The organism is Acidimicrobiia bacterium (assembly GCA_029210695.1).
Taxonomy (GTDB): domain Bacteria; phylum Actinomycetota; class Acidimicrobiia; order Spongiisociales; family JAHEDJ01; genus JAHEDJ01.
In genome coordinates this window covers 1-56,636 of sequence record JARGFH010000017.1, presented here as the reverse complement: position 1 = coordinate 56,636, position 56,636 = coordinate 1, and the positions used below count along the sequence as shown (strand labels likewise).

The following is a 56,636-nucleotide window of genomic DNA, read 5'->3' as shown; positions in this document are numbered from 1 at the left end:
TCGTCGAGTTGTGCGAAGGTGTGGCGCTTGCCGGTGTAGTCGTCGATCAGCGCTACCGCCTGTGGGCGGATGCCGGCATGGAAGCCGATCCAATCGTATGCCGGTACTGCCATCGCTACCACCTCACCACGTTCGCCGCCCACGTATATCCGGTTCCCGCCGAGATCAAGAGAACATAGTCACCGGGCTGCAGATGCTCCCGCCGCTCGTTCAATCCGACGATCGGATCGATGCCGGACATGTGTCCGGTTGTTCTGAGATACACCGTCTTGTCCTCCGGTATGTCGAGTTCCTCCAGCACCCAGTCGAGAAACGAGCGCTTGAAGTGCAAGGGCACCATCAGCGCAAGATCTCCGGAAGTGATGCCCGCTCGCTCGAGTGCCTGCCCGGCGACCTTGATGAAGTTCGGTCCGGAGACCGGGTCGAGGCGCTCCTTCATCGAGACCGGGTCCCCGACGTCGAGGTAGTGCATGCCGGCGTCGATCGTCGCGTGGGTGGCCGGGTGTTTGCTGCCTCCGGCATAGACCGCGACGTCGTCGGCGAACTGCCCGTCGGTGATGATCGCCGAGGAGATGATCGGATGGCCCGGTCGTGATTTCGACAGCACCGCCGCGGCACCGCCGTCGCCAAAGTTGAACATGAACCTCGAGCGCTGGTTTGTGTAATCCAGGAGGTGAGACTCGCGACTGGCTCCCACCAGCAGCATCGTGTCAACATCTTCGGCGCCCCGTAGGAAATCGGCGGCCACCTTCAACGCAACGGGAGCACCACACGACACGTTCGCCATTTCGAACGCCCAAGCGTTCGTTGCTCCGACCAGGTGCATGATCTTCGGGCTGACCGACCAGACTTCGTAGTCACGCCACATCGACCCGAAGTAGGCGACGACGTCGACCTCTTCCGGAGCAATGCCGGCTCTCGCCAGTGCCAGCAATCCCGCCCGGGCGCTCATATCGGAGTTGTGATCTTCCGGGCCGGCGATATGTTTGCCGTCGAGTCCGAAACGCTCGACGATGATCTGCTCGTCGATTCCCGAGCGTTCTCCGATTTCGGCAGCCGTCATCCACCGTTCCGGCAACCAGGCGGCTACATCGACGATGTTGACCGGCGTCACGCCTGCTCCAAGAATTCCCGGATGGCAGCAACCAGCAAGGGGGCGCTCGAACCGAATAGGTAGGTGATGTGATTTCCGGGGATCGACTCGAGGCGGCTGTTGCGGATGCGCTCGATGGTGGCCTTCCCCTGGTCTTCGGGAACGATCGGCAGAGCGCCGGGCGGACCGAACGGGTCGGTGGCCCGCAGAAACAGTGTTGGCTGGTGAATGGTCGAAACCAGTTGGGGCCAGTCGACCACCAGTGTGCCTTCGACCGCCTGCCGGATGTGCCCGGGATGCGATCTCGCCTGCACGGTTCCGTCTGCGTTGTCCTGAACGTCTGCCCGGTAGAAGGCCTCGATCGTCGGATCCCACCATCCGTCGTAGTAGGGCATGGACTTGATGAGGTCGAGGTAGTGCTCCCAGGACGGGAGGACCATTTCGAGCCGATCCAACGACGGTTTGATCTGGTCGAGGATGCCCTCGTGGACTTCTGCCGGGGCGTCTAGCAGGATGCATCGGTCGACCCGATCCGGGTGGTTGGCGGCCAGGTAGTAGGTGAGCAGACCGCCAAACGAATGCCCTCCCAGCGTCACGCGGTCGAGGCCCATGGCATCGAACATGCCAAGAAGGTCGGTCGCGTGGTCGGCCATTGTGTATCCGGTCTCCGGCTTGTCGCTCTCCCCGCGGCCACGCAGGTCGATGGAGATAACGCGCAGACCGTCTGCGAGTCCCGACTGGATCAGTCCGTCGAACGAATGGGCGTTGGCCGTCAGGCCGTGGGTGAGTATCAGCGTTTGATCTCCTGCACCGTATTCGAGGTAGTGAAGTCGAATGCCGTTCGTCTCGACGTAGCGGTCGGTCATGGCGACTCCTCGACGTAGTCCTGTTTGATGATGCGCCGCAGCGTCTTCCCGGCCACGCTGCGGGGGAAGGCATCGAGCACCAGGACCTCGCTCACCTTCTGGAAGCGTGCCGAAACGCGTTCGTTCACCCAGTCGCGCACGTCATCGGCTGAGGCAGCCGAGCCCGCCATCAACACGACGGCGGCGATGGGTGTCTCGCCCCAGCGCGCGTGGGGAACGCCGAATACGGCTACATCGGTAACGTCGGGATGCTGTACGATGATCTCCTCGATATCGCGCGGATACACGTTCACTCCGCCGGAGATGATGAGGTCCTTCTTGCGATCGACGAGGAACAAGAAACCATCCTCGTCCACGTAGCCGAGATCACCCGAGTAGAGCCAGCCATCCTTGATCGCCTCTGCGGTGAGATCGGGCCGCTTGTAGTAGCCGGGCATGGTGATCGGGCCGCGCCCGATGATCTCGCCGACTTCGCCGGCGGGGAGGTCGTTGCCCTGATCGTCGATGATCCGCATCTCGTAGAGCGGGGGCGGGATCCCGACCGAGCCGGGTTTCGACTCGTAGTCGTCGCGATCGAGGATCGTCACGAACCCCTCGGTCAGTCCGTAGAGCTCGGAGAACCGGTTCGGTAGGCGACGGGCCAGTTCTTGTTTGTGCTCGAGCAGTAGTGGTGCACCGACCGATCCGATCATCTCGAGGTTCGGGAGGTGGTCCTCATTGAAGTCGTCGTGCGCAAGGAGGTCGATTATCTGGGAAGGCACCAGCATGACGTGGGTCACACCCTCGGAGGCCATCGAGTCGATCATCCGGCGGGCGTCGAATGACGGATGCAGCACGTAGGTACAACCGAGGTAGAAGGCCGGCATCAGAGTTAGGAAGGCGCCATTGAATACGAGCGACCCGGAGTGCAGCACGACGCTCTCCGGTTTGATCCGGTATGACGAGGCGAAGCCCGTGCAGTAGGCCTCGCGAATCTGGTGCGTGTGGACGATCCCCTTGGGAAGGCCGGTGGTGCCGGAGCTATAGATGATGTTGTATGTGTCGTCCCGGTCGATCGTGACCCCCGGAGGTTCGGCGTCGGAGGCGAGATCGGTCAGCGTTTGATACGACCGGAATCCCGGCAGTTCCGCGTCGATCAAGAGGAAACGGTCGTCCGGCACGGCCGTAAGGACTTCGCGCACTTCGTCGAGGTGCGGAGCCAAGTCGGCCTGGCTGATAACGGCCACGGAGTCGGAGTCGTTTATGAGGTTCGACAGGCCCTCGCCGCGCAGCAGCGGGCTGAGCGGTACCACCACCATGCCGGTCTTGGCGACGGCTTGATATACCTCGAGGACCTCGAGGGAATTTCCGAGAATCGTGGCAACCTTGTCGCCCTTCCTCAAGCCCAGACCAGCCAGGGCGTTGGCGAGGCGGTTGACGCGGGCGTTGAACTCCGAGAAGGTCAGTCGGTGATCATCAAACACGACCGCCAATTTGTCCGGGTAGTAGGCGGTGTGCCGGGTCAGAAGTGTGTTGATAGGCATCTAACCTCCTAGGACCGGAAGAGCGCGGCCAGGCGTTTCCGGCCGCTCGTAATCTGCAAGCGCTTCACCCTCCACGTCCCGACGATCCCGTACGGCAGGTAGAGGACCAACAGGACATAGGCGATTCCGATCAACAAGTCGGAGGCACCGCCGAACCAACGGTCGAGGAAGTACTGGAGCAATCTGAATACGGCGGCGCCGACGACGGCTCCACTGATGGTGCCGACCCCGCCGATGAGGATGACCAGCAAAGCAGTGACTGTGTAGCCGAGGCCGGCCACGTTGGGCGTCACGATCGGCTGGTGGATCGTGTGGATCGTGCCGGCCAGCGCCGCCGTCATCGAGGCAACCACCAGTACGACCAGTTTGAACCAGAGGGTGTTGTATCCGAGCATCAGGGCACGGTCCTCGTTGTCGCGGATCGCATTGGCGACCTTGCCGAGCGGCGAGTCGGCGATCCGCGTGTACAACAGGTAGACCAGCACCACAAGGGCCAGCGTGATCAGGTAGAAGATGAATCGCTCATTGGTGCTATCGAGGAACCGAGCAGGAGCAGGCACCCCCTGAAGGCCGATCTCGGCGCCGGCGTAGTCGGAGAGGTCGCTGGACTGGATCACGATCCAGAACATAGAGGCTATGCCCAGCGTGACCAGGGCGAACGTGATCCCCTTCACGCGAGGAAGCACCACTCCGAACAGCAATGCCTGCAGCACGGCGGCCGTCAGCACCACGAGGAGAGCTGCGGGCCACCCCATTTCGAACGTCTTCAGCATGATGCCGAATGTGTAGGCGCCCACTGCGAAGAACATGGCGTGCCCGAACGACAGCAAACCGGTGACTCCGAGAATGAGGTCGTAGCTCAACGCATAGAGGGAAAGGATGAAGATCTCGATGGCGAGGCCCTGCAAGAAGAGGGCGTTGCCTTGGTCATTGGCCAGCACCGAGCCGATGCCCCGGCCATCCACGACGAGTGAGATCACGAAGGGGAAGAGCACCATCAGCCCCGTGACGATCAGGAGTCCCCGCCGGTACGCCAGCCAGTCGCGCACGGTCGTTGGCAGCCCTGCTCCCGCCTCGAGCGTTGCCTCCGGCTTTGACGCGGTCATCTTTCGCTCCTCCCGAACAAGCCGGCCGGGAGTGCCAGCAACACGATGACCATCAGCAGGATCGCCGCAGCCGGAATGAGTGTCGGGGAAGGCTTGAACGGCTCATCCAGGAACGGCAGGTTGATGCCCGACTGTCCGTAGCGAATGATGATCTGCTGGAGCAACCCGACCAGCACGGCGCCGGCCGCCGCCCCCGGGAAGCTGGTCAGACCACCAATGGCCAGTGCCACGATGGCGGAGAGGAGGAACACTGCCCCCATGCCGGTGCTGAGCCCTATCGAGGGTGCGGCCAGGACACCTCCGAATGCGGCCAGGCCGGAACCGAGGGCGAACACGAGTGTGAACACCCTGCGCACGTTGATGCCGAGCGCTTCGACCATTTCCGGATCCTGAACCCCGGCGCGAATGATCATGCCGATACGAGTTCTTCTAAGCAGCAGGGTCACGCCCACCAGTACGACGATGCCGGCGAGGACAACGAACCCCTCGTTATAGACCCGGAGCCTGCTTCCGAACGCCTCGAGAGTCGAGCATCCGCTGAAGAACCCGCCCACGCCTTCTCCGGGACAACCAGGTCCCGTGCCGTTGAAGGCGGCCGGCCGGCTCATTGTGAACTCGGGCCGACCCCACACCTCGCGCACCAACTCGATGAGGATGAATCCCACTCCAAGAGTCACCATCAGCTGGTAGATCGGACGGTCGTATAGCGGGCGGATGAGCGCCACCTCGATGAGGGCCCCTGCCATTGCGCCCAGGGAGACGGAGACGATCATCGCCAGGAAGAATCGCCAGGTCGTGCTCAGTCCGAACACCCAGTCGTTGAGCGGTCCCTTGACCGCCAGGAGGACGATTGAGGACACCAGGAGTGTGCCGAACCCGGCCAAATGCTTGCGGTCGACGGTCATGTGTACGCTGACCTGGTTCCGGAGCACGTTGAATCCGAGCGCCAGCAGTGCCCCTCCGACCAGTGTTGCCGGTATGACGACGGCGGCGGGCCATCCGAAAGAGCCGGCGGGGAGGGGAGCGAGCGTTCCGAGGTCGATCTGGACCGAGTAGTTGCTCGGACTCATCGCGAAGTTCCCTGGATCCCAGATGACGAGCGGAAAGCGAGTCACAGAGAGCCAGGCAATGACCCCTCCTGAGGCCAGCAGTCCCAAACCACCCCAGCGCCGGCGGAGCGGTGTCGTTCCGATGGTGACGGCCAGGCGGCGCCAGAGCGGCAGAAGGGTGAAGGGGGCGGCCAGGACCAGGAGGGGTACCAGAACGTCGACGACCGTGTCGAACCGCGTGTAAACCGTCCATCCCACGTACGCACCGAGCATGAACAGCTCACCGTGGGCAAGGTTGAGTACGTCCATCAACCCGAAGATGAGCGAGAGCCCGGAGGCAACCAGGAACGTGATGGCGCCGACGGATAGCCCCTGCATGATCGTCGAGAACCAGTCGTCGCGCTCGAGACCCGACATGGCGGCGAGGAGCAGGAAGACGAGGATCGCCAGCGTGGTGACCCGCGTGCGATGCTGCCTGAACCAGTCAGAGCGGCGGCGGGCCGGAGACGAAGTGCGGGTGTCGGCCGTCATGCGACACCGCCGGGGTACCGGCTACTAGCTACTGGAGACACAGCGAGCCTCTTCACGCCGCCCCCAGGTATCGCTTGATCGTTTCGTCGTCGTCGACCAGATCGGCCATTGAGCCGGCTTTCACCGACTTGCCCTCTTCGATGATCACGTAGTGCTGGGCGAGGCGGCTGGCGACGATGAAGTTCTGCTCGACGAGCAGCACGGTGGAGTGCTCCGAGAGGCGGGTGATGGCGTGCATCATCTGCTCGATGATGACGGGGGCGAGGCCCTCGCTCGGTTCGTCGATCAGCAGGAGTCGATTGTCCGGGACGAGGGCCCTGGCGACGGCGAGCATCTGTTGTTGTCCGCCCGAGAGGTTGGTGCCCGGCAGGCGAATGAGACGTTTCAGGTCTGGGAATAGGCCGAATATCAGCTCCTCCCGTTGGTCGAGTTCGCCCTTGGCGCGCTCGGCGATGCGCAAGTTCTGCTCAACGCTGAGGTCGGCGAAGATCGCCCGGTGCTCCGGGACGTAGCCGATTCCCAGATTGGCAACGTCGAAACTGCGCCGGTTGGTGATGTCTTGCCCATCGAAATGGATCGAGCCTGAACGGGCCGGCGTCAGGCCGAGGATGGTCTTGAGCGTGGTGGTCTTGCCCGCTCCGTTGCGCCCTAGCAGCGCAACGATGTCCCCGGCCGGTACGTCCAGCGATACGCCTTCGAGAATGTGGTATTGACCAATGAATGTGTGGGCTTCAGTAACTTCGAGCAGGCTCACGGGCGGCCTCCCTGCTCTTTGTAGAGCTCGCCGAGGTAGGCGGTCTGGACTCGTTCGTCTGCCGAGATTTCAGTCGGGGAACCCTCTGCCAGCAGGGCACCCTGATGCATGACGGTGATGCGGTCCGAGACCGACATCACCACGTTCATGTTGTGCTCGACGAGCACAACAGTCTTGCGACCGGACGCCTGGATGGATTGAACCAATGCCATGAGCTCGGGCACCTGCTCGGACGCCATCCCGGCCGTTGGCTCGTCGAGCATCAAGACCTCAGGGTCCGGGGCGAGGATCATGCCGAGTTCGAGTTTGCGTTGATCGCCGTGGGGCAATGTCCCTGCCGGTTGCAGGGCCTTGTCGGATAGTCCCACTTGTTCGAGCACCTCGTTGGTCCGCTCGAGGTACCTGCTGAACTTCCTGTGCGAGCGAAAGAACCTGAGGCTGTCGCTTCCCATCGCCTGGGCGGCGAGGCGGACGTTTTCGAACACTGTGAGATTCGGAAAGAGATTCGTGATCTGAAACGACCTGCCGATGCCCCGATGGATTGTCCGGTGGGAGGGCAGGTCTGTGATGTCGTCGCCTCTGAGGAACACACGTCCGCTGGTGGGGCGAAGCGTTCCGCTCACCAGGTTGAAGAAGGTGGTCTTGCCTGCGCCGTTCGGCCCGATGATCGAATGCAGGGAACCCGCTTCGATCGAGATCGACATGTCGTCGACGGCCACCAGTGCGCCGAACTCCCGGCGCAGGTTCCGTGTTTCGAGGATGACATCGCTCATCGTTACGCCATTGAGGGTGGGGCGGCCGAAGCCGCCCCACCCGATCGTGACTCAGCTACCGGTAAGACTGCCGGCCGGCAGATCCCCGCATCGTGCGAGGTTGTCGCCTTCGAGCAAGCAGGGCGGCTCGGGCCGAACTGTTCCCACGTATTCGTAGTACTTGAACTCGGGGTCGTCGATGTTCAAGAGCTTGACGATGTACATGTCCTGGACGGCAACATGGTCCTCAGCCCTGATGTTGATGGTGCCCTTGGGACCTTCGAACTCCATGCCTTCGAGCGCGGCGCGCAACGAATCGGCATCTACCGCCCCATGTGTCGCCCTGATGGCCTCGACCGTCATGATCGCGGCGTTCATGCCGTCGGCATCGAACAGGTCGGGAATGGCGCCGAGTTCGGCGTCCTTCTCGATCAGGTAGTCGTTGATGGCATTGTCGGGGGCCGTGTAGTGGTAGATGATCGAGGCCGTCGAGCCGATCGCGTTGGCGAAGAACGCCGGCATGACCACGTTGTCGACGAACGGCGAACCGAGGACGGTGTCGGCGTCGACGACGCCGAGGTCCAGGGCGCCTTGCAGCAACGGCACGAAGCCGCCGCCGGCCCAGGTGACCAGGAAGGCGTCGGCGTCGGTATCGGCCAGCGGCTCCAGGAAGGAGGTGAAGTCGGTCGTATCGGCCGGAGCGAACACATCGTCGGCGATGAACTCGCCACCTTCGAAGGTGCAGGCATCCTTGTAACCGGCGGCGCCGCCGTATCCGAACGAGTAGTCGGGAGCGATCTGGACGAACGTCTCGTATCCATCGACGTTGACGAACTGATCACAGATCGCCATGGCATCCTGGTAGTTGTTGCGACTCGCCCGGAAGGTGTTCTCATTGAAGTCCTTGCCGGTGATGTCGTTGGCAGCCGCAGGTGCGGCAATCAAGATGATGTCGTTCTCGAGTGCCAGGCTCTGCAAGCCGGCGGTGGCGCCGGAGCTGACCGTGCCGATGATGATGTCGGCGCCCTCGATCTCGATCAGTTCCCGGCCTGCCGTTGCAGTCAATTCGGGATTGCTCTGGTCGTCCTTGAAGATCACCTGGACCTCGCAGTCGTCGACCATGTAGCTCTGTTCCAGTCCGGAGCCAACCTCGCCGCCGGTGGCGTAGGCGAACCCGATTGGCACTCCTCGGTTGATGTGGGCGCCGTAGATTGCCAGCGGGCCGGTGAGGTCGGTGACTACGCCGACAACGATGGGCTCATCGCAGGTCACGCCCAGCATGGCATCCGCCATCGTCGTCTCGGTCGTGTCGTCGGCCATTGTGGTCTCGGTGACCATGTCGGCCAGCGTCGTCTGGGTGGTCGATTGCTGCTCGGTGGTCGTTGTGTCTTCGGTCCCGCTGCAAGCAGCGAAGACCAAGGCCATAACGACCAGGAGCGCGGGGATGCGCCAGGCTGTTCTCTTCATGTGTCGTTTCCTCCTGTGTTGTCGATGTGCGCGTGGAACACGGCATCGAATGTGGTTGGATCCTCGATGAAGGGCACGTGCGCCGCTCCCTCGATGATGGTTTCGGTGTAAGAGCCGCCTGCCGCTCGATAGCGGTCGAGGACGCGTCGCGTCTGGGCGAGCATCGGCTGGGACGGATAGATGTCTGCTCCCGGCCAACCGGGGATGAGGCCGAGTGCGCCCAGCGTTCCCGGGTCGCCGAGGGCATTGTCTGCGACGACCTTGTCGAGTTCGCCTCGAATCCAGGCGACCGGCGGTTTGGGTTCGGCAGAAAGGAGTCGGTGGACGAGATCGCCGGTGTACTTCGGCGAAAGCGCATTGTTGACGCCCATCGTTCCCGGCGCCGCGAACGGCCAGTTGCCGCTCGGGGTCATGTCACCCGGGTAGTGCTGCTCTCCGAGGTGTGTGGACAGCATGGCACCAACAAGGGCGTCCTCGTTCTCGGGAACCGACCCGGGTGCGACGATGAGTGTGCGCAACGCGTTGCGCGGCGAGAAGGGGCTTTCCAGACCGGAGTCTGCCGATCGCAGACGTTCGACGAGTTGCGGATTGATGAGCCCGCCACCCGATCCGGAGAAGTCGCTCCAGCAAGGTTCGCCGTCTTCGCCCTTCGTCCCTCCGAAGCCGTACGGTGATCCGGGCGACACGAGTGTCACAGTGCGCATTCGATCGGGGGCCTCTGCCATCAGGCGCCACACGACGCCGCCTCCCATTGAGTTGCCGACGACGTGAGCCGCATCGATGCCCAGATGGTCGAGCAGCGCCAGCGCGTCGTCAACGAGATCTCCGAGGCCATTCGTCGCGTCGATCGTGGCGGTCGGGTCGGCGCCACCGAATCCCCGCTGGTCCGGGGCGATGACCCGGAACCGTTGAGGAATCCGGAGCATGGTGGTTTCCCACCACGTGGCGGATGACAAGTTTCCGTGCAGGAAGAGGATGGGCTCGCCTTCAACGGGTCCGCTGAATAGCACCCTGGTGGTGAGTCGCCGGGTGGCAAGAGTTTCGGCTCGGATCCCGGGGAGAATCGGAACGGTCACGATCTGCCTCCTTCCAGGTAGCCGAGGCCCCGGTCGATGAATGCCATGACCTGTTCGAAGACGTCCTCTGATAGATCTGCATCCGCTCGAAGGACGTAGCGGGCTCCCATGAACTCGGCGATGCCCATCAAGAGGTGGGCAATCGTCTCCGAATGCAGCGAGGCCGGGAGCTGGCCAATCGTTTTCGCCTGTTCGAGGCCGCGGACGTATCCGTCGCCGAGGGTGTCGTAGTGCCAGCGGTAGACGGCGGGGTCGACGAACTCGGCCTCCCTGACGACCATGTACAGCGAACGATGGTCCCGCACGTAGTCGAAGAAGGCCCGGAAGCCGGCTCGTTCGATTTCCCGGCGATCGGTGAGTTCCCCCACGGACCTGGCGATTGTCTCCCGCAACGTGTGATTGAGGTGGCGGACCAGCTCGCTGAAGGCTGCCTTCTTGTCGGGAAAGTAGACGTAGAACGTCCCTTGCGCGACTCCGGCACGGCGGGTGATCTCAGCGACGGAGGCCCGGTCGAACGAAAGCTCCCCGAAAACCTCTTCTGCTGCATCGAGGATCGCTTGCCTTGTCGCCCGGCCACGGGCGGTGGGGGGAGCGGTGACGGCTGAAGTTGACACCTGAGTCACGTTTCAGATTATGGGCGATCGCCGTCCGGGATACGAACTGGATCTAGAGAATATTTTCGCGGCTTTCTAGTCGCGGGTCGGCGTTATAGGTTCTGGGTGTTGGGTTCTATCGCGTCGAACGTTCTTATTGACACCGCGTATGGCACGTGGCCAATTGCCAATTGCCAATTGGCAACACCGAGAACACCCACAGCGCTCATCACGAGTAGGTTGGGCCCCGTTATGAGCCTCGTCGTGTTTCCGTTCAGGGTTGAAGATCCCGAGGTGGTTCTGAACAACCTCCGGATCGCCGCCTCCCATCCTGCAGTGGACCTGGTTCTGGCGGTGGGCGCTGAAGCGGAGTCCACGTTCGCGGCGGTTGAGGCGGCCCGCAGCGCGATCTCAGCAGCGACTTCGACCCCCCTCGACCTGATCCTCCAGGCGCGGATCGGGTCCAAACGACCCGGCAAGGGCGACGGGATGAACACCGCGCTCCGCTACTTCCTCACGGAGACCAGCGCCGATCGCCTGCATTTCTACGACGCCGACATCACCAGTTTCGGCCCGGAGTGGATCACGCAAGCAGAGAGGGGAGCCGATCTCGGGTACGACGTCGTGCGGCATTTCTTTCCCCGTTCGAGCACCGATGCAATGATCACCTGGATGGTGACCAGGACCGGGTTCGCCTTGTTGTGGCCCGGCTCCGACCTCCCGAGAGTCGAGCAGCCGCTCGGTGGCGAACTCCTGTTCACGCGTCCGGTGGTGGAAGCTCTTATCGCAAATGATCGAGTGCAGGCCCAGAGCGACTGGGGCATCGACACGCTGTATACGTTCTCGACCGTGCAGGCGGGTTTCTCCTTGTACGAGACCTACATATCGCAGGGCAAGGCGCACGCCTTGTACGGCGGCCTCACTGATCTGCGCGCCATGCTGGTTGAGTGTTTCTCTGCGATGCAGAGCCTCGCCGGTCAGCAGATCGCCGGGGCGGTGCCCCACCAGGTCGAGGCGACGGATGCCGTCCCGGCTTCGATCACCGAGGAGGTCGGCTACAACCTCGAGGTGACGTTGCGGCTTCTCAGTGGGGATTGGACCGAGGGCCAGGTTGGCCTCCTCGAACACTTCCCTGTGGTTGTACGCGATGGAATGCTCACGAACCGCCTGCGCCCGACCTTCCTCTTCATGGACGAAGAAGCCTGGCACGACACCTACGAGGTCCTCCTCGAGCAGTTTGTTCCAGGCGATGCCGAATGGGAGGCGCTCCTTTTTCGTCTCTGGGTCACGCGAGTGATCAACTACACCGTTACCCGAGCGCTGCGCGGATACGACCATTCGCAGCGGTACTTGCAGGCCATGGTCGCCGGTTATGTGAGTCGGGCGGCGCCGGGCCTATGACTGGAGGCGCGTTCGACCGGCGCGCGATTGCCAATGATCCGGGCCGGCGCGGGAGCCTCATGCGCGTCTTCGCCGGCGCTCTCGACGCCGTCGATCCAGAGGCGGCGGTTCTCGCTGCGCTTCAACGGGATGAGGACCGCTTGACACTGGCCGGACGGCCGGTCGAGCTAGCTGCGATCGACCGGTGTCTGGTGCTCGCCTTCGGGAAAGCGTCCGTCCCGATGGCCAGGGGGATCATCCGCGCGGTCGATGGGATGCGGGTCGAGGGTATCGTCGTTACCAACCAGGTTGGAGCGGTTCCCGGGTTGCGAGTCGTGGAAGGAAGCCATCCCGTTCCCGATGAACGCAGCGTGGCAGCAGCCACCGAACTCCTCGATCTGGCGAGGGGGGCCGGACCGAACGATCTCGTGATGGTTGCTATCTCCGGCGGAGGGTCTTCGTTGCTGACGATGCCTGCCGGCGGGTTGAAGTTGAGCGATCTGGCCGCCACCACCTCCCTGCTTCTTCGCAGCAGCGCCTCCATTGGAGACCTCAACACGGTCAGGAAACATCTGTCGGCAGTCAGCGGGGGGCGTCTGATCGAGGCGGCGGCCGGTGCAGGTGTGGTCCTCACTCTGGTGATCTCCGACGTCGTCGGCAACGACCTCGAGATCATCGCCTCCGGACCAACCGTGCCGGATCACTCGACCTATAGGGAGGCGGCCGCGGTCCTCGATCGCTACGGCGTAGCCGGGCGAGTGCCGGTGCCTGTGCTCGAGCATTTGACCGCCGGTGAAGAGGGGAGGGTTCCCGAAACGCCGGTCGAGGGGGTCGGACTCGATCGCCAGACCATCGCCATCATTGCCGATGCAACCAGGGCTGCGGAAGGGGCAGCCGAGGCCGCCCGAAAACTCGGGTGGGAACCGGAGTTGGTCTCAGCCACCGTCACCGGCGAAGCGCGTGAGGTCGCCGTCGAAATCGTCGGAGCCGCCCGGGAACTCCGCCCGGGGGAGTTGCTGATCTATGCAGGCGAGACGACCGTCACGGTAGCCGGGGACGGCCGAGGGGGCCGCAATCAGGAACTGGCCTTGGCGGCCGCCGCTGAGCTGGCGGGTAGCAGCGATCTGGTGCTGCTGTCTGCCGGAACCGACGGCATAGACGGAGTGACGGAAGCGGCAGGTGCGTTCGCCGACGGGTGGACGGTCGAGCGTGGGGTGGTGCACGGTCTCGATGCTGCGGACTTCCTGGCCAGGAACGACAGCTACTCGTATCTCTCTACGGTGGGTGATGTCATCGTGACCGGGCCGACCGGCACGAATGTGGGAGACCTCATCCTCGTGGCCAGGAGTGGATGAGAGAGCAGTGCCTACTGCCCGCTGCCTACTGGTTCAGCTTCGGGGAGTTCGAAACCCACGACCGCGCCTCCGTCGGGAGCGTTTGCCGCGCTAACCGTACCGCCATGCTCCTGTGCGATCTGGCGCACGATGGCCAGGCCGAGGCCGGAGCCCGGCATCGTCCGGGCCGCCGTCGCCCGGTAGAAGCGATCGAACACCCTGGTCTGGTCGGACGCCTCGATCCCGGGTCCGTGATCGCGGACAGTCACGAGTCCGCGGCGCTGGACAACCTCGACCGGCGTGCCGGGCGGCCCCCACTTGACGGCGTTCTCGATGAGGTTGGAGACGGCACGCTCGACTCCTCCCATTCGGGCTCGCAGAACGGTTGGCTCGCTGTCGACGTTCACCTGCCGGTCCCACCGTCGCTGTGCACGCTTTGCGACAGATTCAACGATCTGGTCGAGTCGCACGTCGGAGAGAGGTTCGTCGACGGGCCGATCGGCGGCGAGGTCGACGAGTTCCCCGACCAGCTCGGAGAGCTCTTCGAGTTCAGTCGTCGCGTCATCCAGCAGCTCGCGCCGTTGGTCGGCGGGAAGGCTGGTGGCCCGGGCCAGGAGTTCGATATTCGTCCGGAGGCTGGTCAGAGGCGTCCGCAGCTCATGCCCGGCGTCGGCCACGAGCTGCTGCTGCTGCCGCTTCGAGTCTGCCAGCGCGCCGAGCATCGAGTTGAAGGACTTCGCCAGGCGTCCGATCTCATCTTCCTGCACGACGGCGATCGGCGACTCGAGATCCTGCGTGGCCGCCACGTGCTCTGCGGCCGCGGTGAGCTCGCCGACCGGTCGCAGTGCACGGCCGGCGATCAGCCAACCGGCCAGGGCGGCGATTGCGACGCCGAGCGCGCCGGTAGCGAACATCTTGAAGCGCATGCCGTCGAGGACGGCGAGTGCCTCGGTCAACGAACGGCCCACCTGCACGGCTCCGAGCGGATGGTCGCCGACGGTGGGGATGGTGAACGGGGCGGTGATGATGCGATACTGCTCGCCGTCCACGTCGACCGTGTGGATGGTTGCCTGTCGCTCCCCGCCGAGAACCTCCCGATCGACGTCATCGACGGGGAGCGGGCCCGACGTGGCGAAGATGGTCCCGTCTGCGGAGAGGATCTGCACGACTGAGTCGGGTTGGACGAATCGGGAGCCGCGACCACCGATGCCCATGCCCATGCCCATGATCGGGTCGTCGGCCAGCCGGAGCGGATCACCTGCGCCTCCATCGAAGAGACTGAATGCGCCGAGGAACCCGATACGCTGTTCAAGGAACGCATCGACCTCGCCGTATACCTCATCGGCAGCAGAGAGGTAGGCCGCGGTTGCCACCGCCGCGACCGCTACCGCGGCGGCTCCGGCAACAAAGAGCGTGAGGCGGAGGCGAAGGCTCATACGTCCCGGATCACATAGCCGACACCCCGCACAGTCTGAATCAGGCGAGGGGCGCCGTCCGGTTCGGTCTTTCGTCGGAGGTAGCCGACGTACACGTCGAGGGAGTTCGACGACGTCCCGAAATCGAAACCCCAGATGCGTTCGTAGATAGTTTCACGCGTCAGCACGATGCCTTCGTTGAACATCAGGAGCTCGAGTAGCTGGAACTCGGTCTTGGTTAGTTCGATCGGTGTGTCCCCACGCTTCACCAGACGGGTAGCAGGGTCAAGCGTCAGGTCTCCCACCTTCATGATCTCATTGGTTTCCGGTTCGGATCGACGCAGCAGTGCACGGAGGCGAGCCAGCAACTCCTCGAGGGCAAACGGTTTGACCAGATAGTCATCGGCGCCGGCATCGAGACCGGCCACCCGGTCGGACACTTCGTGCCTGGCCGTGAGCAGCAGGATAGGAGTCGTGTCGCCGCGCGCCCGGAGCCGTCTGGTGGCTTCGAGACCATCGACATGCGGCATCATGACATCCAGAACGATGGCGTCCGGCGTCGTTTTGAGAACCCGTTCGAGCGCATCCGCTCCATCGTTGGCGGTGTCGACGTCGTAACCCTCGAAGTTGAGGGCTCTTGACAAAGCCGACCGAACTTGAGCGTCATCCTCCACGACAAGTACACGCATGGCATCAGTATGGCCGATTGGGGATTGCATGGGGACACGGTACGAGCGGGTTGTATGAACTGTTTGAGAGCAAGATGAGAAAACGGTGAGCGAGCTTTCTCATCGATTCTTCAGTTCGCCTTCACCCTAGGTTTAGGGCTCCGGGCCATACTCGGCAGATACAACAAGGAGTCTGAATCCAGTGCGGCGTTTGTTATTGGTTGTCGTCGGCATCTCTCTGGTGACCGCGGCCTGTTCGTCGGGGAGCGCAGGCGATGAGGTTGCCTCGCTAACCGCGACTGCCACAGATGACATCGTCGATCCCGTCGTCGACGAAGAGGTCGATCGAGAAACCGCGCTCCTGGCCTTCACCCAATGCCTCCGGGACGAAGGAATGGAAGTCGACGACCCGGAGGTCGGAGCCGATGGTCAGCTGCGTATGCCGCGCCCGGCAGAGGATGGCGACCGGGACGCTATGCAGGCTGCCCGTGAGGCGTGTTCGGGTTTTCTCGAAGGCGTGACACTCGGATTCGAGCAGCGAAACACGACCGAGTTCCAGGACATGCTCCTGGAATATGCGTCATGCATGCGCGAGAACGGATATGAGATGGCGGATCCAGATCTCAGCGGATTCCAGCCCGGCTCCGGACAAGGCGGAGGTGGCGGGATCTTCGGTGGTCTCGAGGATCGCGACGATCCCGTCTTCCTGGCGGCCGACGAAGTCTGCCGTGACATCTTCGGCGAATCGGGCTTCCGTCCCGGCGGCGGTGGCGGGCCCGGCGGCGGAGGCGTTGCTCCCTAGCCAGCGAGCGGTCATGCGAACCCTACGACCGACAAGCCCGTATTATTACCAGCCGGAATTGAGGGAGGGACCTGATGGTGAAAAGATGGATAGTGCTTGCCGGCGTCGCGGTAGTCGGGATGGCGGCGCTGTGGTTCTTCTTCTTGCGGTCGGACAACCCTGACCCCGTCTCGCTCAGCGACGCGGTCGAAGCCGCAACCGACCCGACTACCGTTTCAGAAACGACCCTCCTCGAGGAAGCAGTCGATGCCGGACTGGATGGAACGTGGACCGTGCTCGCAGACGACGCTTCGTTTGCCGGATACCGGGTCGGCGAGGAACTGGTGGGGATCGGCGTCACCGAGGCAGTCGGCCGAACTAGTGCCGTGACCGGTTCGCTCGAGCTCGAAGGATCAACACTGACCGCAGTCGGCATCGAGGTCGATATGTCGTCGCTCCGGTCCGATGACAATCGTCGTGACGGGGCAATGCGGCAGCGAGCTCTCGAGACCGGGGCTTTCCCGACGGCCTCGTTTCGACTGACCCAACCAATCGAGCTTGGCTCGGTTCCGACCGAAGGCGTCCCCGTCAACGTCACCGCAATCGGTGATCTGACCCTGCACGGAACGACCCGACCCGTCGAGATCCAGCTCGAAGCGCAGCTGGTCGGTGAGCGAATCGTGGTGGTGGGAAGCGTGGACGTCACCTACGGCGACTTCGGCATCGACCTGCCATCCGCCCCCGTCCTCGTCGGGGTGGAAGACCACGGGCAGATTGAGCTTCAGCTCACGTTCATTCGCCCGTAGGTCGGTGCATTCGTCGCAAGTTGTGGTTGCTGCCTCGCCGGAACTCAGACTCCTGGGTCAGAACCCCGGCGGCGGCGGTATCGATCGCCGGTGCCTCGAATTCCGAATAGACCGTTCACCATGTACGCTTCTGGGCAGTCGGTAATCCAAGGAGCCTCGTGGCCAAGCAGGATGATGTAATTCGGGTGCAGGGTGTCGTCGTTGAGACGCTTCCCAATGCCACCTTTCGCGTCGAGGTCGATGGTGGCCTCGAGGTGCTTGCTCGCGCTGCCGGGAAGATGCGGCGTGGACGCTACATCCGGATCCTGCCCGGCGATCGCGTCGACGTGGAACTCTCTGCATACGACCCGACTCGCGGTCGCATCGTCTGGCGCTACAAGTAGAAGGGCGCCCCGCCCCTCCGGACCGGCCTCTCGTTCTATACCCCGACGACTGCGCTCCGACGCTCGAGCAGGGTCACATCGCGCCAGCGGCCGTTCATCTGACCGAGTCTTTCTCTTGTCCCGACGATGCGAAATCCACAGGTCTGATGCAGCGCAATCGAAGCCCGGTTCTCCGGGAAGATCCCTGCCTGGAGCATCCATATACCGGCCCGTTCGGATTCGGTGATCAGCCGTTCTAGGAGCGCTCTGCCAATGCCACGAGTCTGGGCTTCGACCGCCACGTAGACGCTCACCTCGGCGACTCCGCCATAGGCACACCGGTCGGAGACCGGGCTGAGGGCCGCCCATCCATCGATCCGGCCCGGACTCCGGGCAACGATCCTGCCTTCCTGGAGATGCCCGGCGTCCCAGTCGGCCCAACTCGGAGCTTCGACCTCGAACGTTGCGTTTCCGGTGGCGATCCCCTCTGTGTAGATGTGTGCGACTTCCGGCCAGTCCGAGGACTGCATCGGTTCGATCATCATCTGCGCGAGCGTAGCCATCTGGGATAAGCTCGCCCGATGATCAAACGGTTGGTGGAGTGTGGAGACAACCTCGAGATCATGCGCGGCCTTCCAGACGGAGCGGTCGATTTGATCTACACAGATCCACCGTTCGGGACCGGCAAGCGAAGGCGCCTCGATTCGATCCGCACCGGGGAAGGCGACCAGGTCCGCACCGGATTCGGCGACCGCCGCTATCCGTTCGAAGTCGTGTCGACGATTGAGTATCGCGACGACCTGCCTTTCAATGAATACCTCGGGTTCCTCGAAATCCGTTTACGCGAGATGCGCCGGGTGCTTTCACCTCGAGGATCCCTGTATCTCCACCTCGACCATCACGCCGTCCATTACGCAAGGATCATCCTCGACGAGGTATTCGGCCCGGAGCGCTTTCTCAACGAGATCATCTGGGCCTACGACTACGGCGGCCGGCACCGCGATCGCTGGCCACGCAAACACGATTCGATTCTCTGGTACGCCAAGGGAGACAGTTGGACGTTCAATCGCGACGAGATCGATCGCATCCCCTACATGGCTCCGGGATTGGTCGGGCCCGCCAAGGCGGCCAGGGGGAAGCTGCCGACCGATGTTTGGTGGATGACAATCGTCCCGACCAACAGCGCCGAGCGAACCGGCTATCCGACTCAGAAGCCGCTCGGGCTCGCACGAAGAATCATCAGCGCCTCATCGAATTCGGGCGATCTCGTCGCGGACTTCTTCTGCGGAAGCGGCACCGTCGGCGTAGCAGCCCAGGAACTGGACCGTCGCTACTTGCTGGTCGACAGTAGTGCGGAAGCAGTTGCGATAACGAAGGCCCGCCTGGCAACGACCGGCGACTCTACCGACAAGCATCCTGGAGGTAGGGGTACGGGTTGACCGCGGCTCCATCGTCCGGGTGGATCTCGAAGTGCAGGTGAGTGCGCGATCCCTTGGCATTGCCAGAATCCCCGACCGACCCGATCACGGTACCGGCCGTTACTTTGCCTGCCGTTCCGAAGCTGTCCATGTGGGAGCCGATGTAGGTGGCGCCGTCGTCGCCGTACAACTTGTACTGCATGCCTCCGATGGTGCCGATTGTGAACTCGACGCGTCCCGACACCGGAGCCAGGACCGGCGTGCCCCTGGTGGCGAAGAGATCGGTGCCCTCGTGGAAACGGCCGCCGGTGCGAGGGAATCCGTAGTCGTTGAAGTACGTTCCTCCGGGAACGGGGCAGATCCAGCCACCGCCCGGCACCGTGAGGACCTGCCCGATGCGGATCACATTGGGGTTGGCCAGGCCGTTGAGTTCGGCGAGTACTGAGACTGTCGTGCCGTAGGCGGCGGCGATCTTGCCGAGCGTGTCGCCCTTTGCCACAACGTGAGCACCGGAAGATCCGGAACCTGGTGTGAAGTCCGAAATCGGACCGGACAGCGAGAGCTTGGTGCCGATGTACACCACGTTGGTGTTGGTGATGCCGTTGGCGGCCGCCAGTTGGACGACGGTTAATCCATATTTGGCTGCAATCGTTGAGAGCGACTCACCGGACTGGACGATGTGGGTCGCAGATGATGCGCCGGCCGCCGAGGCATCCGGGAGGTTCAACTTCTGACCGACGTAGATGCGGTCGGCGTTCGGGAGATTGTTCTTCTCGACGAGCGCTCGGATCGTCGTCCCGTTCTTGGCGGCGATCTCAGAGAGGGTGTCACCCGGTTGAACGGTATACGTGGCACCGGACACGATCACGAATAGGGCGACGGCCAGTGTCGTGATCGTTCGACGGGTAGGCGACGGCGCGAGCATCAATCCTCCAATGCTCCGCCCGCTCCACTACAAAACTATCTCATCGGTGTCTCATGTCAACCCCAGCGCGGGGAGCCACCGATACAGCAATCGGACGGGTCACTGTACTCCTTGAGGTCTTCTTCGTCATGTATTAGCTCGACGCGGCGCGGCCGGCCCGAAGTTGGCCGCAGGCGGCGTCGATGTCGGAGCCGCGGGTGTCGCGGATCGTGGCGTTGACATCGAGCGAGCGGAGGTGTCTGACAAATGATCGGATCTGGGCGAATGGGGACGGCTGGTCGGTGCTGAGGGGGGTGGGATTGAGCGGGATCACATTGACATGAGCGCCCAGGCGGCGGGCAATCGCAGCCAGCTTGGTGGCCTGCTCGATGGTGTCGTTCACGTTGTCGATCAGCGTCCATTCGATGGACACTCTCCTGCCCTTTCGATCGAAATAGGCGGCAGCCGCCGCCTCGACCTCGGCGAGGGGGTACCGCTTGTTGATCGGGACCAGCGTATTGCGGAGTTCGTCGTCTGCCGCATGCAAGCTGACGGCCAGGTTGAGCTGCCACGGCTCCTCGGTCAGTCGCTGCATGCCGGGGACCAGACCGACGGTCGAGACGGTCAAACGCCGCGGCGACATCTCCATGTCGTCGACAATCCGACGAATGGATTCCCTGACCCGGTCGTAGTTGGCCAGCGGTTCCCCCATGCCCATGAAGACGATGTTGGTCACATGATCGGGTCCTACCGAGAGGCCGACTTCCCGAAGGTACGCTCCGGCGTATGCGACCTGCGCAACGATCTCGCCAGCCTGCAAATGACGTTCGAACCCGAACTGCCCCGTGGCGCAAAATGAGCAGGCAAGTGCGCATCCGACCTGACTGGATATGCAAAGTGTGGTGCGCCCCGGATACCCCATCAGCACAGCTTCGATAGCGGCGCCGTCCGGTGCCCTGAACAACCATTTGACCGTGGATCCCTTGTCGGTGATCTGTTCGACCTCAACTACGAACGGCCACAGACGGTCGATCAGAGCGTTCCGCATTCCCGGAGGAAGATCGGTCATCGAGGCCGCGCTCAGGGTCGGCCGCCGATAGAGCCAGTGGTACAGCTGCTGCGACCGGTAGGGCGCTTCATCCGGGAACAGCTGCACGAGTTCGTCGGGGTGGGTCAGGTAGGGCACGACACAAGGGTACCCAGAGGTACTTGGTACCTGGTCTCTCACAGGTTGCCTGCCGCCTGCTGGGGCCGCGCCACCTCCCTAGACTGCCCTGGTGGCAAAACGTCCTTGGCTGGCAACGTCTTCGAGTGACCCCGTTGGACTGTCTGAACGGGCGTTCGGGGCGCCCGAATTCGCAGTCCTGATTGCATCCCTGGCTTTTGGAGCCCCCGCGTTGATCGTCGGTATCGATCTCCTCGGTGTCGACCCAGGACTCGGTCTGACGGTCTCGCAACTGATTCTGGCCGCGCCGCTCGGCATTGTGTTCGCAGCAGGATTGATCGCAGCTGCGGCCTGGGTAGCGGCAGAGAACGGCGTGCCGACCGGGTTGCTGATGAGGCCGGCGCTCGGTGTTGTCGGATCCTGGGCGGCTGCACTGGTGCAAGTTGCATTCTTCATTGCATGGACCGCTTTGGAGCTCGAGTTCGGCGGCGCAGCCTTCGTCAGTGCATTGGATGCACTGGGAGTCGACGGATTGCCAAAGGCGCTGGTGATCGGCGGCCTGGCACTGGCTGCTACCGGTCTCCTGGTGGCCGGACTCGCCTGGGTCACCCAGATCTGGCTGTATCGCTTTGCCTTCTGGGCGGCGCTGGTGCTCATTGTGGTGCTGGCCTGGAGCTTCTTGTCGGACGGCAACCTGGTCGCCCTGTTCGAGGTGACACCAGATGCGAACAACTTCTGGCTCGGCGTTGATGGAGTGATGGCTCTGGGCGTTGTCTTCTTCCCGGTTGTGGCAGATACGGCACGGTTCGTCTCCGCGGCTCCAGCCGCCGCCTCGGGTGCCGGGACCGGGTTCAGCGTCGCAGCCCTCGTGCTGGTCCTGGTCGGTGGGTTGAGGGCTGTCTCGGTCGACGTCACCGGCGGCGACCCGACGGCCTTTCTACTCGACGGCGTTACCTCATTCGTCGCCGTCGTCATCGTCGGATGGCTGATTGTGTCGGGCGTTGATCAGCCTTTCATCCTCAGTTTCAGTGGAGCGACGGCTCTCTCAACGATCAGCGATCGTTTCGCCGGTCGTGTGCAAGCGCTTGCCATCCTGGCGATGAGCGTCGTTGTTGCACTCGTCGTCTCACGCACAACCATCCGGGAGATCACAGAACTTTTCGTGGTGGTAATTGCGCAGATGCTGGCCGTGCTGCTCGCCGACTACTTCCTCGTGAGACGCAAGTACTACGAAACCGACGAGTTCTACCGGCGAAAAGGTACTTACGCCGGCGTCAACATCTACGGACTCGTAGCGGTGTTGGCAGGCTTCTTCACTGCGATCGTCCTGCGGCCGGTCGGGCCGGAAGCCTGGGTCACGCCGCTCGAGTCTCTGATCCCGAGCGACGCTCCGATCGCGGAAGCAGTCGGCCTTCCACCAATCCTGCTGTCGATGCTCGTGAGCCTGTCTATCTACACGGGACTCGGACGCTGGAGGATCCACGCCCGGGAGATGGTGTCCAAGCTGCGGATGTGACATCGCGACTCGCGAGTTGCGGGTCGCTCAGGCTCGCTGTTGCGCCTGGTCGATCCAGTCGGCGAGACGAGATTCGGATGTGTCGAGCTTCGAGGCAGTGTCGCCGGGCGCGGCGGCGGCCAGGGCTTTGAAGGTGGTGATCCCGATGTCCGAGAGCTTTGAGGCGAACACCGGGCCTATTCCCTTGATCGCCGTGAGGTCGTCTGGCGTCGACCGGGCCGGTTGTTGCTGGGTCGACTTCTGCACGGTCGGTTCCACCTGATGCGGGCGATGGGGGACGTCGGGATGATCGTCCGGGTGGCGGAAGGCGGGTGGTTGTGGTTCGCGAGGAAGGGCGAGAGAGAGGAAGCGATCGCGCATCGCCCAGATGCCGGCGGCGATGGCGACGGTGAATGCAAGCGTACGAGCCAGGCGTTTCATGACAGGATTGTAGAAGATTCGATCACTGCCGGCAGGATCGGATCAGAGAGCGCCGTATTTCGCCTGGAGTCTGGCGAGACCGTTGGTATCTGCCGGCATGGTGAGCGTCACCTGGATGACGCCGGCGCCGGTACCGCTGAGTGCCTCCATGGCCGCCGTAGAAAGGTCGATGCAGCGGCTGCTGTGCCGGGTCTTGAGGTCCGACATGTACGGGCCGCGGTCGTTGATTCGAACCTGAACCGATGCTCCTGTGTCAACTCTCGTCACGGTCACGACCGTGTTGAAATCAACGAAGTGGGTAGCAGCAGTCATCGCGTTCGGATCGAACGATTCGCCGTTGGCCGTGGTCTTCCCGGCGAAGGCGGCGCCGTAGTAGGAGGCACCGCAGGGACCAACTCCGCCGGTCGCTTCGACAGTTCCGTCACCCGGGATGCTCGTCGGCGATGGGGGTGGCGCCGTCGTAGGGGTCGTCGTGGTCGGAGGAGCGGTGGTCGTCGTGGGAGCGACGGTGGTGGTAGTCGTGCTGCTGGTGGTTGTGGTCGTCGTGGTGGCGATGATCTGAGGAGGGACGAGACGGGCAAACACCTCGAGTTCTGCGGTCTCCGAGAACTCGGCAACCCCGGGCCCCGTGCTCTCGACTTGCCGTCCTGAGAATGCCTGTGCAGCGACCAGACCGGCAACTCCACCGCGCGCGTCTGTTACCCCGGTAACCGCTTCCGACGGCGCAGCTTGGACAGCCGTTGCGTCGGTGGTACCGGGGGAGAAAGCTGCGAACCCGGCTACCGCCAGGAGGGCTACGCCGGCCCACGCAACAACCGCGATGAAACGAACAAAGCGCATAAAAAAACTCCGCCTCCATGTTCCCCGCGAGCCAGCACATGCTCGTGATGGTGGGATCGACGGTCAGGCTAGGGGGTGTGCAAATCGAGCGCAAGCTCGAATCTGGGAAAAGATGGGATGGCCCGATCGGCATTCAGCCTCCGCAACCGGGTCGCGAAATCAACCAAAGAACGGGTGATCCGGATGGCGAACGAGGCCCGTCAGGTGTCCGACATCGTTATAGCCGAGGAGCCGGGGCTCGGGGAATGTGATCGTGCTGATCCCGGTGTTGGCCATCGCTCCCATCGGCCCCGTGTACACGTGTGTGTCGTGGGGGAGGCCGATTGCCCACCGCAGGATCTGGATGATGGGGCCGCCGTGGGTGAAGACCACCACCAGGTTGTCCTCGGCAGCCGGGATTTCTCGAATGGCTGCGACTGCCCGCTTTCCGACCTCGGCCCAGGACTCGCCTGCAGGTCGGGACACGTCTTCGTGGGCTCGATACCTCTTCCAGAGGTCGGGCCACTCAGCCTCGACTTCATCGGGCATGCGCCCTTCCCACGCACCATTGGCAATCTCACGCAACCGGGGTTCGGTCTCGACCTCGAGATCGAGAAGGCCGGCGAGCGGCTCCGCCGTCTGCATGGTTCGGGGAAGGTCGCTCGAGATGATGCGGCCGATTGGAAGGTTCGAGAGTCGGACGCCGACCGCCTCTGCCTGTTGATGTCCGAGTTCCGAGAGCGGTGCATCTGTTTGTCCGATGAGCCGGCCTTCTCGATTGCCGACGGCTTCCCCGTGCCTGACGAGCAGCGCGTAGGTCGTACTCATCGCACACCGACCGAGGTGGTTTCTACCCGGGGGTCCGGCGCGCCGGTCCTCAGTCCGCCCGCATCGACGGTGATCAGCGACACTGGCCCCCACCCACCTTCGAGATCCCCGGCCACCTCGATGTCGTGGCCACGGCGGCGCAGGTCGCTTTGCACGGCCTCCGGCATACGTGCCTCAACCCGAATCCGGGAGGATCCCGAGAGGTCTTCAGTCGTCCACCGGGGTCTCGCCTGCGCGGTACCCGGTCGATCGCCTGCGGCGTACAGGTGCGCGGCGACCTGGGCCAGGAGCTGGGGTTGCTGGTGGCCGCCCCTCGTTCCGAGAATCAAATCGAGCCCTCCGTCCTTCGTCCACAGTGATGGAGAGAGCGTGTGGAGTGGCCGCTTGCCAGGTGCAAGCTCGTTCGGATGGCCGGGAACGAGATTGAATCCTGCTCCCCGGTTGTGGAGGAAGAACCCCTGGTCGCCCGCCGCGATTCCGCTTCCGATCCCCATGAAATTCGATTGGATGAGAGAGATGCCGAGCCCGTTCCGATCCAGCGCGCACAGGTAGGTGGTGCCTCCCGGTGGGGTCGCGTCGGTTGGCCATGTCGCGGCCCGGTCGGTGATGCGTCGGCTCCGGGTGTGGAGTCGTTGAGGGGAAACGAGTTCGGCGGGGGGGAGAGGAGCGAAATCGGCGTCGGACACCAGATCGTTGCGTTCCCAGGCCATCGAGCGGTAGGCCTCGATGAGGGTGTGAACGTACTGTGGATCGTTCGGATCTGCAGGTGGGCCGAGGTGATCGAAGATCCAGGTAGTCGCCAGCGTGAGGTAGCCCTGTGTATTCGGAGGAATGGTCCAAGCTGTCCGGCCGAAGACGTCGAGGGCGAGCGGGTCTATCCAGTCGGCCTGTTGCCGTTTGAGGTCGGCGGCCGTGATCAGAGATCCGGTGGCGGCGATGATGGCCTCGCCTGGTGGACCTTCGTAGAAGGCCCGGCGCCCTCCCTCTGCGATGCTGCGCAACGAACGTTCCAAGTCCGGGCGCCGGATACGATCGCCGCGTTGCGGTTCGCCGGCCTCGAAGAAGGCCCGGGCCGACGGCTGCTCGCGGAACGACGGATCCAGGTTACGAAGGGCTCCGGCCAGTTCGGTTGAGGCCGGGAACCCGCCTTCGGCCAGCCGGATGGCGGGCGTGAGAGCGTCGGAAAGTGGCATCGAGCCGTATCGAGCGGACAGGGCTTCCCATCCATCGACGCATCCGGGAACGGTGGCGGTTAGTGGGTGATCCCACGGGATCGCCACTGCACCCGACGCGCGGATGGCGTTGGGATCTGCTCCTGCTCCGGCACGACCAGATGCGTTCAAGGCAGTGGGCGCTTCCGCTCCCGGGTCAAAGATGATGGCGAAGAGGTCGCCACCGATGCCACAGGTTTGGGGCTCGCATACACCGAGAACGGCGTTGGCGGCGATAGCGGCATCCACGGCGTTTCCGCCTGTTGCCAGGATCTCCATTGCGGCTTGCGTACTGAGATCATGCGCCGTGACGACTACATCCCCGAACGTCTGTGCCTCGATCCGGCGCAGCATGGTGTGCAGGCGCTAACGCCTGAAGCCCGGCACGAGCCGGTTGACGGCATCGAGAACGGCGCGCACTGCGGCCTGTGCCTCGTTCGGGCCGACCAGGGCGGATCCGACGACGAGCCGTTCCTCGCCGCCGGACACGATCACGATCTGTGCAACGGCCACCTGGCGGGATCCAATCGTCGGCGTTTCTAGGGCGGCAAGCGCCAGTGCCGTGTCATCCCCGATGCCGTGTTCGAGGGCGGCCACCGTTGCTTCGCCAACTGAGCGGAGGCGAGTTGTCGCGGCACTGGGGCCACTCGCTACCCCGGTGATCATCTCGTTCTGCCAGGCCAGCGTGACGGTCACCGTCAGCCGGGATCCGACCGGTTCCTCCAGGATGTCGACGATCGCCGGCCTGTCGCTCCGGCCAATCTCCTCGTTCTCGATCTGCACCACCGAGATGACCCGGCGGTCGACGGTCAGCCCGAATTGGGCCATTGCCAGGGACTGGACATCGCGCACTACCTGCTTGGGAGCCTTCCCGGGGGTGCCCAGGATGTGGATCTCGCTGATGGTTCCATTGGTCCCGACCACTCTGGCGGCATCAACGGTCGGAAGACGGCAGAGGGTCTCTTCGAGTTCCTGATAGCGCATCACCGTCAATGTAGCGTTGCCGTCCGGCACGACGAAGTAATTGAGATGCGAACCAATGCACTGGTAGGCTCCGGCCAGTCGTCTTCGACGACGAATGGCGGAGCGGGCGTGCTGGCTCGACTCGCCGAGAGCGGGGCTGGGCAACTTGGGAGCCTCTGGAATTGAAGTTTGGAGGTCCAACCGGCAGATGCCGGTGGGAGGAGGATGCCCGGATAGAGCGATCAGCCAGGAACTAATCCCACAGCGAAGCGGAACATTCGTCATGGTCACTAGCGACTATGAAGAGACATCCCTTTAGGTGATAGCTCCTTATGAAGGCCAAAGTGGCCCGTTTCATTGCGATTGCAAGCAGCTTGTCGGCGTTAATCGTCGCCGGTGCTGCATCATTCAAGGTTGGCTGAGCGCCCGTCCGGGCATCTTTCCAAAAAGGGCGAGACGTGAGTACCCAGAGGCTTGTACGAATCCGACTGGCCGTCGCCTATGTGGCGATTGGTGTGATCGTGCTCACGGCGCTGATCCTCACGCAGTCATTCCCCAATGTCGCACTCTGGGCGGCGTTCGCCGTCCCATTCGTGTATCTCGAATGGAGGGCCGTCGAGATAAACGATCAGCTAATGGCGAGTTCGACCATCATGGTGGCACTCACCGGCGGCACGATTTTTGCACTCGAGGGCAGCAGTGCCGCGTTGGGCATCGCCACCATCGCCGCGCTCGGCCCCCTGGTGCCTCGCGACATCCGGGAGCGTCGCTGGTTCCAACCAGCCGTGAACTTCGGACAGCTGGTGGTCAGCGCAGGATCCGCCGGCCTTGCGCTCGACCTGCTGATCCCGTCTGGCATCGACCCGGGCGCAGCCGGGAATATCGCCCGGGTGGTAGGTGCCGCATCTGTGGCGGCCATTGTCTACGCAGTGTTGAACTACGGCCAGGTTCGGACGATTGTGCGCCTTGCCTTTGGGCGGCGCGACATTCGGCCGTGGTCGGGGATGGCGATGATTCTCGTGTCATACCTCGTGATGGGTGTGCTCGGCGGATTCCTCGGCATCGTCTACAGCGCCGTCGGATTTGCGGTGTTGCCTCTGATTCTCGTGGTCTTCGTTGCCGGCCACTACACCTTCGCCTCCTACGGAGAACTCCGGGAGGCCCATGAGGCGACGCTGCGGGGATTCATCAAAGCCCTCGAGGCCAAGGACCTATATACCAGGGGCCATACCGAGCGGGTCGCCTACTTCGCTCAGCTGATCGGCGAGGATCTCGGCTTTCGTGGTTCCCGGCTCGAGCGGGTTCGCGTCGCCGCCCTGATCCACGATGTCGGCAAGCTGGCAGTCCCGCGTGATCTCATTCGCAAACGAGGCCGTCTCACCGAGGATGAGTACGAGAATCTTCAGGCTCACGCCCACGTGGTGGAAGACATCCTCGCCGAGGTCGAGTTCCTCCGGCCGATGGTGGAAATCGCCTCCGGTCATCACTCGCAGTTCGACGGCAACGGCTACGGCGGAAGTGGTCACCAACACGGCCAGCGTCCCGCCATGGAGGCCCGGATTCTGGCGGTAGCGGACGCCTTCGATGCGATGACCAGCACCCGTTCATACCGGATGGCCCTCAGCCAGGATTACGCATTTGACGAACTTCGGCGCAATGCCGGGACGCAATTCGATCCGCACATCGTCGAGTCCCTGGCGCGGGCTCTCGCCCGTACCGGAGAGCGGTACGGCTCGCCCGGCTTCACCGACGACGAGCAGGCGCGCCGGATGGCGGAAGGGAGGACGCGTGGGCAGAACTGAGCCGGCGCCGCGTTCACGGCTGATGGACGTGATGTGGGCGTTGGCTGCCGCCGCCCTCTTCGCTCTCTTGCTGATTGAAGTTCGCGGTGAACTGGCGGAGATCCTCGTGGGCGTCGCTGCACTGGCCGGCGCGTCGCAAATCATGGTTCCGGCGACTAGTGGCAACCGGCTATCTCTTGGGTTTGCAGTGGCGGCGGCCGTTCCGCTCGTGATGCGGACACCTGGCGGCGCCATCGATCTGGTCGCCAGCGGCGCCGTCTTCGTGGGAGGAGCGCTTGTTTCGTGGGCGATCGCCGTTCTGCGTGGCGAAGAAGCGGTGATTTCCTTGGCCATCGCATTGCGCAGGGCAGTCGGCGCCGGCGTCTACGCGACGGTTCTCCGATATGTGGCCCCGACGCTGGGCGGCTGGGGTCTCGACTCGGACGCCGCCGACTTGATCGGCTTCACGCTCGGATCGGCGACCTGGTTCATGCTCGAGATGTTCTTGTGGGCGTTCGTGACGTTCGGCCGGCGGCGCATCAGCCGCCGCTACCTCTGGCTGCTGGCCGTCAAGGACTGGATGGTGGCGTTGAGTCTGCTGGCGACGGGAGCCTTGTTCGGATTCGCCTACGCCAGGATCGACCTGTGGGCTGCGGTGATCGTGGTAGCCGTGCCGTATGCGTTCGCTCATCTGGCATTTCATCGGTATCAGGATGCGAGGACCACCTACTGGCAGACGATCCGTGCGCTCTCGCGGATCCCGGAGGTCGCCGGTTTGTCACCGGACGGTCACGGCGATCGGACGTCGGCCATGGCGGTGGAGGTCGGGCAGCGACTCGGCCTTTCGCCGGACGAGGTAGAGGACATCAGGTTCGCGGCAATGATGCACGACATCGGTCGGGTGACGCTGAATGAGCCGAATGTGATCAAGATGGGTTTCACCGACGAGGACATCGCCAGGTGGGGCGCCGAGATCATCGCCGAGTCGCCCTACCTCGATCGCATCGCTCACCTGGTTCGCCAGCAGCATCATCCCTACCGGCGCCCCGGCGAGTTCAAGGACCTCGAGTTACCGATGGCGTCCAAAGTGATCAAGGCCACCAGCGCCTACGACCACGCGACGACGGAACTCGGGTTTTCCCACCTCGAGGCGCTCGAGGTATTGCACCGGGGTGCCGCTTATGACTACGACCCCGACGTCGTGGAAGCCCTCCGCGAAATCGCCGACGCCAACCTGTAACCCCAACCTCGTTTTCGCGCGGCGATTCCACCGTATATGGAGCGAATCCCGCGCGAAAACGAGGTTGGGGGTGTTAGACGCGACGCGCCGAGCCGGCCTCCGCCTGCGCTCCGTGTTTGAACCAGCGCACAGGGCGGCGCAGCTCGTGCTCCAGGAACCGGCCGAGGCCCACGGCCAGCAACACATCACCGAGTGAGATGACCTGACCCTGGCCGATGAACCGCAATGGGATGACGTCGGCGAGGAACGCCAGACGTGTGCCTTCGTCGAGGACGAGGTGTTTGTAGTTGCTGGTTAGGTCCACCGACTCGGGAAACCCGCCTGCCACGATGGCGGCTCCTTCGAGTACCGGCATACCGCCGTTGGCCGCGATCACTGAGAAGTTCATGAGGATCCCGAGTCCTGCCAACCACATTCCGGGCCTATCCCTGTTGAGGATCACCATGATGAGCAACGGGACGTATGAAACCAGGATCAGCGTGATGCCGGTGGGCCTTGCCCAGGTGGCGTCTTGTGGGAAGAAACCTGTGATCGACTGGAGTCCGAAGCCCAGTATCAGCAGCCACCACAAGCGCAATCGAATGTCGGACAGGTTGCGCAGTTTGCCACCACGAATGACCGCGATGGTCGCCGCGAGGAATAGGACGAGGGCCAACCAGACCATGCGCGAACCGTACCACTCACAGAGACCTACTCAGCGCATCATGGCTTCGATTGCCTTCCCCCCGGCCCTCGGCGCAGTTGGTGGCGTACTCCACTTCGACGCAACGGCAACCGACTGTCGCGGAAATTCGTTCCCACCAATTGTGTGGCGGGCCACTAGTTTGACCGGGTCGGAAGGACATGATGCTCACATACGAGGTTGTTGCGCCGCGGGCCACACTCATGCTCGACGATCCGACCCGAATGAACCCGATGTCGGTCGAGGTGATGCAGGCGGTACTGGACCGGTTGAGGGAAGCCATCGCCGACCGGGCCGTGAAGGTGATTGTGATCACCGGCGCAGGTGATCGAGCGTTCTCCGCGGGCGGGGACCTCTCGGGCGGTTTCGTCGACGAGCCGATTGCGCTCCATCATGCCCGCGGGGTGCTGGCCGAGATCTTCCGCCTCATGAGAAGAGGAGGGAAGCCGACGGTGGCGCGGGTGAACGGGCACGCTCTGGCGGGCGGTTTCGGGCTGGCAGCCGCATGTGACATCGTGATCGCCGTTGATCGGGCGAAGTTTGGAATGCCGGAAATCAACGTTGGACTCTGGCCGATGATGATCAGTGCGGTTCTTCAACGATCCATGCCGCGTAAGGCCGCCCTGGAGCTGATGATGACCGGCCGGCTCATCACTGCTGAGGAGGCCTTCCGACTTGGGGTGGTTTCACGGGTGGTAGCGACCGGAAGTCTCGATGACGTCGTCGATGAGACCGTCACGGAGCTTGCCTCGAAGAGCCCGGCGATACTCGAACTCGGACGCGACGCTTTCTACGCTGCTGAGGACATGGGTTTTGACGCCGCGCTCGACCACCTGCAAGGCGCGTTGACTCTGGTCTCCATGACCGAAGATGCCACTGAAGGGGTGGCCGCCTTCATGGAAAAGCGGAGTCCGAAGTGGCATGGACGCTGAGTGGTCGCGCAACCACGATGAGATCGGATAGTTGGGTGTTGGCGGTAGAGTTGTAGCGATACGACGTCTCTGGGGACCAATGAAGACGCTGCGAATTCTGGGTTGGACGATGATCTGGGCCGGTGGACTGATCCTGGCCTTCCTCGCCTACCAACTCGTCGGCACAAACCTGATCGCCAGTCGCGCCCAGGAGGCCGCCGCAGATGAGGTCGCCGCCCGCTTCACCTCGGTGCGAGACCAACTCCTCGAAGAAGGTGATTTCCCGCCCGCAGTCGTTCTTGATGACGACGATGCTACGACTCACGGCACGTTCGTTGTGCCGCCCGCACCGGTCCTCTTCGAAGAGCCGATGCCTGAGGAGGGACAGGCATTCGGGATCATCAGCATTCCCAAGATCGAACTCGAACATGTGCTGATGGAGGGTGTCGGCCGGGAGACGCTCAAAGACGGTCCCGGTCACATGCCGTGGACGCCGTTGCCCGGTCAGCCGGGGAACGCGGTGATCAGTGGCCACCGCACCACATATGGCGCCCCGTTCTACGACCTCGATCTCCTCGAGCCCGGCGACGAAATCGTGGTGGAGACTGCCCTGGGCGATCACGTATTCGCGATCCGGGAGGTATTGATCGTTCTCCCGACCGATGTGTGGGTAACGAACCCCAAACGCGGGGCGTGGATCACCCTGACGACCTGCAACCCGCGCTTTTCGGCCCGGGAGCGACTCGTGATTCAGGCGGAACTCATCGACGGCCCGAATCTCCCCTACGCGCAGGCACAGGTCGACGAGTTCCTCGAACCGATGTCCTGATGCGACGGCTGTACGCCAACTTGCCGGGGCCGGTCGTCGTCAAGGTGCTGATCACGGTCGTGATCGTGGTTGCCGTGCTGACTGCACTCGTTTTTCTCTTCGAGTGGGCGGGCGACCTGCTGGACAGTGGGGGAGTGATCGGCGAACCGCCTGCCTAGACCGATAGCCGGGAACTGCAACTGGGGCCGGTCTGTGGCGGGATCGCCGGGTGCGGTTAGTGATCCCGAGTTGCGAAGGGCCGGGATCTGTGAAGGCGGATTCTGTGCTGGCCCCGACCCTTCGCGATGGCAACCGGTTTAACGAAGTTTCATCCCGGGAAAGTTCCCATCGATCCTGGTCGAAGGTAATGGCCAGGCGGCTACGAAGAGAAGTCCGCGTCGATCCTGGCGATCAGGTCCTCGTAGGTGAGCATCCCGGTCCATTGGCGGATGATGATGCCGTCGCCATCGATGAACCAGGTGGTCGGTAGCCCGAGGTATGGGAAGTGGCCGGCAATGACGCCGGTGACGTCGATGCCGAGGGGATAGGAGACACCGATCTCGTTGCCGAAGGCGGTGGCAGCACCAGGGTCGTCTTCGACGGCGACGCCGAGTATCAGGATGTCGGAGCGTTCCAGCGCAACCCTGTCGAAGTCGGGCATCTCGGCCCGGCATGGCGGGCACCAGGAGGCCCAGAAGTTCAGGACGATAGGGCGGCCGTCATTGGCCAGGTGATCGGAGAGGTCGAAGGTCTCACCCGAAAGGAGCTCGACATCGAAGTCGGCTGCCAGTGTCCCCGCCAGCGGACCGCCCGGCGGATGAAACACCTCTTCCGCCGACTCCGCGTTTTCTTTTGCGGCGCCTTGCACTGCGGCCGCGGCACTCGCCGGGTCATCGCGTGTGCTGACAACCGCAGCAATGATGACGGCTGCACCAACCGCCACGAGGAAGACGATGCTGAGAAGGCCGCCACGCCGTGGCAGGGGACCAGGTTCGATGCTCATAACCCGGCAGGGTAGTAGCGGGGTTCAGCTAGGGAATTCGGTTTCCGGCCTGGTCGCCGGCGGCCGGAACACGGCCTCGCGGAAGTAGCGGAGTTCCTGGATGGACTCCCGGACGTCGGCCAGCGCTCGATGGTCGCCGTGTTTTTTCGGAGCGTTCTCTATTGCCTGAGGGAACCAGCGCCTGGCGAGTTCCTTGATGGTCGAGACGTCGACGATGCGATAGTGCAGGAAGTCGTTGAGGGCAGGCATGAAGCGACGAAGGAAGGCGCGGTCGGCGTGCACGCTATTTCCGGCCAGCGGAGCCAATCCGGGCCCGGGAACGTGCTTGGCGATGAACTCGAGTACGAGTCTCTCTGCTTGAGCGACGGTCATCGTGGAGTGCGGGACCTCTTCGACGAGGCCCGATTTCGTGTGCATCTCTGTGACGATTTCGACCATACCGTCGAGCTGTTCGGCGGTGGCGTTGAGGATGAGGTTCGGACCCTCGACGATTTCCGAGAGGTTCCCATCGGTGACGATGCATGCGATCTCCAGGATGACGTCGTTATCCGGATCGAGTCCGGTCATCTCCAGGTCGATCCAAACGAGGGGTTGATCCATAGCCAGGGACACTACTCCCTCCCCGTTTTCGCGCGGGAATAGCACCTTATGCGGTGGGATTCCCGCGCGAAAACAGGGGGAGATCAACCCTCTAGATTCTCGAGTCCGGATAGGTCAGGGTGTGGCTATGCATTCCGACCTCGAACTCAGAGCTCTCGCCGAACGCCAGTACGGCCTCGTCGGCAGGCAGCAGGCTCATGACCTTGGTGTGAGCTATCGGCGCCTTGAACGCCGGATACAGCGTGGTGATTGGAAGTCCGTTTCTCCAGAGGTCCTCGAGCTCGTTGGAACGCCCGATTCGGGCGAAAAGAGAGCGATGGCCGCCGTGCTTGATAGCCCACCCGGAGCGGCGCTCTCTCACACTTCTGCTGCTGCCTACTGGGATATCCCCGGATTTCGACTTTCGGAGCCATTCCACGTCACGGTTCCAAGACAGGGCATCGACCGTCGTGGCCGCCTCGCCGTCGTGCATTATCAGAAGGACTTCCCGCTAGACCACGTGGTCTGGCTGAGACAGATTCCGGTGACGTCCCCGGCCCTGACCATGTTCCATCTGGCTGGAATGGTACATCCGGCAAAGACCGAACGGGCGCTCGACAACGCCTGGGCGATGGGCCTTCTCAACGGGCCGGTTCTTAGTGCGCTACTCGATCGACTGGCGGCGCGGGGCCGCAACGGCATTAGGCTGATTCGGGAGCTGATTGCAGCACGCCTCGGCGATTTCGTGCCGCCCGAGAGCGGTAATGAAGCGAGGACCCTTGCCCTGCTGAGCGAAGCTGGATTGCCGGTGCCGCGCCGTCAGGTTGTGCTTGGGGACGGCGGAATTATCGGCCGGGTTGATCTCTTCTATGAGCAGGTCGGCGGCGTCGTCGAGGTTCTGAGTCGCCGCTATCACACCTCGAAGCTCGATCGGGAGTCAGACGATCGTCGATTCCAGTCACTCTCCAGCATGGGTTTGAGGGTGCTCACGATTTGGGACGATGAACTCTGGCAGAGGCCCCACGAAGTCGTTGCCAAGACTCGGAGCTTCCTGCTCGAACTTGGCCATCCCGATGTGTTTTCGCGCGGGATTCACCCCACATAGGGTGGAAACCCCGCGCGAAAACGGCGTTTTGGGGGACTAGCTCAAGGCCATCTGTTTCAGGACCGTGTGGAGGATGCCTCCGTTGCGGTAATAGTCGACCTCGACCGGCGTGTCGATCCGGCAGGTGGCGGTGAACTCGATCACGGTGCCGTCGGCCTTGGTCGCCTTTACGACCACGCCCTGGCGCGGCTGGATCGAGTCGTCGACGGTTATGTCGAACGTCTCCGTTCCGTCGAGCCCCAGCGCGTCGGCGTCGGTACCTTCGGGGAACTCGAGCGGAAGCACACCCATGCCGATCAGGTTGGATCGGTGGATCCGCTCGAAGGACCGGGCGATCACGGCCTTCACGCCGAGGAGGAAGGTCCCCTTGGCGGCCCAGTCGCGCGATGATCCCATGCCGTAGTCGATGCCGCCGAGGACCACCAGCGGAGTGCCGGCCGCCTTGTAGTTGAGGCTGGCGTCGTAGATGCTCTTGACCTCACCGTCGGTGAAGTCGGTTGTCCACCCACCTTCTGTTCCCGGCGCCAACTGGTTGCGAACCCGGATATTGGCGAACGTGCCCCTGGTCATCACCTGGTCGTTGCCGCGCCGCGAGCCATACGAATTGAACATCGCCGGAGCCACACCGTTCGCCGTCAGATAACGGCCGGCAGGTGAGTCGGGGGCGATAGATCCGGCCGGACTGATGTGGTCGGTGGTGACCGAGTCGCCGAGTTTGGCCAACACCCTCGCTCCGGAAATTGGCACGATCGTGCCCGTGTCGGTCGTCAGGTCGTCGAAGAATGGTGGCTCCTGCACATAGGTGGACGCGGCATCCCATGAGTACAGGGCGCCACCCGAGGTTTCGATTGCCCGCCAGGCTTCCGGCCCGCGAAACACATCCGCATACTGGGTCCGGAATTGCTTCTCGGTGACGTTGGCCGCCACGATCTCGTCGACTTCAGCTTGCGACGGCCAGAGATCGCGGAGGTACACGTCGCTGCCGGCATGATCCTGCCCGATGGGTTCCGTAGTCAGATCGATGTCGACGGTTCCGGCTAGTGCGTAGGCGACGACCAACGGTGGTGAGGCGAGATAGTTCGCCCGTACGTCCGGGTTTATGCGCCCCTCGAAGTTGCGGTTGCCCGACAACACCGAGGCGGCCACCAGATCGCCCTCGTTGATGCCGGCCGTGATCTCCTCGGGGAGAGGTCCGGAGTTGCCGATACACGTTGTGCACCCATACCCCACCGTGTAGAAACCGGTTGCTTCGAGGTCCTCCAGCAGGCCCGACTGCGTCAGGTACTCCGTCACGACCGTCGATCCGGGCGCCAGTGAGGTCTTGACCCACGGCTTGCGTGTCAGGCCCTTCGCCCTGGCCTTCCTGGCGACCAATCCCGCGCCGACCATCACATCCGGATTCGATGTGTTGGTGCACGACGTGATCGCCGCCACAACCACATCGCCGTGGTGCATCTCGAATCTCTGCTGCTCGGATTCGACATCCACCGCTGCGGCGTCACCTGCCTTGCCGAACGTGGCGTCGAGATCGGTATGCCACTGAGCCTTCATGTTTGAAAGAACGATGCGATCCTGCGGACGCTTCGGGCCGGCCAGCGCCGGTTCTATCGTCCCCATGTCGAGCTCGAGGTGGGAGGAGTAGACGATCTCCCGATCGTCCTCACGCCACAGCCCCTGCTCGCGGTAGTACTGCTCAACCGTGGCGACGAGAGCTTCGTCCCGACCGGTCAACCGCAGGTATCGAATGGTCTGCTCGTCGACGGGGAAGAACCCCATGGTCGCTCCGTACTCCGGAGCCATGTTGGCGATGGTCGCCCGGTTGGCGAGAGGCATACCTGCGAGGCCCGGTCCGTAGAACTCGACGAACTTGCCGACGACGCCGTGGCCGCGCAGCATCTGTGTGACCTTGAGCACCAGGTCGGTAGCGGTGGCCCCCTCAGCGAGTTTGCCGGTGAGTTTGAATCCGACCACTTCAGGCAACAGCATGTAGATCGGTTGTCCGACCATGACCGCTTCTGCCTCGATGCCGCCCACTCCCCAGCCGACAACGCCGAGGCCGTTGATCATTGTTGTGTGGCTGTCTGTTCCGACGAGGCTGTCCGGATAGAGGTCGGCACCGTTGTCCCAGACGACCTTGGCGAGGTACTCGAGGTTGACCTGATGGACGATGCCGGTGGCCGGCGGAACGACCCGGAAGTTGTCGAAGGCCGACTGGCCCCACTTCAGAAACTCGTAGCGCTCGCGGTTGCGTCCGAACTCTTTGTCGGCGTTGATCTGGAGCGCCATGCCGGAGTTGAAGGCGTCGACTTGCACGGAGTGGTCGATCACGAGATCGCACGGCACGAGTGGATTCACCTTCTGGGCGGCAGACTCGTCACCCGTCATCTTGACGACCGCCGAGCGCATGGCGGCAAGGTCGACGACGGCCGGAACACCGGTGAAGTCCTGGAGGACGACGCGGCCCGGCGAGAACGCAATCTCGGTCTCACCGACTTTGGTGGCGTCGTATGACGCTATTGCGCGGATGTCCTCATCCGTCACGATGTGGCCGTCGAAATTCCGCAGCGCGGCTTCGAGGAGGACCTTGATGGCATAGGGCAGGGCGTCGACGTCGCCGATCGACTTCAGCGCGTCGAGGCGGTAGATGGTCCGGTCGCCGAGCGCCGTCGACAGCGTCGAGCGGGCATTGAACGGATCTGACATGATCACCTCGTTCGTTGTCGTGAGGTGCCAGTCTACGGGACGCCCTCGGCGCCGCTATCGGTGTCCGGTCATCCCCTTTTCGTCCGGATTCGCGGATGGAAGGCAACCACCGAAACCGATCACACCTCGGCGATGCAGTCCTCGGCAATGCCTGGGTGCGAGACCACCTGCACCGGACGCCAGTCATCTGACAGGGTCTCCATCAGTCCGGAGACGATACCGCGGTCGAGTGAGCAGACGACCTCCGGGTGTTTGGCCGCCGTCTCGGCGAACGGACAATGGCTGGTGAGGAGGCGCCGCGTGTCGGAGTCCGGATCGGTGGAGAATCCCATTCCGGTCATGGCCCTGGCCACCGCGCTCACGGCCATGTCGAAACCGGATTCGTTCGGAGCTCCGATCTCCGCGGCGATCTCCCGGCCGTACTCGTGGCCTACTGCAGCGGCGATCTCCCCGAGGTTGCCGGGATCGATGCGTTCGATGACGCGGACCAGGAGTTCCGACAGCAGGTCGTAGCGGCGGGCAGGGAAATGGAGCTCGATTTCCTTGGCGGTAGCGGTGTAGCACTTGGCAGGCCGCCCGGCCCCCGGGCCGGTCTTCCCATCAGGCCGGCGCCTCGTCACTTCGAGGTACCCGTCATCGGCTAGACGGTCGAGATGGTGCCTGGCCACGTTCGGATGAATCGAAAACAGGACGGCGATCTGTGAGGCCGTGGCCGGCTCCGGGGCCTCTCGGACCGCGATATAGATGCCGCGCCTGGTTGGATCGCCCAGGGCAGAGGTGAGATCGCCGATCGACTGTGAGAGTGCCTGTGTGTCCATCCGACTGGATTCCTTTGCCTGGGCGCTCACTATAGTTTCGCCTTCCTTCTAAACACTACGTCGTTAGGGAATTCACATGGCCGATCACGATGCCCTCCGCGCCGCAGTCGGCGCTCTCGAAGATCCACTTCTGCACCGTTCGCTCGAATCACTGGGCATGCTGCGCACGGTGGCGGTGGGCGCCCTCGGCAAAGCGCGCATCGAGGTGGTGCTGACCGTTCCGAATCACCCGTTCCAGGAGCAACTCGTCGAACAAGTCACCGCCGCTGCGGTGGATGCAGGCGCCAAGTCGGCAACTGTGGACTTCACCCTGATGACCGATGAGGAACGGGCAACCCTCATGCAACGCCTGCGCCCGAACCGTGACATGGTCGGAGGGCCCGGTTCGAAGACCCGCATTATCGGCATCTCGTCTGGCAAAGGAGGCGTCGGCAAGTCCTCCGTCACCAGCAACCTGGCAGTGGCGTTGACCAGGATGGGCCACTCGGTAGGAGTGATCGATGCCGACGTCTGGGGCTTCTCGGTTCCGAAGATGATGGGTGCCGACTATTCGCCCATCGTGATCGATGAATCGATGATTGCGCCTGAGACTCATGGTGTGAAAGTCATGTCGATGGACTACTTCGTCGCCGAAGATCAGGCCGTCATCTGGCGCGGGCCGATGCTGCACAAGGCGATGGAACAATTCCTCGTCGATGTCTTCTGGGACGATCCCGACTTCCTGTTGATCGACATGCCTCCCGGCACCGGGGACATCGCCATTTCGCTCAGCCAGTTCCTCCCCAGGGCCCAGGTGCTCGTCGTGACCACTCCGCAACCGGCTGCGCAACGTGTCGCCAAACGAGCCGCACTGATGGCGGAGAAGGTCAATCAGGAGGTGCTCGGCGTGATCGAGAACATGTCCTGGTTCACGGGAGACGACGGAAAGCGCTACTACCTCTTTGGAGAGGGTGGTGGCGGTGCTTTGGCCGAAGAGATCGGCTCGGAACTCCTCGGGCAGATTCCGCTGGTTCCGGCGATGCGGGAGGGTGCGGATGTCGGGCGGCCCGTCGTCGTAGCCGATCCGGGTGGGGAAGCCGACCTGGCTTTCCAGAAGCTCGCCGAAGCTGTCGTCGCTCGCAGGCCGCGGATTCGAACCCATCCGGAACTGGTGATCAAGTAACACGAGGTTCTGAGTCCTAGGTCATGGGTTTGTGGCGTTCCAATCACGTCGCCCATATGAGGATCTTCCTGAGGCTCTCGAAGTGATGCCTTCTCTCTGGCGTGCATCCCTGTTCGCGCTAGTGGTCCGTCGCGGATTTGGTGACTTGGTCTCCTGCCGGACGATCCCCGCTGTGGCAGGGTTCGTGGCACTGCCTACCCCGGTCATCAAATAGCAGACAGACCACTAGAACCTAAGACCCATAACTTGGAACCGTCTTCGGATTATTCAACCGTCGCCGGCGGTTTGAGTCGGTAGCCTCTGCCGATGGACATTCGATCGATCAAACCCGACGAGTTCCGTGCCTTTGCCAGCGTATGGGAACGGACCTTCAATTTCGACGGGAAGGACGAGGAACTCGAACTCGAGGCGAAGGTGCACGAGTTCGACCGCAGCATCGTCGTCGTGGAAGATGGGGACTTCGTCGGTACAGGCGGAGCCTTCAGTTTCGACCTGACGGTGCCCGGCGGTTCCGTCCCGGCCGCCGGGCTCACCGCTATCGCAGTTCTGCCTACCCATCGGCGGAAGGGTGTCCTCACCTCGATGATGCGCTACCACTTCGCCGACGTTCAAGCGCGAGAGGAGCCGCTGGCGCTGCTGCGAGCGTCAGAGAGCGTCATCTACGGCCGGTTGGGCTACGGCATTTCCACCCACGAGGCAAGCTGGGAGATCGCGAAGCGTGACGCCGCCTTCGAGCCGGGCACAGGGACGCCGGGCACCGTGTCGCTGGTCGGTACCGACCGGGCTCGCCGCATACTGCCGGACCTGTACGCCGAAGCTGCTCTCACCACACCGGGATTCCTCTCGCGACGAGAGGCGGTCTGGGATCACATGTTCGCCGACCTCGAGTCCTGGCGTGGCGGATTCACGGCCAATCGGTTCGCGATCTACGAAGAAGAAGGGACGGCGTTGGGTTACCTTCGCTATCGGGCCAAAGAGACGTGGGAGCACAACCTTCCTAAAAACGAGATCCTCGCCTCTGAGCTCATTGCCCTCACTCCGATGGCGGAGGCGGCCCTCTGGCAGTTCGTCTTCTCGATGGACCTCGTCGAGAAGATTCGTACCCAGAATCGTCCCATTCAGGAGCTTCTCTCGGTGCTCCTCTCGGACAGCAGGCGATTGTCCAGCCGTCGGGTCGATGGGCTTTGGGCCCGGTTGATGGATGTCCCGGCCGCTTTGTCTGCCAGACGCTATCGGACGGAAGGCCGTCTTGTGATCGAAGTCGACGATCGATTTCTCCCCGAGCAGGGTGGTCGGTTCTCACTCGAGGGCGGTCCGGACGGAGCCGAATGCAGAAGATCCACCGACGATGCCGACCTCGTCGTCGACGCCGGTGTTCTGGGGAGCCGGTATCTGGGCGGAGGCAGCTTCTCGTTGTATCAGCAGGCCGGGCGGGTGCACGGATCGCCGGAAGCGGTGCGGCGCGCCGACACCATGTTCTCCTGGCACGTCGAGCCGTGGTGCCCCCACTACTTCTGAGGTCAAACCCGTTTTCGCGCGGGAATCGCACCGTATATGGGGTGAACCCCGCGCGAAAACGCAGGGTTGGGCGACGGTGGCTTGCTAGGCGAGGGCGTCTGGGCCTCGGCCGGCTGGGAGGCGCACACTGAAGGTGCTCAGCCCATCTGAGTAGTCGTAACTCAAGTCGCCGCCCATGAGTACTGCGAGTTGTCGAGACACGCTGAGACCGAGGCCAACCGACGCCGGTTGTGAGGGAGTATCGTGAGCCCGGTAGTACGGATCAAAGATCCTCTGGCGATCCTCCAACGCGATACCGGCTCCGTCATCGGTGACGTTGATCACCGCCCTACCGCCCCCGTTGTGGGCATGGATGCGCACGCTCGGTCCGCCGTAGCGGAGGGCATTGCTAACGAGGTTGCGAATTATCTGACGGAAGCGTCCCGGGTCTGCCCACGCGCTTACCGAAGTGATGTCGAACTGAATCCGATCGGTCAGATCCGGTGGGACTGTCTTGATTGCCGCCTCGACCTCTTCGGAAACCTGGATGACGGTCGGGCTGATCGTGATTGTCCCTATGTCGGCGCGAGCGGCGACAAGGAGGTCCTGCACGATCGCGGAAACCTCGGTCGCCTGATCGGCGATGAGCCTGATCAGATCCTCGAGTTCCTCCCCATCGAACATCTTCCAGCTGTCCCGCAATTCCTGGGCGAGGCCGACGACGGCCGTCAGCGGAGTCCGCAACTCATGACTGACGGAGGCGACGAATTCGTCCTTCGTTTGGACGAGGTCTTTCAGTTGCCGGGTTGCTTCGACCTGTTCCGACACGTCGCGCAGCACCGCCGAGAATCGGGCGAAGCTGCCATCGTCAGCGAGGTGGGCAAGGCCGACTGCTGAAACCGGGAGCCCCGAGCCGTCTGGTGCAATGAGATCGAATTCACCCGTCCAGGCCTCGCCTTCTTTGAGGGTAGGGATGATGTCCTCGATAAGGAGGCGCATGGTCGCACGATCGAGGGCCTGCGAAACGTGGAGGTACGGTGGTTCCATTGACTCGTCGATCGAGAAGTGGCGGCGGGCGGCCGAGTTGGCGTATGTGACCCAGCCGCTCGGGTCGAGGACTACCACAATGTCGGGGGTCGCCTCGATGATCCGGGTGAGGCGATTGCGTGCCTGCTCTGCCGTCTTCTGGGCAGAGACATCGATGATGGCGCCCTCGTAGTACAGGGTGTTGCCGTCAGAGTCGCGGACGATCCTGGCGGTGTCCTGCCCCCAGAAGACCTTGCCGTCTTTGCGCCGGAGTTGGGCCTCGAACCCGACAACGGTTCCGTCTCGATTGATCGCCGTCTTCCATCCGAGACGGACGCTCGGGTCTAAATACATTTCATGCGATGCCAGATTCACGAGAGATTCGCGTGCTTCGAATCCCATCAACTCAACGAGTGCGGGATTCGCATCGAGTACCTCGCCATCCGGCGTGCTCCTGTACATGGCGACCGGTATTCGCTCGAAGAGGTTCCTGTACCTCTGCTCGCTAGTCCGCAACGCCTCCGCAGCGGCCGTCGCTTCGGTCATGTCGACCACATGGGAATACACATAGTCGGGTGCCCCGTCCTGGTCCCGCAGGAGCGTCACCGACACGATGGCGGTGAGTTGTCTTCCCCCAGCACCGACATACCGTTTGAGCAACACGAACGAGTCGTCGCCCACCCCGCGGAGCATGTCTGCTTCGGCTTGCTCGCTGTCAGGGAGATCATCCGGATGGGTGATGTCTCTCCAGTTCATCGTGAGGAACTCTTCCTCGGAGTAACCGAAGAGTTCGCATTGTGCTCTGTTGACTCTGAGGTAGTTGCCGTCGACGTCGACGACCGCCATTCCGGTGACCGAACTGTCGAACGCCGTATTGAACAGTTGCTCGGTGTCCCGGAGGGCTTCTCTTGCAGAGACGTCTCGCATTACGACTTGGACCGCCGGTCGCCCATCGAGGTCGGTAGGGATGCCGACTGCTTCTGTGATCTGTTCGGAACCATCGGTCCTGAGAAGGTGGATTCGGGCCAGGTCGGTCGTCCGTCCCTCCGCCACCAGATGCATCCGTTCGATTTCAGCCGTCCGGTCCTTTGGTGCGATATGGTCGAGGTACGGCATTCCAATCCCGGCCGACGGAGTCCGGTACCCGAGCATCGCGGCGGCGGCCTCGTTGACGTACCTCAGGGAGCCGCCCTGATGAATCAGGATCCCGTCCGGTGATGCCTCGACCAGGGTGCGGTATCGCTGTGCCGACTTCGCCAACTGCGTACTCGACTTCTCGAGCAATCGCCCGACTCGCAGGAATACTGTGGCGGCGGCCATCGCCAGGATCAGCAGCGCGAACGTAGAGACGGCGACTTCAGACAAGGGAACGGGTCCGCTTGCCCAGTACATCGGGAAGATCGAGTCGGATCCCGCGATGTGGAGCGGAATTCGCATCGCAACCAGGAGCATCCCCGTCAGGGTTGTGAATATCGCCATGCGGAACGGGAGAATGAAGGCGGACAACGAGACGATTACGATCGGAATCAGGTCGACGACGGTGCCGGACCCGAGCATCCACCAGAGGGACAGCGCAACCACATGGTCGATCAACAGCCCGGCGATGAGCCGCCGATGAGGATTGCTGAAACCGCTTCCGGCTGCGAACCCGGCGGCCGCCAGAAGTGTGGCAAACGTCCAGATCGGCTCGCGCGTGCCGATCGCACCAATGGCCGTGAAGGAGGCGGCGGCGCCATAGCCGTGCCGTCGCAGTCTCGACATGCCGGCTGCGATACGCTCGAAGTCGGGTGGACTCCCTGCCGCGGTCCGTTCTCGCATCACCCTTGAGGATCGGCAGTAGTGAGTCGCGGCTTTACGGTTCTATTCAGCTCGAAACGGTGGCCGGGGCGCGAAGTTCAGCGCAGCTTCATAGGTGATACTGTCCCGTCATGGCCAAGCTTCACGGTGGGCACATCATTGCCCGCGCACTCAAAAACGAAGGCGTCGACACGCTCTTCACTCTCACCGGTGGGCACATCGTCCCGATTCTCGATGGTTGCGTTCAGGAGGGCATCCGAATCGTCGATCTGCGGCACGAGCAGGCGGTTGCTCATGCCGCCGAGGCCTACGGCCGGTTGACCGGGAAGCTGGGCGTTGCAGCCGTCACCGCCGGTCCGGGCGTGACCGACGCAATGACCGGAATCGCCAACGCCTACTTCGCCGATTCGTCGATGCTCTTGTTGGGTGGGCGGCATCTGGTCCGTCAGGAACTCATGGGGGGCCTCCAGGAGATGGATCATCCCCGGATGTTCCACTCGATCACGAAGTGGGCCGGAACTGCTTGGCAAACCGAACGGCTGGGCGACTACATCGCCACGGCCGCCAGGGCAGCCTTCTCCGGCCGTGGAGGCCCGGTGTTTCTGGACGTGCCGATGGACGTGCAGTTCGATGTTGTTGATGAGGATTCGATTGTCTGGCCTCATCAGTATCGGGCGAATCAGGTGCAGGGTGCGGTTGCCTCTGTGGTCGATGAGATCGTCGACGCCTTGACCGGAGCGGACCGTCCGATGATCTTCGCCGGATCCGGTTTCCGGGGGGCTGCGAATGAGCTCGCCATCATCGCCGAGGCGCTGGAGGCTCCGACCTACCTGAACTCGCGCGCACGGGGGTCGCTCGCCAACGGTCACCGGCTGCTCGGCAACTACGCCCGGTCGGCAGCCTTCGCAGGCGCTGATACCGTCCTGGCGCTGGGCGTCGATTGGGACTTCCGCACCGGCTACGGCCGGAAAATCGCCCCCGATGCCACGGTGATCCAGATCGACGCCGATTCGACCAAGATCGGTTGGAACCGTCCGGTTCAGCTTGGGGTCGTGGCCGACCCGGCTGAAGTCGTTCGTCAGCTTGCAGCCCGGTCCGCTCAGTTCACGGTCTCCAACGGGCGGGCCTGGACGGGGGAGATCCTGGCCATGGAGGCCGCCGGTAGGGCTTCGGCAGAGAGCGAAGCGGCAGTGGATAGCTCACCCGTGCAACCGCAGCGATTTGGCAGAGACGTCGCGGCCTTCTTCGGTCCTGACGCCATCGTTGCCGTAGATGGGGGCGATATCGTCTCGACGACCGCCCGCTGGCTCGAGGTCTCACAACAAGGTCACGTGCTCGATCCCGGTCCGTTCGGAACCCTCGGTACCGGCGCCCCGTTTGCCATCGCCGCCAAGGTTGCCTTTCCCGACAAGCTGGTCGGCATTGTCTACGGCGATGGGGCGTTTGCCTTCAACGGCATGGAGTACGACTCGATGGTGCGCCTCGGACTGCCCATTGTCGGCGTGGTCGGAAACGATGGTGTTTGGAACAACATCAAGACCTTCCATCGCTCGTTCTATCCAGATCGAATGGTGGCCACCGACCTGGGGGTTCGTCCGTACCATGCGATGGTCGAGGGATTGGGTGGCTACGGCGAGTTCGTTGATGACGCGACGCAGATCATTCCAGCCCTCGAGCGAGCGGTTGCGAGCGGCAAACCGGCCCTCGTGAACGTCCACATTGCCGAGACAATGCGGATGAGTTCAAACTATTCGCAATAGCGCGGCCCAGTGGTTCTTCCCAGTCGCCGTGAATCGTAGAACGCGGTTCTAGGTTCTAGGTTCTGGGTACTAGGTGGCAAGGCCGTGGAACTCGACGTCCATCTTGTCCACTTCTTCCGACGTGACGACTGCGCCGGCCACTGTTCCGTTTCCGTCGAAGAACGGCGCGCAATAGGTGCGGGTGAACGCGACCCGTCCGTCGAGACGACTGATACGAAGGAAGAACGGACCGGTCCCTCGTCCGGAGCGGATGGCGGCGACGACCGGAGCGTTCTCGAGGGTCAGCGGGGTGCCGTCGGCGAACGAAACCTCAAAGAGATCCTGTGTCTCCTGGAGGGCCGTCGGTCGGCTGCCGTCCTCGGCGATTGCCAGCAGGTCGCGTTCGCGCTGGTTCCAGTAGACGAGGCTCGGGGGATCACCTACGAACACCGAGATCGCGATGGGGAGGGCCTCCATCACCGACTCCCTGACCGATCTTTCGAACGCGACCTCATGGGCGAGATTTGAACGATCGACGGCAATCGCTGCGATCGTTCCCAGGGCTGCGGCAACCTCGTTCCCAGTGTTGGGCATGAGGTGCCCGTCGGCCCACCCGAGCGCAAGGACCCCGGCTACGACTCCGTCGAGCACGACAGGGACGACCAGTGCCGATTCGGCACCAAGGACACCCGCCCACAGGTCGAAACCGCTTTCGCCAAGGGATTCGATCTGTAGCGGCTGCTGCCCGGATATGACACGGTCGAGCAGCTCATCCCCGGAGGGGATCAGTACCCCTTCCAGAGAAGCGAAGTCACCCAGACCCCGGAACCGTCCTTGCCCGTCCGGCACCATCAGAACTGCGCTCGTGGCGCCGAGGATTTTCGCGTAGATGCCTTGCAGGCCGGCGACGGATTGGTCGAGAGACGATTCGGCGAGGGCGGCTGCTACGTCGACGAGGAGTCCGGCGCGCGGCGTGGTGGCCACCGACAGCTCTGGTCGACGTTCTGCAGAAGTGGAGCTTTTGACCCGGGCGGTCGGGAGGGTCAGGGTGAAGGTAGCGCCGCCACGGCGTGCCTTGTCCAGAACCAGATCACCTTGCATGGACCTGGCCAGATCCCGGCTCAAGGAGAGACCAAGGCCGAGTCCTTTGCTCGAATGTATCCGGGTGTCGAAGATGTCTGCGGCCATCGCAACCGGAACGCCGGGCCCCTCATCGCTCACCGAAATGGAGGTGACCGCATCGTCGGATGCCACAACTATCTCGACCGCGCCTTGCGGTGCATAGCGGTGTACATTCTGGATGAGGTTGGTGATGATCTGGAGCACGAGCGCCGGGTCTCCCACGGCCCCGATCCCGACCGCCACTGCTATGTGCGTTCGCCGATGCACGTCTCCCTGCCGCTCCAGGGCCCGCGTGATGATCGGTCGCAGATCGATGGCCTCCGTGGACGGTACGAGCGTCGCCCGTTGCAGCCGGGCATACGAGAGGAGGTTGTCGATCAAATGCTGCATTTGATCCGCTTCGCGACGGGCGAGGGTCAGAAGCTCGGCGCTTTCGCCGTCGTCTAACGGCAAAGCCGGATCGAGTACGACGTCGAGCATGCCAATGACCGAGGTGAGCGGTGTGCGCAACTCGTGTGAGACGCGCGAGATCAACTCAACGTCGCGAGCGGTCGTTTCGGATTCGGGTGTTGCAGGTTCGGTCATGGGGTTCCCTGGCCTATGTCGGCACTCGGTGAGCTCTACTTGAGGTTCACAGGGCGATCAGCGCGACGATCCCGACGGCGAAACAGTAGATGGCGAAAGGCCGAAGACCGAAACGGGTCAGCAAGCGGAGGAGCAGCGCGATCGCCATGTAGCCCGACAGCGCCGCTATAACCATTCCGACCCATACTTCGGCTCCGATCCCTCCGTTACCCGCCAGTTCCAGGCCTTGCTGGGCTCCCGCCCCTGCGATGGCCGGTATTGCCAGCAGGAACGAGAAACGGGCGGCCTCGGAGCGTTCGAGGTTTCGAGTCATCCCGGCGGTGATGGTCATTCCCGAGCGGGATATGCCCGGGACGAGGGCAATGGCTTGAGCGACGCCGATCAGGAACCCGTCGCGCATAGGCAGTCGTTCCAACGACAGACGGCCGCTCATGAACAGTCCGGAGAAGAACAAGACAACGCCCGTGACGAGCAACGCCAGTGCCACGGCGGTTGGGTCTTCCTGCAGCGATCCGATTTGGTCCTCAACGAATACCCCGATCACTGCAGGCACGGTTCCTAGCGCCAGCAATCCCAGAACTCGTCTGGCACCTGGGTCACGGTTGAAACGCGTGAGCTTGAGGAGGTCTCTGCGGTAGTACGCAACTACGGCGGTCAGCGTCCCGAGGTGCAGCACGGCCGAAGTCGCCAGATCTGGTTGATCGATCCCCAAAAAGGCGGGCACGAGAACTAGGTGGCCGCTCGATGAGATGGGGAGGAACTCGGTCAGGCCCTGAACGAGGCCCCAGACGATTGCTTGGAACACGGGGACGGAGCCTAGCCTCCGGAGCCACGCCGCCGATCACCAGTCAACCACGAGAACGCTCACCCCGGCCCGGGCCAGCGAGGTCGCCACCGTCGCAGCCTGATCCGAGGGCACTGCGACCAGCGCCGTGTTCTCAGACCAACCACCCGGTGCCTCGGGTGACACGAGACCGATAACCACCCCCGGGACGACGATGCCGGCATCGGCCTCGATTGCCAGACGTAGTTCCGTACCGGGGATCACGCCCGAGGGGACCCCCATCTCAAGGGCCCACCACCCGTCGGGGACGCCGCTTCGGTCGGTCAGTAGGGCCGGTGTAACGGGATCTCCGGCAGGGATGGATGTCAGAGTGAACCCGACGAGGTTCACTTCCGGAAGAAACCCGGCTGGCACCGCCCTGTACTCGACCATTTCCGGCTGAATCGCCGCACCTGCCTCGATGTCGGCAACGGCGAACGGGCGGAGTTCGGTGGGGGTGCCGCGGAGATCCATCCACAACGCGCCCGCTACCACGAGCGCGGACGCGGCCCAGCGGAAATAGGGAGGGCGACGGAACCAGTACACGGACGAACGTACCGCGCCCGGCGGACGATTGGAAGGGGGATGGCTTTTTGAGGTTCTGGGTTGTAGGTTTTGGGTTTTGCCCCCCTTGCCCCTTTGGGGCACTCCCCCCACTGCGTGGTGTCTTGTCGCGGTCTGAGTCGACACGTGGCCACTCAGAAACGTCCTCCACCAGCGTCAGCTGGGGGAGGTGGCCTGCTGCCGATGCAGCAGGGCGGAGGGGGCATGGCCGAACACCTGTCGGACCGGGACCGGACCTGCAGGACACCCCCTCAGTCCGGCTTCGCCGGACAGCTTCCCCGCAAGCGGGAGAGCACGCGGTAGTGGGATGACCGCCGCTGAGACGGCGGGGCCTGTCGCGCAAACCAACACACTTCGTGGGGGGAGAACGCGCGCTGCCTTGGTTTTCCTCGTTGCCGCTTGGGGGAGAAGCGTCGTTCGATAGAACACGACCGTGTTGTTGCGTTTCTCCCCTGCGTGAGCGGGGGAGATGCCGAGTCTGCGAGGCAGAGGGGGCGACTGGCTGGTTCTGAGTTCGGCCCCCTCGCCCCTTCGGGGCACTCCCCCCACTGCGTGGGGGGAGAACGCGTTTCCGTCAGCTGCCAGCCGGACTCCAGTTGCGGACGTGGTCGGGGAGCGGGGTCTGGTCTACCGGTTCTAATTGGCCACGCTCGAGTGCCACCGGAATCAGACCGGCCCAATGCGGTAGGGCCATGTCTTCAGCGTCGTCGACCGGCGGGCCGGTGCGTTGTTTGGCCGACGCTTCCTCGATGTCGATCGCTACGACCGCGGTTGCTTTGGATTCCTTCTCGTTCGGGCGACGCGCTCCCTCCCACCTTCCGGCCACAAGGTGGTCGACGATCGCTCGAAAAGCGGCCGTCTTCTCGTCGGCGTCGGTCACGGCTCTGGCGGTTCCGAACACGACAGCAGACCGGTAGTTCATCGAATGGTGAAAGTGGGACTTGGCCAGCACGATCGCGTCCACCAGAGTCGCCGTCACAGACACCTGGCTGCCGGCGGCGAGAGTGCGGAGCATCCGGCTGGCCGGGGAACCGTGGAGGTAGAGCGTCTCGCCGATCCTTGCATGGATGGTCGGGATGACGACGGGGCGGCCCCCTTCGTCGAGGAAGCCAACGTGGCAGATGAGTGCCTCGTCGAAAATTGCGTTGATGACGGCCGGGTCGTAGGAACCCCGATCCGGCAGCCGGCGGATCTCGCTTCGGGCAGATGACGCCGTCACTGTGTGATCCTCAATGCACGGTCACCCGCCGCAGAACAGAAGTACATCAGTCGTCGCTGCTGCTCTTGCTGCTCTGACTGCTGCCGGTGCTGCTGCCTTTGTCTTTCGCGTCTGAGCTACTGCTCTCCGCGCTAGAACTAGGGCCGCTGCTCGTCGCGCTCCGCTTGCTGCTGCTGCTTCTCGATGACCGGGAGTCGGTGACGTAGAAGCCGGATCCTTTGAAGATCAGACCGGCCGGATGGAACACCTTCTGCAGGTCGCCCCCGCACGTCTTGTGCTTCTTGAGCGGTTTGTCTGAGAACGACTGCATGACTTCCAGTCGCTCACCGCACTTCTTGCAGGCGTATTCGTAGGTTGGCATGTCGGTCCTCGAAGGGGGATTGGGCACGGCATGATATCAACTGGCCCGACGCATGAGTCATCGAGGGGCGTGAGCCGCCCGCGCTTCTAGACTCCCCTCTATGAGTTTCCCCATCGTTGCGGCCATGCTGGCTGCCTATGTCATCGGAAGCCTCGATTTCGCCGTGGTGGTTGCCCGGGCGCGCGGTGTCGATATTTACGAGGTGGGGAGTGGCAATCCGGGTACTTCCAACGTACTCCGAACGATGGGCAAGGGCGCGGCGGCTGCGACGATGATGGGTGACGTCTTGAAGGGCGTCATCGCGGCCGCGATCGGGTTCTCGGCGGCCGGCGGGTGGGGAGCGGCGGCTGCCGGTTTCTTCGCCGTCGTAGGTCACTGCTTTCCGCTGTTCCATCAGTTCAAGGGAGGCAAAGGAGTAGCTACGGCGGCCGGGGTTTTATTGTGGATCGTTCCGCGCTCCGCCCTGGTCCTCATCGCCGTCTGGGCCATAATCGTTGCAGTTACCAGGGTGGCTTCCATCGGGTCCCTTTCTGTATTGGTGCTGGCAATCCCCTTCGCCTGGTATGAGGGTGTGGAGTGGCCCGGCTTGTTGTGGTTGCTGGCCGCGGTTTCTCTGGTTGCGTATCGCCACAAAGGAAATATCGGCCGGCTGTTCGGGTCCGGCGAGCGGAAGGTGATGTCATGATGCAGGTCGAGGTAGCGGTCGTCCCGGCCGCCGGACTGGGAACACGCATGCGCCCGGCCACCAGAGCTATTCCCAAAGCCCTGTTGCCGGTCGTCGACCGCCCGGCCGTCCAGCACGTGGCTGAAGAGGCGGTCCGGGCGGGAGTACGGGAGGTGGTGTTCATCGTTGATCTCGGGGTGGGATCGCTGATCAGGCAGCACTTCACGAACGGGGAAACCCTGGAGGGTCTAGAGGATCTCGAGATACGAATCGCGGTACAGGAGGAACCCCACGGATTGGGCCATGCGGTCCTGACCGCTCGCGAAATCATCGGCGATCGACCCTTCTTCTGTCTGCTGGCCGACAACATTGTGCGGCCGGGTGCCGACGTTCTGCCATCTCTGGTGGCAGCCTCCGACGGTGGTTCGGTTGTTTCGTTGCGCGAGGTGGGACCCCACATGTTGGATCGATACGGTGTCGCAGTGCCGGGCGACCGGCGTGGAGCAGAATTAGATGTGATCGGCGCGGTCGAGAAACCCGGCATCGAGCACGCTCCATCGAACCTGGGCCTGGTGGGCCGGTATCTGTTCACCTCCGACATCATCGATGCGCTCGCCGGACTCGACCCGGGGCACGGTGGCGAGATCCAACTGACGGACGCCATCGACCTGGTTGCCAGGCAAGGGAAATGCCGGGGTGTGGTGGGAGAGCACGACCTGCTGGACATCGGGATACCGCTCGGTCTGCTCGAGGCTGCGGTTGTACTCGGCCTGGCACGACCCGAGTTCAGGGACGACTTCACTGCCTTCCTGAGGTCGCTCGAGGAGTTGCGTTGAAGCTGTTGGCCGATGCGCAACGCCATGTGCTGAGTGCCGTCGGGCTCCTCGAAGCGATACAGGTCCCGATCGCGGAAGCGAACGGCCTGGTGCTCGCCGCTGACGTGCCGGCTCCCCACGATGTCCCACCCTTTGCCAACTCGGCAATGGACGGATATGCAGTTCTGGCCAACGAGACTGCGCAGGCCCCGGTCACTCTGAACGTGATTGAGGACGTCGCCGCCGGACATGTCGCTCATCGGACGGTCGTTCCCGGGACGGCCATCAAAATCATGACCGGTGCGCCGATGCCGGCCCGGGCGGATGCGGTGGTGCGGGTTGAGGACACTCATCAGGATGGTGCGGCGGTTCACATCAATCACGCTGTGGAGCAGGGCGAGAATGTGCGAGCCGCGGGCGGCGACCTGCTCGCCGGATCGGTCGTCTTCGAGGCGGGAACCAGACTGACGCCGCACCATCTCGGAGTGTTGACGTCGATCGGGGTTGGCAAGCCGTTGGTTCATCGGAGACCGGTAGTCGGGGTGCTTTCAACAGGTGATGAGGTGCTTTCGCCCGAGGCGTCACTGGAGCCCGGCAAGATCCATGATTCAAATCGCCCTCAGCTCCTGGCGCTTCTCGATGAACTCGGTGTCGATTCAATCGACCTCGGTATCGTCGGTGACGAAGCCGTCGCACTCCGGTCGACTCTCCAGCGGGGTGCGGCCGAGGCGGACGTGCTCTTCACGTCCGGCGGCGTGTCGATGGGGGAGTACGACGTGGTCAAGGCGGTCCTATCCGAGACCGGTGACGTGGCGGTGTGGCGGGTCGCCATCCAGCCGGCCAAACCGTTCGCCTTCGGTCACGTCTCCGGAACGCCGCTCTTTGGTTTGCCGGGTAATCCTGTTTCGGTGGTCGTCGGCTTTGAACAGTTCGCCCGTCCCGCTCTCCTCAAGATGATGGGAGCCCGGAAGCTGTTTCGTCCGCGTATCCCGGCGACCCTCGCCGTCGACGTCGACACCGATCCGGCCAAGACAGTCTTCTTGCGGATGGTGGCGGAGCTCGAAGGAGACGAGTGGCTGGCAAGGCCGGCCGGCGGGCAATCGTCGAATCAGCTCACCGCGCTGGCGCGGGCGAACGCCTTCGGAGTGGTTCCGGTTGGCACAGCCGGCCTAGCTGCCGGGAGTCGGATTGTCTTGGAGATGTTCCGCTGGCCCGAATCCCGTACCGAGCAGGAGGTGCTGAATGGCGGATGATCTGACCCATCTCGACGGAGAGGGACGGGCGCGCATGGTCGACGTTGGCGGCAAGGAACCGACCCGCCGCGTAGCCGTCGCCGAGTCGGTGGTTGAGATGACAGCCGAAACCAGAGACTTGATGTTCGGGAGTGGTCTGCCGAAAGGAGATGCCGTGGCTGTGGCCCGGGTCGCCGGGCTCATGGCCGCCAAGCGCACAGCTGAGTTGATTCCGCTCTGTCATCCGCTGCGGATCTCACATGCGACTGTCGACATCGAGCCGGTGGACATCGGAGCGCGCGCCCTTGCTCGTGTAGAGACCGTCGATCGAACCGGAGTGGAGATGGAGGCCATGGTCGCCGCCTCGGTCACGGCCTTGACTATCTACGACATGGTCAAAGGCGTGGAACGGGGGGCGGCCATCACCGCAACCCGATTGTTGCACAAATCCGGAGGAAAGAGCGGCGAGTGGAACCGATGAAGGCGGTGGTCCTGACGGTCAGCGACCGGGTGAGCGCCGGATCGGCCGTCGACGAATCCGGGCCGGCAGCTGCCGCCCGACTAGAACGGCTCGGATTCACAACAACGGTCGAGGTCGTTCCCGACGGTATCGACCCGGTGGAGCGCTTCCTCAAGGCGGCAGTCGACAATGGAGTCCCTCTGGTGGTGACCACCGGAGGCACCGGTTTTGCTCCCAGAGACCTGACGCCGGAGGCGACCCGGCGGGTGATCGAGCGCCCGGCGCCGGGACTCGTTGAGGCGATGCGAAGCGCCACTTTTGGATCGAACCCTCACGGGATGCTGTCGAGGGGAGAAGCAGGGATCAGAGGTGGGACGCTGATCGTCAACCTCCCCGGTTCGGTGCGCGGCGTCGAAGAGTCCCTCGATGTGATCGGGCCGGCGTTGCGCCACGGCGTGGAGCTCCTGCGCTCCGAAGAGACGAGTCACTAGAGGAGGTACTGGGTACCCGGTTCCGGGTACTTGGACCGTCCCCCCCGCCTGAGTGACCGGGTGGTCTCAATACCCAGTAACTTCTGGTCCGTTTGTCGTCGCCTTTCGATCTCGCTACTCTCCGCGTCGACTGAGCGGAGAAGAACCTTTATGGCATGGGCCGTCGTTCTCGTCGTCATAGCCGTCTGGGGAGCATTCCTCCTTCCGGAGGTCATCGGCTCTCGGAAGAGCGCGCCTCTGACGACGACGCAAGAATTCAATCGCTGGACCACTCGCATGGCCAATGCTCAGCGCCCCAATGGTCCTGCGCAGATTGCGCGCAACCGGGTTCTGGCGCGTCGCCGTCGCACACTCATCCTGCTTTTTGCAGCTGCCGTCATAAGCCTGTTGGTCGCAGTCTTGATGTCGGCTCCTGCCATGCTCATCACCCACATCGTTATCGACGGCGGTGTGGCCTGGTATCTGGCCATGCTCGTCCAACTCAGGCACCGTCGGGAGGCGCTGACGCAAGTCACTGCCGTTCGTCCCGTGAGTGATGGGGTGCAAGAGATGCCGACTGCCCCGGAAATCCACGTCCTGGCCTCCAGCTAGCTCGTAGCCGATGTCTGTTCCCGGAATCGATGAGGTCGAATCCGCCGCTCGCACCGAACTCGACGGGAAATTCGCTGCTCGCGAGGTCGCACTCACGACCAGTCGAACCCTGATCAGAACCTCTGCGAATGCGATTCGTGCTCTGCATCGAGGTGAAATCGAACGAGCGGAGGATCTGATGGAACAGGGCTCGGCCCTGCTCGATGAAGCCCGGCTGGCCTGCAGGGACAATCCCGACGTTCTCCACGCCGGGTTCGTATCTGATGCGGCCAAGGAATACGCAGAGGCCCGCCTTACCGCCGCGTTGTCCTCGGGTCGGCGACTACCCCTGCCCGCCGAGATCGGTGTTGAAGCCGCCCCATACCTCAACGGACTCGGTGAGGCAGTTGGGGAACTGCGACGAAGGCTTCTCGACCTGCTTCGGAAAGGCGAGCTCGAACAGGCAGAAGAAACGCTCGTGGCAATGGTCGAAGTGCTCGATTTGCTGGCTTCTCTCGATTATCCCGATGGGATGACGGGCGGGCTTCGCCGGACCACCGACGTGGCGCGGGCTTTGATTGAACGCAGTCGGGCCGACCTGACGACAACCGTCGTGCAAGAGCGGCTTCGGGCAGATCTCCAGCGCCACCTCGGGTCGTGACCGGCTTGGCTCACGATTGGTGTGGAGTATCATGCGCCACCCATTTGGGGGTGTAGCTCAGCCCGGCAGAGCGCTTCCCTCGCACGGAAGAAGTCAGGGGTTCAAATCCCCTCACCTCCACCCATAGAATACCCCTGGTCAACGGGGGTTTTCTTGCGTCCTGGGATGGATTTCTGAGACGCCAAAAGAGGGCTCTGTCAACATCCTGTCAACAGGAAGTAAAAGGAAGCCTGCATCGAGGCGCTCGGCGGCTGCCTCATCGAGGCCCTCGAAGAGGTGTCCGTAAGTGTCGAGGGTGGTCCTGATCGAGGCATGTCCGAGGCGCTGCTGGATCACTTTCGGGTGTTCTCCTTGAGCGATCAGGAGGGCGACATGCGTGTGCCGGAGATCGTGGAAGCGACACGGCTCTCCCACCGAGGCACGCACCGCGGGCAGCCAGAAGCGTTCACGAAACGTGGTTCTGCGAAGGGGGCCTCCGTCGGGCGCCTGGAACACGAGATCCGATTGGTGTGCAGGTCGGCCAGCCAGGTGTTCGGCGAGGGACCCGACGAGGAAGCGGGGGAGGGTGATCGTGCGACGGCTGGCAGCGGTCTTTGGTTCGCCGAACACCATTCGTCCGGCGACCTCGCTGCAGGTCTCGGCGACGGTGACCGTTCGAGCCAATAGATTGAGACGTTCGACTCGCAAGCCGGCCAGTTCACCGAATCGCAGACCGGTGTAGGCGGCGGCCAGCACGAGGTTCTCGCCAACCGGCTCCCCACCGTTGAGCTGACTGACAACATCCGCCAGCAACACCCATGGGAACGCAAGGCCCTCAGCCAACTCCGAGACGGATCAGTAGACCAGGCGATCGAGGCGTACCGACAGCGGGGGAGGGTGATCATCGGACCAAACCGAGACGACACCATGGGGCGAGCAGTGGCGGATTGGTATCGCCATATCACAGCCAGCGGTGACCTCACCGCAGGGCTGCTCATCGGCTATGACAACGCCACCGTCACCGAACTCAACCAAAGGGCCCGCACCCACCTGACCGCATCCAACCGACTCAACGGACCCACCCTCGAAGCAGGGGAACAGCCCTTCCAAGCCGGGGACCGGATCCTCTGCCGCAATAACCAGAGCCGGCTCGGGGTACTCAACGGCGACCTCGGTACTGTTGTCTCCGTCGACCCCGACCACGGCACGCTCACCGTTCAGCTCGACCGTGACCCCGAAAAGAGAGACCTGCCCCTCTGGTATCTCGAGCAACGCCAAGTCGACTACGGCTACGCCCTCACGGGTCACAAAGCCCAAGGGGTCACCACCGACCGGACCTTCGTGATCGTCGACGGGACCACCTGTCGCCACCGGGTGAATACTGACCCTTTATCACCGCTCGAATTTTGACCCCCTCCTGGTCGGGTCCACCACTGATA

At 63.1% G+C, this 56,636-nt stretch carries 57 protein-coding genes, 1 tRNA gene and 1 pseudogene (1 of these 59 running past the window's edge); 25 read left to right on the top strand and 34 right to left on the bottom strand.

Annotated features, from left to right (window positions below; genetic code table 11):
- The 12 genes and pseudogenes from P1T08_07510 to P1T08_07455 all read right to left on the bottom strand — a co-directional run.
- Positions 1-113 carry the 5' portion of a long-chain fatty acid--CoA ligase gene (locus P1T08_07510; GenBank protein MDF1595927.1) on the bottom strand. 1,378 nt of this gene lie to the left of the window's left edge, so 113 of the gene's 1,491 nt are visible here — the first part of the coding sequence; the start codon lies at positions 111-113; the stop codon falls past the left edge of the window.
- A 2-nt stretch (positions 114-115) separates the two neighbouring features.
- A complete protein-coding gene (locus tag P1T08_07505; protein ID MDF1595926.1) occupies positions 116-1,114 on the bottom strand; it encodes a 3-oxoacyl-ACP synthase in 999 nt (332 codons plus the stop codon).
- Positions 1,111-1,959: an alpha/beta hydrolase gene (locus P1T08_07500; GenBank protein MDF1595925.1), complete on the bottom strand. Its 849-nt coding sequence runs from the start codon at positions 1,957-1,959 to the stop codon at positions 1,111-1,113. Before P1T08_07500 ends, P1T08_07505 begins: the two co-directional genes overlap by 4 nt.
- Positions 1,956-3,482: a class I adenylate-forming enzyme family protein gene (locus P1T08_07495; protein MDF1595924.1), complete on the bottom strand. Its 1,527-nt coding sequence runs from the start codon at positions 3,480-3,482 to the stop codon at positions 1,956-1,958. The genes P1T08_07500 and P1T08_07495 overlap by 4 nt, the downstream gene beginning before the upstream one ends.
- Before the next feature lie 8 nt (positions 3,483-3,490).
- The gene (locus tag P1T08_07490; GenBank protein MDF1595923.1) at positions 3,491-4,588 is read right to left on the bottom strand and encodes a branched-chain amino acid ABC transporter permease; all 1,098 of its coding nucleotides are present in this window, start codon (positions 4,586-4,588) and stop codon (positions 3,491-3,493) included.
- Positions 4,585-5,493, bottom strand: a complete 909-nt coding sequence (locus P1T08_07485) for a branched-chain amino acid ABC transporter permease (GenBank protein ID MDF1595922.1) — start codon at positions 5,491-5,493, stop codon at positions 4,585-4,587. Before P1T08_07485 ends, P1T08_07490 begins: the two co-directional genes overlap by 4 nt.
- 342 nt (positions 5,494-5,835) lie before the next feature.
- A pseudogene (locus tag P1T08_07480) lies at positions 5,836-6,054 on the bottom strand (hypothetical protein).
- A 166-nt stretch (positions 6,055-6,220) separates the two neighbouring features.
- Positions 6,221-6,922 (bottom strand): ABC transporter ATP-binding protein, encoded by a 702-nt coding sequence (locus P1T08_07475; protein ID MDF1595921.1) that lies wholly within the window; start codon positions 6,920-6,922, stop codon positions 6,221-6,223.
- Entirely contained in the window at positions 6,919-7,695 is a 777-nt protein-coding gene (locus P1T08_07470) for an ABC transporter ATP-binding protein (protein MDF1595920.1), read from the bottom strand. Before P1T08_07470 ends, P1T08_07475 begins: the two co-directional genes overlap by 4 nt.
- Positions 7,696-7,746: 51 nt before the next feature.
- Positions 7,747-9,141 carry an ABC transporter substrate-binding protein gene (locus tag P1T08_07465; GenBank protein MDF1595919.1) on the bottom strand — a complete coding sequence of 465 codons (1,395 nt, stop codon included), beginning with the start codon at positions 9,139-9,141 and terminating at the stop codon, positions 7,747-7,749.
- Positions 9,138-10,217: an alpha/beta hydrolase gene (locus P1T08_07460; protein ID MDF1595918.1), complete on the bottom strand. Its 1,080-nt coding sequence runs from the start codon at positions 10,215-10,217 to the stop codon at positions 9,138-9,140. Before P1T08_07460 ends, P1T08_07465 begins: the two co-directional genes overlap by 4 nt.
- Complete coding sequence (locus P1T08_07455) at positions 10,214-10,840, bottom strand: TetR/AcrR family transcriptional regulator (GenBank protein ID MDF1595917.1); 627 nt, start codon at positions 10,838-10,840, stop codon at positions 10,214-10,216. Before P1T08_07455 ends, P1T08_07460 begins: the two co-directional genes overlap by 4 nt.
- A 222-nt stretch (positions 10,841-11,062) precedes the next feature.
- Here P1T08_07455 and P1T08_07450 point away from each other — a divergent pair, with 222 nt between their 5' ends.
- Complete coding sequence (locus P1T08_07450) at positions 11,063-12,211, top strand: hypothetical protein (GenBank protein MDF1595916.1); 1,149 nt, start codon at positions 11,063-11,065, stop codon at positions 12,209-12,211.
- Entirely contained in the window at positions 12,208-13,545 is a 1,338-nt protein-coding gene (locus P1T08_07445) for a DUF4147 domain-containing protein (GenBank protein MDF1595915.1), read from the top strand. Before P1T08_07450 ends, P1T08_07445 begins: the two co-directional genes overlap by 4 nt.
- 11 nt (positions 13,546-13,556) lie before the next feature.
- On the opposite strand, the gene P1T08_07440 is transcribed toward P1T08_07445, so the two are convergent.
- Together P1T08_07440 and P1T08_07435 are read right to left on the bottom strand one after the other, a co-directional pair.
- Complete coding sequence (locus P1T08_07440) at positions 13,557-14,960, bottom strand: HAMP domain-containing sensor histidine kinase (protein MDF1595914.1); 1,404 nt, start codon at positions 14,958-14,960, stop codon at positions 13,557-13,559.
- Positions 14,957-15,628, bottom strand: coding sequence for a response regulator transcription factor (locus P1T08_07435; GenBank protein MDF1595913.1), 672 nt, complete (start codon positions 15,626-15,628; stop codon positions 14,957-14,959). Before P1T08_07435 ends, P1T08_07440 begins: the two co-directional genes overlap by 4 nt.
- Positions 15,629-15,809: 181 nt before the next feature.
- Between P1T08_07435 and P1T08_07430 the strand changes: the two genes are divergently transcribed.
- The 3 genes from P1T08_07430 (at position 15,810) to infA (ending at position 17,577) form a co-directional block, all read left to right on the top strand.
- Positions 15,810-16,409 carry a hypothetical protein gene (locus tag P1T08_07430; protein ID MDF1595912.1) on the top strand — a complete coding sequence of 200 codons (600 nt, stop codon included), beginning with the start codon at positions 15,810-15,812 and terminating at the stop codon, positions 16,407-16,409.
- A gap of 74 nt (positions 16,410-16,483) precedes the next feature.
- Positions 16,484-17,194 (top strand): YceI family protein, encoded by a 711-nt coding sequence (locus P1T08_07425; protein ID MDF1595911.1) that lies wholly within the window; start codon positions 16,484-16,486, stop codon positions 17,192-17,194.
- Positions 17,195-17,352: 158 nt separating this feature from the next.
- Positions 17,353-17,577 (top strand): translation initiation factor IF-1, encoded by a 225-nt coding sequence (gene infA, locus P1T08_07420; protein MDF1595910.1) that lies wholly within the window; start codon positions 17,353-17,355, stop codon positions 17,575-17,577.
- A 35-nt stretch (positions 17,578-17,612) separates the two neighbouring features.
- Here infA and P1T08_07415 read toward each other — a convergent pair whose 3' ends face one another.
- Positions 17,613-18,101, bottom strand: a complete 489-nt coding sequence (locus P1T08_07415; GenBank protein ID MDF1595909.1) for a GNAT family N-acetyltransferase — start codon at positions 18,099-18,101, stop codon at positions 17,613-17,615.
- Between the two features lie 36 nt (positions 18,102-18,137).
- Between P1T08_07415 and P1T08_07410 the strand changes: the two genes are divergently transcribed.
- Positions 18,138-18,995 carry a site-specific DNA-methyltransferase gene (locus P1T08_07410; protein MDF1595908.1) on the top strand — a complete coding sequence of 286 codons (858 nt, stop codon included), beginning with the start codon at positions 18,138-18,140 and terminating at the stop codon, positions 18,993-18,995.
- Here the strand turns inward: P1T08_07410 and P1T08_07405 are convergent.
- Positions 18,958-19,899, bottom strand: a complete 942-nt coding sequence (locus P1T08_07405) for a M23 family metallopeptidase (protein MDF1595907.1) — start codon at positions 19,897-19,899, stop codon at positions 18,958-18,960. The genes P1T08_07410 and P1T08_07405 overlap by 38 nt on opposite strands.
- Positions 19,900-20,032: 133 nt before the next feature.
- A complete protein-coding gene (gene rlmN / locus P1T08_07400; protein MDF1595906.1) occupies positions 20,033-21,064 on the bottom strand; it encodes a 23S rRNA (adenine(2503)-C(2))-methyltransferase RlmN in 1,032 nt (343 codons plus the stop codon).
- Positions 21,065-21,155: 91 nt separating this feature from the next.
- Between rlmN and P1T08_07395 the strand changes: the two genes are divergently transcribed.
- Positions 21,156-22,559 (top strand): cytosine permease, encoded by a 1,404-nt coding sequence (locus P1T08_07395; protein MDF1595905.1) that lies wholly within the window; start codon positions 21,156-21,158, stop codon positions 22,557-22,559.
- Positions 22,560-22,586: 27 nt separating this feature from the next.
- On the opposite strand, the gene P1T08_07390 is transcribed toward P1T08_07395, so the two are convergent.
- From P1T08_07390 to P1T08_07370, 5 genes are all read right to left on the bottom strand, one after another.
- Entirely contained in the window at positions 22,587-22,979 is a 393-nt protein-coding gene (locus P1T08_07390; GenBank protein ID MDF1595904.1) for a hypothetical protein, read from the bottom strand.
- Between the two features lie 42 nt (positions 22,980-23,021).
- A complete protein-coding gene (locus tag P1T08_07385) occupies positions 23,022-23,819 on the bottom strand; it encodes a septal ring lytic transglycosylase RlpA family protein (GenBank protein ID MDF1595903.1) in 798 nt (265 codons plus the stop codon).
- A gap of 159 nt (positions 23,820-23,978) precedes the next feature.
- On the bottom strand, positions 23,979-24,626 hold the full coding sequence (locus P1T08_07380; protein MDF1595902.1) for a histidine phosphatase family protein: 648 nt from the start codon (positions 24,624-24,626) through the stop codon (positions 23,979-23,981).
- Positions 24,623-26,191: a gamma-glutamyltransferase gene (locus P1T08_07375; protein MDF1595901.1), complete on the bottom strand. Its 1,569-nt coding sequence runs from the start codon at positions 26,189-26,191 to the stop codon at positions 24,623-24,625. Before P1T08_07375 ends, P1T08_07380 begins: the two co-directional genes overlap by 4 nt.
- A gap of 12 nt (positions 26,192-26,203) precedes the next feature.
- Positions 26,204-26,965, bottom strand: a complete 762-nt coding sequence (locus tag P1T08_07370; GenBank protein MDF1595900.1) for a hypothetical protein — start codon at positions 26,963-26,965, stop codon at positions 26,204-26,206.
- Positions 26,966-27,258: 293 nt separating this feature from the next.
- Between P1T08_07370 and P1T08_07365 the strand changes: the two genes are divergently transcribed.
- Both P1T08_07365 and P1T08_07360 read left to right on the top strand, forming a co-directional pair.
- On the top strand, positions 27,259-28,602 hold the full coding sequence (locus tag P1T08_07365; protein ID MDF1595899.1) for an HD domain-containing protein: 1,344 nt from the start codon (positions 27,259-27,261) through the stop codon (positions 28,600-28,602).
- Positions 28,589-29,821, top strand: coding sequence for an HD domain-containing protein (locus tag P1T08_07360; protein ID MDF1595898.1), 1,233 nt, complete (start codon positions 28,589-28,591; stop codon positions 29,819-29,821). The genes P1T08_07365 and P1T08_07360 overlap by 14 nt, the downstream gene beginning before the upstream one ends.
- Before the next feature lie 73 nt (positions 29,822-29,894).
- Here the strand turns inward: P1T08_07360 and P1T08_07355 are convergent, their stop codons facing one another.
- Entirely contained in the window at positions 29,895-30,485 is a 591-nt protein-coding gene (locus tag P1T08_07355) for a DUF5317 domain-containing protein (protein MDF1595897.1), read from the bottom strand.
- Between the two features lie 179 nt (positions 30,486-30,664).
- Here P1T08_07355 and P1T08_07350 point away from each other — a divergent pair, with 179 nt between their 5' ends.
- The 3 genes from P1T08_07350 (at position 30,665) to P1T08_07340 (ending at position 32,401) form a co-directional block, all read left to right on the top strand.
- Positions 30,665-31,435, top strand: a complete 771-nt coding sequence (locus P1T08_07350) for an enoyl-CoA hydratase-related protein (protein MDF1595896.1) — start codon at positions 30,665-30,667, stop codon at positions 31,433-31,435.
- A gap of 79 nt (positions 31,436-31,514) precedes the next feature.
- A complete protein-coding gene (locus tag P1T08_07345) occupies positions 31,515-32,243 on the top strand; it encodes a sortase (GenBank protein MDF1595895.1) in 729 nt (242 codons plus the stop codon).
- The gene (locus tag P1T08_07340; GenBank protein ID MDF1595894.1) at positions 32,243-32,401 is read left to right on the top strand and encodes a hypothetical protein; all 159 of its coding nucleotides are present in this window, start codon (positions 32,243-32,245) and stop codon (positions 32,399-32,401) included. Before P1T08_07345 ends, P1T08_07340 begins: the two co-directional genes overlap by 1 nt.
- Positions 32,402-32,601: 200 nt before the next feature.
- Here the strand turns inward: P1T08_07340 and P1T08_07335 are convergent, their stop codons facing one another.
- Positions 32,602-33,225, bottom strand: coding sequence for a TlpA disulfide reductase family protein (locus P1T08_07335; GenBank protein ID MDF1595893.1), 624 nt, complete (start codon positions 33,223-33,225; stop codon positions 32,602-32,604).
- A gap of 24 nt (positions 33,226-33,249) precedes the next feature.
- Complete coding sequence (gene orn, locus P1T08_07330) at positions 33,250-33,825, bottom strand: oligoribonuclease (protein ID MDF1595892.1); 576 nt, start codon at positions 33,823-33,825, stop codon at positions 33,250-33,252.
- 127 nt (positions 33,826-33,952) lie between these two features.
- Here orn and P1T08_07325 point away from each other — a divergent pair, with 127 nt between their 5' ends.
- Positions 33,953-34,909 carry a type IV toxin-antitoxin system AbiEi family antitoxin domain-containing protein gene (locus P1T08_07325; GenBank protein ID MDF1595891.1) on the top strand — a complete coding sequence of 319 codons (957 nt, stop codon included), beginning with the start codon at positions 33,953-33,955 and terminating at the stop codon, positions 34,907-34,909.
- Between the two features lie 36 nt (positions 34,910-34,945).
- On the opposite strand, the gene acnA is transcribed toward P1T08_07325, so the two are convergent.
- Positions 34,946-37,612, bottom strand: a complete 2,667-nt coding sequence (gene acnA, locus P1T08_07320) for an aconitate hydratase AcnA (GenBank protein ID MDF1595890.1) — start codon at positions 37,610-37,612, stop codon at positions 34,946-34,948.
- Between the two features lie 119 nt (positions 37,613-37,731).
- On the bottom strand, positions 37,732-38,430 hold the full coding sequence (locus P1T08_07315) for a helix-turn-helix domain-containing protein (protein MDF1595889.1): 699 nt from the start codon (positions 38,428-38,430) through the stop codon (positions 37,732-37,734).
- A gap of 76 nt (positions 38,431-38,506) precedes the next feature.
- Between P1T08_07315 and P1T08_07310 the strand changes: the two genes are divergently transcribed.
- Together P1T08_07310 and P1T08_07305 are read left to right on the top strand one after the other, a co-directional pair.
- On the top strand, positions 38,507-39,592 hold the full coding sequence (locus tag P1T08_07310) for an Mrp/NBP35 family ATP-binding protein (protein MDF1595888.1): 1,086 nt from the start codon (positions 38,507-38,509) through the stop codon (positions 39,590-39,592).
- A gap of 306 nt (positions 39,593-39,898) precedes the next feature.
- The gene (locus P1T08_07305) at positions 39,899-41,110 is read left to right on the top strand and encodes a GNAT family N-acetyltransferase (GenBank protein MDF1595887.1); all 1,212 of its coding nucleotides are present in this window, start codon (positions 39,899-39,901) and stop codon (positions 41,108-41,110) included.
- Positions 41,111-41,194: 84 nt separating this feature from the next.
- Here P1T08_07305 and P1T08_07300 read toward each other — a convergent pair whose 3' ends face one another.
- Positions 41,195-43,933 carry a PAS domain S-box protein gene (locus P1T08_07300; protein MDF1595886.1) on the bottom strand — a complete coding sequence of 913 codons (2,739 nt, stop codon included), beginning with the start codon at positions 43,931-43,933 and terminating at the stop codon, positions 41,195-41,197.
- 110 nt (positions 43,934-44,043) lie between these two features.
- Between P1T08_07300 and P1T08_07295 the strand changes: the two genes are divergently transcribed.
- On the top strand, positions 44,044-45,672 hold the full coding sequence (locus P1T08_07295) for a thiamine pyrophosphate-binding protein (protein MDF1595885.1): 1,629 nt from the start codon (positions 44,044-44,046) through the stop codon (positions 45,670-45,672).
- A gap of 69 nt (positions 45,673-45,741) precedes the next feature.
- On the opposite strand, the gene P1T08_07290 is transcribed toward P1T08_07295, so the two are convergent.
- From P1T08_07290 to P1T08_07270, 5 genes are all read right to left on the bottom strand, one after another.
- Entirely contained in the window at positions 45,742-47,358 is a 1,617-nt protein-coding gene (locus P1T08_07290; protein MDF1595884.1) for an ATP-binding protein, read from the bottom strand.
- A 46-nt stretch (positions 47,359-47,404) separates the two neighbouring features.
- Positions 47,405-48,163, bottom strand: coding sequence for an undecaprenyl-diphosphate phosphatase (locus P1T08_07285; protein MDF1595883.1), 759 nt, complete (start codon positions 48,161-48,163; stop codon positions 47,405-47,407).
- 36 nt (positions 48,164-48,199) lie between these two features.
- A complete protein-coding gene (locus P1T08_07280; protein MDF1595882.1) occupies positions 48,200-48,727 on the bottom strand; it encodes an SAF domain-containing protein in 528 nt (175 codons plus the stop codon).
- 592 nt (positions 48,728-49,319) lie between these two features.
- A complete protein-coding gene (locus P1T08_07275; GenBank protein MDF1595881.1) occupies positions 49,320-49,964 on the bottom strand; it encodes a pyridoxamine 5'-phosphate oxidase family protein in 645 nt (214 codons plus the stop codon).
- Between the two features lie 46 nt (positions 49,965-50,010).
- Positions 50,011-50,325, bottom strand: a complete 315-nt coding sequence (locus P1T08_07270; GenBank protein MDF1595880.1) for a zinc ribbon domain-containing protein — start codon at positions 50,323-50,325, stop codon at positions 50,011-50,013.
- Between the two features lie 100 nt (positions 50,326-50,425).
- Between P1T08_07270 and plsY the strand changes: the two genes are divergently transcribed.
- The 8 genes from plsY (at position 50,426) to P1T08_07230 (ending at position 55,338) form a co-directional block, all read left to right on the top strand.
- On the top strand, positions 50,426-51,010 hold the full coding sequence (gene plsY, locus P1T08_07265; GenBank protein MDF1595879.1) for a glycerol-3-phosphate 1-O-acyltransferase PlsY: 585 nt from the start codon (positions 50,426-50,428) through the stop codon (positions 51,008-51,010).
- On the top strand, positions 51,007-51,825 hold the full coding sequence (locus P1T08_07260; protein MDF1595878.1) for a sugar phosphate nucleotidyltransferase: 819 nt from the start codon (positions 51,007-51,009) through the stop codon (positions 51,823-51,825). Before plsY ends, P1T08_07260 begins: the two co-directional genes overlap by 4 nt.
- Positions 51,822-53,057, top strand: coding sequence for a molybdopterin molybdotransferase MoeA (locus P1T08_07255; protein MDF1595877.1), 1,236 nt, complete (start codon positions 51,822-51,824; stop codon positions 53,055-53,057). Before P1T08_07260 ends, P1T08_07255 begins: the two co-directional genes overlap by 4 nt.
- A complete protein-coding gene (gene moaC / locus P1T08_07250; GenBank protein MDF1595876.1) occupies positions 53,047-53,517 on the top strand; it encodes a cyclic pyranopterin monophosphate synthase MoaC in 471 nt (156 codons plus the stop codon). Before P1T08_07255 ends, moaC begins: the two co-directional genes overlap by 11 nt.
- Entirely contained in the window at positions 53,514-53,987 is a 474-nt protein-coding gene (locus P1T08_07245; protein MDF1595875.1) for a MogA/MoaB family molybdenum cofactor biosynthesis protein, read from the top strand. Before moaC ends, P1T08_07245 begins: the two co-directional genes overlap by 4 nt.
- Before the next feature lie 150 nt (positions 53,988-54,137).
- Complete coding sequence (locus tag P1T08_07240) at positions 54,138-54,578, top strand: hypothetical protein (GenBank protein ID MDF1595874.1); 441 nt, start codon at positions 54,138-54,140, stop codon at positions 54,576-54,578.
- A 10-nt stretch (positions 54,579-54,588) separates the two neighbouring features.
- Positions 54,589-55,218 carry a haloacid dehalogenase gene (locus P1T08_07235; GenBank protein MDF1595873.1) on the top strand — a complete coding sequence of 210 codons (630 nt, stop codon included), beginning with the start codon at positions 54,589-54,591 and terminating at the stop codon, positions 55,216-55,218.
- A 46-nt stretch (positions 55,219-55,264) separates the two neighbouring features.
- A tRNA-Ala gene (locus tag P1T08_07230) sits at positions 55,265-55,338 on the top strand.
- Between the two features lie 18 nt (positions 55,339-55,356).
- Here the strand turns inward: P1T08_07230 and P1T08_07225 are convergent.
- Complete coding sequence (locus tag P1T08_07225) at positions 55,357-56,040, bottom strand: site-specific integrase (GenBank protein MDF1595872.1); 684 nt, start codon at positions 56,038-56,040, stop codon at positions 55,357-55,359.
- A gap of 54 nt (positions 56,041-56,094) precedes the next feature.
- On the opposite strand from P1T08_07225, the gene P1T08_07220 reads away from it, so the two are divergent.
- Positions 56,095-56,607: a hypothetical protein gene (locus P1T08_07220; protein MDF1595871.1), complete on the top strand. Its 513-nt coding sequence runs from the start codon at positions 56,095-56,097 to the stop codon at positions 56,605-56,607.
- Positions 56,608-56,636: the final 29 nt, after the last annotated feature.

What these genes read in the sequence shown, in the direction of transcription:
- P1T08_07500 (MDF1595925.1), bottom strand. Translation starts at nt 1,959, where the DNA reads ATGACCGACCGCTACGTCGAGACGAACGGCATTCGACTTCACTACCTC.
- P1T08_07495 (MDF1595924.1), bottom strand. Translation starts at nt 3,482, where the DNA reads ATGCCTATCAACACACTTCTGACCCGGCACACCGCCTACTACCCGGAC.
- P1T08_07490 (MDF1595923.1), bottom strand. Translation starts at nt 4,588, where the DNA reads ATGACCGCGTCAAAGCCGGAGGCAACGCTCGAGGCGGGAGCAGGGCTG.
- P1T08_07485 (MDF1595922.1), bottom strand. Translation starts at nt 5,493, where the DNA reads ATGACCGTCGACCGCAAGCATTTGGCCGGGTTCGGCACACTCCTGGTG.
- P1T08_07470 (MDF1595920.1), bottom strand. Translation starts at nt 7,695, where the DNA reads ATGAGCGATGTCATCCTCGAAACACGGAACCTGCGCCGGGAGTTCGGC.
- P1T08_07465 (MDF1595919.1), bottom strand. Translation starts at nt 9,141, where the DNA reads ATGAAGAGAACAGCCTGGCGCATCCCCGCGCTCCTGGTCGTTATGGCC.
- P1T08_07450 (MDF1595916.1), top strand. Translation starts at nt 11,063, where the DNA reads ATGAGCCTCGTCGTGTTTCCGTTCAGGGTTGAAGATCCCGAGGTGGTT.
- P1T08_07445 (MDF1595915.1), top strand. Translation starts at nt 12,208, where the DNA reads ATGACTGGAGGCGCGTTCGACCGGCGCGCGATTGCCAATGATCCGGGC.
- P1T08_07440 (MDF1595914.1), bottom strand. Translation starts at nt 14,960, where the DNA reads ATGAGCCTTCGCCTCCGCCTCACGCTCTTTGTTGCCGGAGCCGCCGCG.
- P1T08_07435 (MDF1595913.1), bottom strand. Translation starts at nt 15,628, where the DNA reads ATGCGTGTACTTGTCGTGGAGGATGACGCTCAAGTTCGGTCGGCTTTG.
- P1T08_07425 (MDF1595911.1), top strand. Translation starts at nt 16,484, where the DNA reads ATGGTGAAAAGATGGATAGTGCTTGCCGGCGTCGCGGTAGTCGGGATG.
- P1T08_07415 (MDF1595909.1), bottom strand. Translation starts at nt 18,101, where the DNA reads ATGATGATCGAACCGATGCAGTCCTCGGACTGGCCGGAAGTCGCACAC.
- P1T08_07410 (MDF1595908.1), top strand. Translation starts at nt 18,138, where the DNA reads ATGATCAAACGGTTGGTGGAGTGTGGAGACAACCTCGAGATCATGCGC.
- P1T08_07405 (MDF1595907.1), bottom strand. Translation starts at nt 19,899, where the DNA reads ATGCTCGCGCCGTCGCCTACCCGTCGAACGATCACGACACTGGCCGTC.
- P1T08_07390 (MDF1595904.1), bottom strand. Translation starts at nt 22,979, where the DNA reads ATGAAACGCCTGGCTCGTACGCTTGCATTCACCGTCGCCATCGCCGCC.
- P1T08_07385 (MDF1595903.1), bottom strand. Translation starts at nt 23,819, where the DNA reads ATGCGCTTTGTTCGTTTCATCGCGGTTGTTGCGTGGGCCGGCGTAGCC.
- P1T08_07380 (MDF1595902.1), bottom strand. Translation starts at nt 24,626, where the DNA reads ATGAGTACGACCTACGCGCTGCTCGTCAGGCACGGGGAAGCCGTCGGC.
- P1T08_07375 (MDF1595901.1), bottom strand. Translation starts at nt 26,191, where the DNA reads ATGCTGCGCCGGATCGAGGCACAGACGTTCGGGGATGTAGTCGTCACG.
- P1T08_07355 (MDF1595897.1), bottom strand. Translation starts at nt 30,485, where the DNA reads ATGGTCTGGTTGGCCCTCGTCCTATTCCTCGCGGCGACCATCGCGGTC.
- P1T08_07350 (MDF1595896.1), top strand. Translation starts at nt 30,665, where the DNA reads ATGATGCTCACATACGAGGTTGTTGCGCCGCGGGCCACACTCATGCTC.
- P1T08_07345 (MDF1595895.1), top strand. Translation starts at nt 31,515, where the DNA reads ATGAAGACGCTGCGAATTCTGGGTTGGACGATGATCTGGGCCGGTGGA.
- P1T08_07340 (MDF1595894.1), top strand. Translation starts at nt 32,243, where the DNA reads ATGCGACGGCTGTACGCCAACTTGCCGGGGCCGGTCGTCGTCAAGGTG.
- P1T08_07335 (MDF1595893.1), bottom strand. Translation starts at nt 33,225, where the DNA reads ATGAGCATCGAACCTGGTCCCCTGCCACGGCGTGGCGGCCTTCTCAGC.
- orn (MDF1595892.1), bottom strand. Translation starts at nt 33,825, where the DNA reads ATGGATCAACCCCTCGTTTGGATCGACCTGGAGATGACCGGACTCGAT.
- P1T08_07325 (MDF1595891.1), top strand. Translation starts at nt 33,953, where the DNA reads ATGCATTCCGACCTCGAACTCAGAGCTCTCGCCGAACGCCAGTACGGC.
- acnA (MDF1595890.1), bottom strand. Translation starts at nt 37,612, where the DNA reads ATGTCAGATCCGTTCAATGCCCGCTCGACGCTGTCGACGGCGCTCGGC.
- P1T08_07315 (MDF1595889.1), bottom strand. Translation starts at nt 38,430, where the DNA reads ATGGACACACAGGCACTCTCACAGTCGATCGGCGATCTCACCTCTGCC.
- P1T08_07310 (MDF1595888.1), top strand. Translation starts at nt 38,507, where the DNA reads ATGGCCGATCACGATGCCCTCCGCGCCGCAGTCGGCGCTCTCGAAGAT.
- P1T08_07305 (MDF1595887.1), top strand. Translation starts at nt 39,899, where the DNA reads ATGGACATTCGATCGATCAAACCCGACGAGTTCCGTGCCTTTGCCAGC.
- P1T08_07300 (MDF1595886.1), bottom strand. Translation starts at nt 43,933, where the DNA reads ATGCGAGAACGGACCGCGGCAGGGAGTCCACCCGACTTCGAGCGTATC.
- P1T08_07295 (MDF1595885.1), top strand. Translation starts at nt 44,044, where the DNA reads ATGGCCAAGCTTCACGGTGGGCACATCATTGCCCGCGCACTCAAAAAC.
- P1T08_07290 (MDF1595884.1), bottom strand. Translation starts at nt 47,358, where the DNA reads ATGACCGAACCTGCAACACCCGAATCCGAAACGACCGCTCGCGACGTT.
- P1T08_07270 (MDF1595880.1), bottom strand. Translation starts at nt 50,325, where the DNA reads ATGCCAACCTACGAATACGCCTGCAAGAAGTGCGGTGAGCGACTGGAA.
- plsY (MDF1595879.1), top strand. Translation starts at nt 50,426, where the DNA reads ATGAGTTTCCCCATCGTTGCGGCCATGCTGGCTGCCTATGTCATCGGA.
- P1T08_07260 (MDF1595878.1), top strand. Translation starts at nt 51,007, where the DNA reads ATGATGCAGGTCGAGGTAGCGGTCGTCCCGGCCGCCGGACTGGGAACA.
- moaC (MDF1595876.1), top strand. Translation starts at nt 53,047, where the DNA reads ATGGCGGATGATCTGACCCATCTCGACGGAGAGGGACGGGCGCGCATG.
- P1T08_07245 (MDF1595875.1), top strand. Translation starts at nt 53,514, where the DNA reads ATGAAGGCGGTGGTCCTGACGGTCAGCGACCGGGTGAGCGCCGGATCG.
- P1T08_07240 (MDF1595874.1), top strand. Translation starts at nt 54,138, where the DNA reads ATGGCATGGGCCGTCGTTCTCGTCGTCATAGCCGTCTGGGGAGCATTC.
- P1T08_07235 (MDF1595873.1), top strand. Translation starts at nt 54,589, where the DNA reads ATGTCTGTTCCCGGAATCGATGAGGTCGAATCCGCCGCTCGCACCGAA.